The 40,857-nt window shown below is 57.3% G+C and carries 35 protein-coding genes; 24 read left to right on the forward strand and 11 right to left on the reverse strand.

The window, feature by feature from the left end:
* Positions 1-41: 41 nt before the first annotated feature.
* Positions 42-722, reverse strand: a complete 681-nt coding sequence (locus FN633_RS15485; protein WP_154058320.1) for a type 1 glutamine amidotransferase domain-containing protein — start codon at positions 720-722, stop codon at positions 42-44.
* Positions 723-871: 149 nt separating this feature from the next.
* Here FN633_RS15485 and FN633_RS15490 point away from each other — a divergent pair, with 149 nt between their 5' ends.
* The 8 genes from FN633_RS15490 to FN633_RS15525 all read left to right on the forward strand — a co-directional run bounded on the left by FN633_RS15490 (position 872) and on the right by FN633_RS15525 (position 7,834).
* Positions 872-1,762, forward strand: a complete 891-nt coding sequence (locus tag FN633_RS15490) for an oxidoreductase (protein ID WP_154058321.1) — start codon at positions 872-874, stop codon at positions 1,760-1,762.
* 149 nt (positions 1,763-1,911) lie between these two features.
* Entirely contained in the window at positions 1,912-2,937 is a 1,026-nt protein-coding gene (locus FN633_RS15495) for an LLM class flavin-dependent oxidoreductase (protein WP_154058322.1), read from the forward strand.
* 102 nt (positions 2,938-3,039) lie between these two features.
* Positions 3,040-3,285, forward strand: a complete 246-nt coding sequence (locus FN633_RS15500; RefSeq protein WP_042388746.1) for a DUF2543 family protein — start codon at positions 3,040-3,042, stop codon at positions 3,283-3,285.
* Between the two features lie 89 nt (positions 3,286-3,374).
* Positions 3,375-3,857, forward strand: coding sequence for a cold-shock protein (locus FN633_RS15505; protein WP_154058323.1), 483 nt, complete (start codon positions 3,375-3,377; stop codon positions 3,855-3,857).
* Between the two features lie 188 nt (positions 3,858-4,045).
* Positions 4,046-4,786 (forward strand): hypothetical protein, encoded by a 741-nt coding sequence (locus FN633_RS15510; protein ID WP_154058324.1) that lies wholly within the window; start codon positions 4,046-4,048, stop codon positions 4,784-4,786.
* Positions 4,783-6,480: a hypothetical protein gene (locus FN633_RS15515; RefSeq protein WP_154058325.1), complete on the forward strand. Its 1,698-nt coding sequence runs from the start codon at positions 4,783-4,785 to the stop codon at positions 6,478-6,480. Before FN633_RS15510 ends, FN633_RS15515 begins: the two co-directional genes overlap by 4 nt.
* Positions 6,481-6,499: 19 nt before the next feature.
* Positions 6,500-6,787: a hypothetical protein gene (locus FN633_RS15520; protein WP_154058326.1), complete on the forward strand. Its 288-nt coding sequence runs from the start codon at positions 6,500-6,502 to the stop codon at positions 6,785-6,787.
* Between the two features lie 90 nt (positions 6,788-6,877).
* Positions 6,878-7,834, forward strand: a complete 957-nt coding sequence (locus FN633_RS15525) for a nickel/cobalt transporter (RefSeq protein WP_154058327.1) — start codon at positions 6,878-6,880, stop codon at positions 7,832-7,834.
* Between the two features lie 53 nt (positions 7,835-7,887).
* Here the strand turns inward: FN633_RS15525 and proP are convergent, their stop codons facing one another.
* The gene (gene proP, locus FN633_RS15530) at positions 7,888-9,390 is read right to left on the reverse strand and encodes a glycine betaine/L-proline transporter ProP (protein ID WP_154058328.1); all 1,503 of its coding nucleotides are present in this window, start codon (positions 9,388-9,390) and stop codon (positions 7,888-7,890) included.
* A gap of 676 nt (positions 9,391-10,066) precedes the next feature.
* Here proP and kdgT point away from each other — a divergent pair.
* Positions 10,067-11,068 (forward strand): 2-keto-3-deoxygluconate transporter, encoded by a 1,002-nt coding sequence (gene kdgT, locus FN633_RS15535; RefSeq protein WP_154058329.1) that lies wholly within the window; start codon positions 10,067-10,069, stop codon positions 11,066-11,068.
* Positions 11,069-11,111: 43 nt separating this feature from the next.
* On the opposite strand, the gene FN633_RS15540 is transcribed toward kdgT, so the two are convergent.
* On the reverse strand, positions 11,112-11,996 hold the full coding sequence (locus FN633_RS15540) for a diguanylate cyclase regulator RdcB family protein (protein WP_144816666.1): 885 nt from the start codon (positions 11,994-11,996) through the stop codon (positions 11,112-11,114).
* Positions 11,993-14,344 (reverse strand): clamp-binding protein CrfC, encoded by a 2,352-nt coding sequence (gene crfC, locus FN633_RS15545; protein ID WP_154058330.1) that lies wholly within the window; start codon positions 14,342-14,344, stop codon positions 11,993-11,995. Before crfC ends, FN633_RS15540 begins: the two co-directional genes overlap by 4 nt.
* Before the next feature lie 609 nt (positions 14,345-14,953).
* Here crfC and FN633_RS15550 point away from each other — a divergent pair.
* Together FN633_RS15550 and FN633_RS15555 are read left to right on the forward strand one after the other, a co-directional pair.
* Complete coding sequence (locus FN633_RS15550; protein ID WP_154058331.1) at positions 14,954-15,289, forward strand: zinc ribbon domain-containing protein YjdM; 336 nt, start codon at positions 14,954-14,956, stop codon at positions 15,287-15,289.
* A gap of 118 nt (positions 15,290-15,407) precedes the next feature.
* On the forward strand, positions 15,408-15,776 hold the full coding sequence (locus FN633_RS15555) for a phosphonate C-P lyase system protein PhnH (protein WP_042388773.1): 369 nt from the start codon (positions 15,408-15,410) through the stop codon (positions 15,774-15,776).
* Here the strand turns inward: FN633_RS15555 and FN633_RS15560 are convergent, their stop codons facing one another.
* Positions 15,777-18,059, reverse strand: coding sequence for an ATP-binding protein (locus FN633_RS15560; protein WP_154058332.1), 2,283 nt, complete (start codon positions 18,057-18,059; stop codon positions 15,777-15,779). It abuts the gene before it with no gap.
* Positions 18,060-18,173: 114 nt separating this feature from the next.
* Between FN633_RS15560 and FN633_RS15570 the strand changes: the two genes are divergently transcribed.
* The 6 genes from FN633_RS15570 to FN633_RS15595 are packed head-to-tail and all read left to right on the forward strand — an operon-like array spanning position 18,174 to position 24,305.
* Positions 18,174-19,685 carry a sugar ABC transporter ATP-binding protein gene (locus FN633_RS15570; protein ID WP_154058333.1) on the forward strand — a complete coding sequence of 504 codons (1,512 nt, stop codon included), beginning with the start codon at positions 18,174-18,176 and terminating at the stop codon, positions 19,683-19,685.
* The gene (locus FN633_RS15575) at positions 19,678-20,685 is read left to right on the forward strand and encodes an ABC transporter permease subunit (RefSeq protein WP_154058334.1); all 1,008 of its coding nucleotides are present in this window, start codon (positions 19,678-19,680) and stop codon (positions 20,683-20,685) included. Before FN633_RS15570 ends, FN633_RS15575 begins: the two co-directional genes overlap by 8 nt.
* 30 nt (positions 20,686-20,715) lie before the next feature.
* Positions 20,716-21,657, forward strand: a complete 942-nt coding sequence (locus tag FN633_RS15580) for an ABC transporter substrate-binding protein (RefSeq protein WP_154058335.1) — start codon at positions 20,716-20,718, stop codon at positions 21,655-21,657.
* Positions 21,658-21,712: 55 nt separating this feature from the next.
* Positions 21,713-22,408: a D-lyxose/D-mannose isomerase gene (locus FN633_RS15585; protein ID WP_154058336.1), complete on the forward strand. Its 696-nt coding sequence runs from the start codon at positions 21,713-21,715 to the stop codon at positions 22,406-22,408.
* 14 nt (positions 22,409-22,422) lie between these two features.
* Positions 22,423-23,283, forward strand: a complete 861-nt coding sequence (locus tag FN633_RS15590) for a ketose 1,6-bisphosphate aldolase (RefSeq protein ID WP_154058337.1) — start codon at positions 22,423-22,425, stop codon at positions 23,281-23,283.
* Positions 23,280-24,305: a carbohydrate kinase family protein gene (locus FN633_RS15595; protein WP_154058338.1), complete on the forward strand. Its 1,026-nt coding sequence runs from the start codon at positions 23,280-23,282 to the stop codon at positions 24,303-24,305. Before FN633_RS15590 ends, FN633_RS15595 begins: the two co-directional genes overlap by 4 nt.
* Here FN633_RS15595 and FN633_RS15600 read toward each other — a convergent pair.
* Positions 24,284-25,015, reverse strand: coding sequence for a response regulator (locus FN633_RS15600; RefSeq protein ID WP_154058970.1), 732 nt, complete (start codon positions 25,013-25,015; stop codon positions 24,284-24,286). The genes FN633_RS15595 and FN633_RS15600 overlap by 22 nt on opposite strands.
* A gap of 271 nt (positions 25,016-25,286) precedes the next feature.
* Here FN633_RS15600 and fdhF point away from each other — a divergent pair, with 271 nt between their 5' ends.
* Together fdhF and FN633_RS15610 are read left to right on the forward strand one after the other, a co-directional pair.
* Positions 25,287-27,434, forward strand: a complete 2,148-nt coding sequence (fdhF, locus tag FN633_RS15605) for a formate dehydrogenase subunit alpha (RefSeq protein ID WP_154058339.1) — start codon at positions 25,287-25,289, stop codon at positions 27,432-27,434.
* 379 nt (positions 27,435-27,813) lie between these two features.
* The gene (locus FN633_RS15610) at positions 27,814-27,948 is read left to right on the forward strand and encodes a Hok/Gef family protein (RefSeq protein ID WP_208674135.1); all 135 of its coding nucleotides are present in this window, start codon (positions 27,814-27,816) and stop codon (positions 27,946-27,948) included.
* A gap of 137 nt (positions 27,949-28,085) precedes the next feature.
* On the opposite strand, the gene gltP is transcribed toward FN633_RS15610, so the two are convergent.
* On the reverse strand, positions 28,086-29,399 hold the full coding sequence (gene gltP / locus FN633_RS15615; RefSeq protein ID WP_042388792.1) for a glutamate/aspartate:proton symporter GltP: 1,314 nt from the start codon (positions 29,397-29,399) through the stop codon (positions 28,086-28,088).
* 414 nt (positions 29,400-29,813) lie between these two features.
* On the opposite strand from gltP, the gene acs reads away from it, so the two are divergent.
* The 4 genes from acs (at position 29,814) to FN633_RS15635 (ending at position 35,210) form a co-directional block, all read left to right on the forward strand.
* Positions 29,814-31,772, forward strand: a complete 1,959-nt coding sequence (gene acs / locus FN633_RS15620) for an acetate--CoA ligase (RefSeq protein ID WP_154058340.1) — start codon at positions 29,814-29,816, stop codon at positions 31,770-31,772.
* A gap of 81 nt (positions 31,773-31,853) precedes the next feature.
* Positions 31,854-32,168, forward strand: coding sequence for a DUF485 domain-containing protein (locus FN633_RS15625; protein ID WP_154058341.1), 315 nt, complete (start codon positions 31,854-31,856; stop codon positions 32,166-32,168).
* Positions 32,165-33,814 carry a cation/acetate symporter ActP gene (actP, locus tag FN633_RS15630; protein ID WP_154058342.1) on the forward strand — a complete coding sequence of 550 codons (1,650 nt, stop codon included), beginning with the start codon at positions 32,165-32,167 and terminating at the stop codon, positions 33,812-33,814. Before FN633_RS15625 ends, actP begins: the two co-directional genes overlap by 4 nt.
* Positions 33,815-33,920: 106 nt before the next feature.
* A complete protein-coding gene (locus tag FN633_RS15635) occupies positions 33,921-35,210 on the forward strand; it encodes a Gfo/Idh/MocA family protein (protein ID WP_154058343.1) in 1,290 nt (429 codons plus the stop codon).
* A 15-nt stretch (positions 35,211-35,225) separates the two neighbouring features.
* Here the strand turns inward: FN633_RS15635 and FN633_RS15640 are convergent, their stop codons facing one another.
* Both FN633_RS15640 and FN633_RS15645 read right to left on the reverse strand, forming a co-directional pair.
* Complete coding sequence (locus FN633_RS15640) at positions 35,226-35,915, reverse strand: LrgB family protein (RefSeq protein WP_154058344.1); 690 nt, start codon at positions 35,913-35,915, stop codon at positions 35,226-35,228.
* Positions 35,912-36,319 (reverse strand): CidA/LrgA family protein, encoded by a 408-nt coding sequence (locus FN633_RS15645; protein WP_042388807.1) that lies wholly within the window; start codon positions 36,317-36,319, stop codon positions 35,912-35,914. Before FN633_RS15645 ends, FN633_RS15640 begins: the two co-directional genes overlap by 4 nt.
* 103 nt (positions 36,320-36,422) lie before the next feature.
* Between FN633_RS15645 and FN633_RS15650 the strand changes: the two genes are divergently transcribed.
* The gene (locus FN633_RS15650; RefSeq protein ID WP_154058345.1) at positions 36,423-37,337 is read left to right on the forward strand and encodes a LysR family transcriptional regulator; all 915 of its coding nucleotides are present in this window, start codon (positions 36,423-36,425) and stop codon (positions 37,335-37,337) included.
* A gap of 60 nt (positions 37,338-37,397) precedes the next feature.
* Here FN633_RS15650 and FN633_RS15655 read toward each other — a convergent pair whose 3' ends face one another.
* Together FN633_RS15655 and FN633_RS15660 are read right to left on the reverse strand one after the other, a co-directional pair.
* On the reverse strand, positions 37,398-39,044 hold the full coding sequence (locus tag FN633_RS15655) for a Na+/H+ antiporter (protein ID WP_154058346.1): 1,647 nt from the start codon (positions 39,042-39,044) through the stop codon (positions 37,398-37,400).
* A 163-nt stretch (positions 39,045-39,207) separates the two neighbouring features.
* Complete coding sequence (locus FN633_RS15660) at positions 39,208-40,557, reverse strand: NCS2 family permease (protein WP_154058347.1); 1,350 nt, start codon at positions 40,555-40,557, stop codon at positions 39,208-39,210.
* Positions 40,558-40,857 lie beyond the last annotated feature (300 nt).

Consider the following 40,857-nt stretch of genomic DNA (forward strand, 5'->3'; position numbering starts at 1 on the left):
GCTTTTTAGAATGAGATGTGTCAAGTCTGACGCGTAATGTTCTATACGGCCAGTTGTTTCAGCAGCTGCTCAGCAGTTGCCGCCGATGATGTCGGGTTCTGACCGGTAATCAACAGGCCGTCAGTCAGGACATAGGAACTCCAATCCTCGCCTTTAGAGTAGATCCCCCCTTTCGCAATCAGCTCGTCCTCAACCAGGAACGGCACCACGTGAGTCAGGCCTACCGCCTCCTCTTCAGTATTCGTGAAGCCGGTGACCTTGCGTCCCTCGACCAGCGGTTTACCTTCAGGTGTTTTAACGTGGCGCAGGACGCCCGGAGCATGGCAGACAAATGCAACATGTTTGCCAGCAGCGATGAAGGATTCAATCAGCGCAATGGAGTGCTTATCCTCCGCCAGATCCCACAGCGGACCATGCCCACCCGGATAGAACACTGTGTCGAAATCTGCCTGCGATACGCTGTCCAGGCGGACGGTATTCGCCAGCTGAGCCATAGCATCAGCATCAGCTTCAAAGCGGTGCGTAAATTCAGTTTGCGCGTCCGGCTCATTGCTTTTCGGATCCAGCGGCGGCTTGCCGCCTTTTGGCGAGGCCAGCACGATTTCCGCGCCAGCGTCTTTAAAGGCGTAATAAGGTGCGGCCAGCTCTTCTAGCCAAAAACCCGTTTTACGACCGGTGTTGCCTAAGGTGTCGTGAGAGGTCAGGACTATTAATACTTTCATTATCATTCTCCGATTTATCACTTTGCTATTAATACTAGCCCGGTCGTATATAAAAATAGTGCCAATTCAGATTAGTCGGTAAGGCATACCAGCGTACTATCCCTTGTTGGCACTGTAATGGTTATTCAATCACATCAGGAGAACACGAGATGTCTGAGCATCCAAGAATTGCGCTTATCGGCCCAGGTGCAATCGGTACGACTATCGCTGCCGCGCTGCATGAAGTTGGCCGCACGCCACTGCTTTGCGGACGCACCGCCCATCCACAGTTAACGCTGCGCCACGAGGCGGGTGAAATCGTGGTACCCGGCCCGGTACTGAGCGATCCAGCGGCGGTTTCTCATCCGTTCGATATCGTCTTTGTGGCGGTGAAAGTGACGCAGGTCGCTGAATCTGCGAGTTGGTTGGCGAGGCTGTGCGATGAAAACAGTATCGTGTGCGCCCTGCAAAACGGCGTTGAGCAGAAAAACCAGCTGGCCCCGTTGGTTAACGGAGCAGAGGTGCTGCCATCGATAGTGTGGTTTCCCGCCCAGCGAGAGCCAGACGCCTCTGTCTGGTTACGCGCCGCGCCGCGACTCACCCTGCCGGATGTACCGCAGGCAAAAGCGATAGCGGATGTGCTCAGCGGCACACGCTGTACGGTAGAGCTATCGTCCGACTTTATCTCTCTCGCCTGGCGCAAGCTGCTGCAAAACGCGGTCGCAGGCCTGATGGTGCTCGCCAATCGCCGTGCGGGGATGTTCTCACGCTCGGATATCACAGCCCTGGCGCTGGCCTATCTACAAGAGGGACTCACCGTTGCGCGTGCGGAAGGTGCGATACTGAGCGACAGCGTGCCTCAGGAGATCGTCGACGGTTTTCATCGTGCCCCGGTGGATCTGGGTACCTCGATTCTTGCCGACCGCCAGGCTAACCGCCCGCTGGAGTGGGATATTCGCAACGGCGTGATACAACGCTTTGGCCGCTCACACAATATTCCCACGCCGATCGGCGACGTGCTGGTTCCCCTGCTAGCCGCAGGAAGCGAGGGGCCGGGTTGATGCCGCTACCCTTCCCTGTGTTCCATCAATTTATTTGACCAATTACGTTAAACAAATGGCATTTATTCTCACTATGTAACGCGTAGAGTAGGGATATCAAAAGCAGGCTCCGGCCTGCCGCCTATTTCTCTGAAGTCAGGATAAACGCCATGAAGAAGATCGGATTTTTGTCATTTGGTCACTGGACGCCGTCGCCGCAGTCTGGAACCCGTTCGGCCGCTGACGCGCTGCTGCAATCCATCGATCTGGCCGTTGCCGCCGAAGAGCTGGGCGCGGATGGGGCCTGGTTCAGGGTGCACCACTTTGCCCGCCAGCTGGCCTCACCCTTCCCGCTGCTGGCAGCCGTAGGGGCGCGGACCAAGCGGATTGAAATCGGTACCGGCGTAATCGACATGCGCTATGAGAATCCACTCTATATGGCAGAGGATGCCGGTGCAGCGGATTTGATCTCCGGTGGCCGTTTGCAGTTGGGTATCAGCCGTGGCTCCCCAGAACAGGTGATCGATGGCTGGCGCTACTTTGGTTACGCGCCCTCAGAAGGGGAAAACGAGTCGGATATGGCGCGCCGCCATACCGAGGTGCTGCTGGACGTGCTGCGCGGTGAAGGCTTTGCCAAACCCAATCCGCAGCCGATGTTCCCGAACCCGCCAGGCCTGCTGCGCCTTGAACCGCATTCCGAGGGTCTGCGGGATCGTATCTGGTGGGGCGCTGGCTCGAATGCCACCGCAGTATGGGCTGCCAAGCTGGGGATGAACCTGCAAAGCTCAACGCTGAAGGATGATGAGACGGGCGAGCCGTTCCACATCCAGCAGGCAAAACAGATCCGCGCCTATCGCGAAGCCTGGGCGGAAGCGGGCCATACCCGTACGCCACGCGTCTCGGTCAGCCGCAGCATCTTTGCCCTGATGGACGAGCGCGACCGGATGTACTTCGGTTCAAGCCGTAACGAAAGCGATAGCATTGGTTTTCTCGATGAGAAAACACGGGCGATCTTCGGACGCAGCTACGCCGCAGAGCCTGACAAGCTGATCGAGCAGTTGAAGCAGGATGAAGCGATTGCCGAAGCGGATACCCTGCTGCTGACCGTGCCGAACCAGCTGGGCGTGGATTATAACGCTCACGTTATCGAATCCATCCTGAAACACGTGGCTCCGGCGATGGGCTGGCGCGACTAAGACCGCAACCCGGCAGGACAAAACGCCTCGCGTGCTTTACGGCATGCGAGGCGTTATAGTTTATAGAGCAAATGATGCAGGCATACACTCTGGAGACGGCCTATGAGTAGTGAAACACCCCTGAAATATTATGACATTGCGGATGAGTATGCGACGGAAGCCGCCAAACCCGTAGACGAGGCCGAACGTGACGCCCTGGCGCGCTATTTCGAGCTGCTGATCACCCGTTTAATGAACAACGAAGAGATCAGCGAAGAGGCGCAGCGCGAGATGGCCCTTGAGTCGAGCATTGATGCAGAACGTATCGATGAGATCGCAGAGTTCCTCAATCGATGGGGCAATGAGTAGCGTCTGTTCAAAGACGTAGTCTGCGCAGGCATTGTGCTTTACACTGCGCGCTGCAAAAATTGAGTAGATAAACGATTAATCAGGCGGTAATGGCGATGAACGGAACAATCACAACGTGGTTTAAAGATAAAGGTTTTGGATTTATCAAAGATGAGAACGGGGATAACCGTTATTTTCATGTGATTAAGGTCGCCAACCCTGAGCTGATCAAAAAGGATGCGGCGGTGACGTTTGAGCCCACCACCAATAACAAGGGCCTGTCAGCGTACGCGGTGAAGGTTGCTCCGGAAAGCAAGTATATCTATATCGCGGGCGAGCGCATTAAACTCACCTCGATCAAGTCTTACGTGGTTTACAGCGAAGAAGTGCCTGCTGATGCCGGTATCGATAAAGAGAACCCGGTGCTGTCGGTGGGTATCCTGATGAACAGCATCCGACCGAAGTCAGACAGCAAGCCGGGCGAAATGCGCTCGCTGAAAAAGCTGGCGATCACCACCTTCCAGGGCACCACGCTTATCTTCTCGGCAGATGAGATAGATATTGATGCCACGGTAAAAATGCTTAAGGTCTGACGTTACGCAAAAGTAACGCTGCGCCCCCACCTCCCATCTCCATATATGGTAGTTTGCCTTTCATCCTGACGAAGGCAAACTACCAAAAACATAATCCTATCAAGGCCAACCCTTCTGCACGTTATCCATGATGACATGGATAACGTATTCGCATTGATAAAAACCACGCACACAAATGGAACTGAGACATGATCGTGTCACCCCCCAACGTCATCCTGAGAACGCTGCTGGTTCTCTCACTTGCCCTCGCGCTAAACGGCTGCTCTGTCCGTTACGATAAGAACGGTAAGATGCTTTTTAACCCCGATCTGGCGAGCGTGCTGGGCAATGAAGTTGGCCAGTTTACGCTGGCCGATGGCTCAAAAGGTGCGCTTCGGGAGCTGAATGGCCGTTATAGCCTGAAGTGGAGCAATCTGATGATTGAGCGTCCGCTGGAGGGCGTGAGTTGGGTGAGGATCATCAACCAGTACCAGGTTGAAGGGCATACGCTGCTGCTGCTAAAGGTGGCCACGCCCGCCTGCCCGGCGCAGTACCGTCTGGTAGACCTCCAGAATACGCGTTCCCAGGAGTGGGCATTTACGGGCATATGCGATATCGGGCCGGACGTGACGGCCAGCGCGGATAAGCTGCAGTTGAATTTCAAAGTCGATAATCGGATTGAGCAGTTCAACTGGCAGCATGGTGAGGTTTACCATCGTCGGCTCGCGGTTCAGCAACAAAAAACCGTTCAGAGTAGCACTACGAATAAAACCACGTCGTCCCGCAAGGCTAAATCACAACCTGCGGTTAAACCGACGAAACGCACCCAGGTAAAAGCCGCAGAGCCGTTGCCGCCGAAGGTTGCCCAGCCAGAGCTGGATAACTCCTTGCCTACTGAAATCTACCAGCCAACAAAAACCCGCCAGACCAGCCTGGGTATTAAGTCATGACGGAGCAGGGTGTAGGCAATAGCGAGGTGCGGGACGGGATCAAGCGCTCCCCTCTCCCCGCCTGGCAAAACTGGCTGGTGATGGGCATCACCCTCACCTATCTCATCTGTGAACTGGCGTTCAACTCCCGCCTGCTGGATCTGGTAGGCACTATTTCAACGGCAGAAGAAGTTCACAACATGGAGCGGTACGGCAGAACCTTAACCGCCATTGCCGCAGCGCTTCTGGTGTTACAGTTTGCCCTTGTGGGCATCGCCAGGCTGAAGAGGAAAAACGTCTCTCTGTCGACAAGGGCCAGCGTAAGTGGGGTGCTTTGCCTGTGTCTGCTAACCGGCGCAGTAACGTGGCATGCGGTGGAGTGGTTTATTGAACGTCAGGTGTCAAACAGCACAGGTGAGTTCCGGCAGATGTCGCTTCTGGCGCAGCTCTACCAGCAATCGCTGATTGATGGGCACCAGACGCTGGAGGGCATTCCGCTCGATAGTCACGGCGGTCAGGCGCAAACATGGAGCAGCCCGTCAGGAAAAGCATTTCTGGCGATGCTGCCGATCCTGCTCAGCTCCGTTGATCGTTATCATGAACTGCTGAAAAGCGGCGCGGAACAAAATTTGCGTGACAACATCAGCGCCAGAGAGGGCGGCGTTCTTGGCTTTTATAAAGCCTGGATCCAGGCACGGGAAGCCGTCCATAAACAGTACGTAGCCTATTACAACGACGAGATGGATATCAGCGAAACCGCTCGCCGGGAGCAGGAGAAAGCCTGGCAGCGGTATGAACGCTCGTTGCGTGCTAAGGGACTGAAAACCTGGAATGTCCCCCGACGCTATTATGCCCGCGTCCGCAGCAATGTCCGCGCCCAGGGTGTTCCGGTAGCCAATAACTGGTCGCCATCCGATCGGGCTGGTTTTGATGCGGCAGTGGCGAAAACCGTCAGACAGCAGTATCTCGCCCAGCGTACCGTGGTATTCAACGGGGTGACGATCCCTAAACGCCTCGACTGGGCCGTCTTTTTCCGTCAGGAGGTGATACAAAAATCACTCCGCGAAAAATTATTGCTCCCGGCAGGCACGCCGGTGCGTGAAGCGTATCCACTCAACGACGGATTGAAGCTTTTTGCCCTTGAGCTACACGCAGCCCATCTTAACGAGGCGGTGAAAGAGCAGTTACCGACCCTGCGCGCGTCGTTACAGAGTTACAGCATGGGTGGAAAGAATGAAAAGCAGGGAGAAGATGCCGCACGCGCGGTGATTGTACCGCCTGTTGCGCTGATCTTCTCTCTTGTTGGAGCGCTGACCCATCTGGCAAAACTGCTCTATTTAATTCTCGTTCCCCTCACCGCCGCTCTGTTAAGTAGAAAATCTTCGCGTGCCGTGCGCGTGCTTAATCATCATCCGCTGCTTTTCCCGGTGGCGCTGATCTCAGGGCTGCTGGTGATGTTCAGCTGCATGAATAACAGCATTACCGTTTCACCGGCCTATCACGATTTAAAAAACGCGTTGCAGGGCGCGAATATTACCATCACCGATGACCCCCTGTTTCTGCGCGGCGAGTCGTTATTACGTATCGTTCACGCCGTCAGTATTGGACAGAGCTACAGCTATCCGATGAATCAGTATCTGCGGGAGACTGCACTGGGCGGATTTGATTTCGGCTATAGCACGCATGAAGACGCTATTCCCTCTGGGAATAAATAATTAACGAAGCGAGGCAAAAATGAAAAAAAGCGTATTAGTTGCTGTTTTACTCGGTATGAGCGCATCGGTTTACGCCGGAGAAGCGCATGTTTGTGGTTCGCGTCAGGTGAATGCCCTGGCAAGCGATCAGGGTAATATCGATGACAGCACCGTGTTTACCTGCGGCGGGGGCATAAAAGGAACCATTCCAGAACTGGCAAAACAGGGGTGGAAAATTGTGCAGATCACCGACCAAATCGGTACGCTTTCGCAAACGGATCCCACGAAAACCACGACCTATTCACGCCTAATTATTCAGAGAGACTAAGCGGGTGAATTAACGCGTCGGGTAGCCTTCCTGCCGAAAATGCCGCACCATGCACTATAATTCGGCAACTCTTCACGTGACTGGCAGCCCATGACAACGCAACTGCTTAACCGACACTGGCGTATTCCCGGCGCGGTGATGCTTCTGCTCATCGCGCTCTTTACCCTCTTCACCCTCCACAGCCACTGGGGCGCCTTCCTGCAGTGGTGTCTGAGCACGCAAATCACGCTCCATCGCTATCTGGTGATGTACCTGCTGCAGCTCAATAACCATCAGTACAGCGGCGGCCTGTGGCTGCTGACCGGCGCGTTTCTCTACGGCGTGCTGCACGCGATTGGCCCAGGCCATGGCAAATTTATCGTGACCACCTATCTCAGCACTAATCAGGAGAGCCAGCTGGCCACCCGGGTAGTACCGTTTCTCGGCAGCCTGATGCAGGGTGTGAGTGCGATCCTGTTCGTGTTTATTTTGGCGGTTGGCTTTAATTTCGCGGCGGGCGACCTGAGCGAAAGCCGCTGGTACGTTGAGAAGATTAGCGCTCTGCTGATTGGCGGCTTTGGTGCCTACGTTATTTACCGGGCGCTGAAAAGCCTCAGACCACGCAGGCTACGTATCGCCTCGCTGACGCCGCTCGGGCATCAGCACGCCCTGGACTGCGGCTGCGGTCATCATGGCGTAGGCATGGCGACGCAGGGTGACTGGAAGACGCGGCTGGGGGTGATTCTGGCGATCGGTGCGCGCCCGTGCAGCGGGGCGATTATGATCCTGCTCTTCTCTAACGCACTGGGGATTGTCAGCTGGGGGATCGCTGCGGTTATGACGATGTCATTCGGTACGGCGCTGTCGATTATGGGTCTCTCGCTGGCGGTGCGCTATGCCCGCGGGCGTACGACGGCGCTGTTTGGCGGCGAGTCGCAGCGTCTGGCGTGGGTTGTGCCTGCGCTGAAGGTTGCGGGCGGCGTGGCGCTCATTCTGTTTGCTACCGTGCTGTTTTTAACCGTGATCCCGGTAAGTGCCAATGGAGATTACATCGCGGCGGGCTGCTGATCTCAGGTAATAAAAAAGCGGGCCGAGGCCCGCTTTTTACTGAGAGCTGAAACTTACTCGTTAATCTTCGGATGCTGATCGACCAGGCGCGAACGCTTCTTCTGCAGCTCCGCGATCTCCTCGTCGATATCCTCGATCTTCTGCTCAATGTTATCGTGATGCTCCTGCAGGATCTCACGTGCTTCCTGCATATCCGATGCCGCAGGCGTCGCGCCGCGCAGCGGACGGTTGGCCGTCTCCTTCATCGTGATACCGGTGATCAGACCAATCACTGCCACCACCATCAGGTAGTAGGCGGGCATCATCAGGTTCTCGGTGCTCTCTACCAGCCAGGCCGCCAGCGTTGGCGTCAGGCCCGCAATCAGAATCGAGATGTTGAAGGCGCTGGCCAGGGCGCTAAAGCGCAGGTGCGTCGGGAACATCGCCGGCAGCGTGGAGGCCATAACGCCGGTAAAGCAGTTCAGGATCACCGCCAGCATCAGCAGACCGGCAAAAATCAGGCCGATCACGTCGCTGTTAATCATCATGAAGGCCGGGATCGCCAGGAAGAACAGCGCGGTGCTGCCCAGAATGACGAATGGACGGCGGCCGAAACGGTCGCTTAACAGGCCCATTACCGGCTGGACAAACAGCATCCCGATCATGATGGCGATGATAATCAGCACGCCGTGATCTTCCGAGTAGTGCAGGTTATGCGACAGGTAGCTCGGCATATAGGTCAGGAGCATGTAGTAGGTCACGTTGGTGGAGATCACGAGGCCGATACAGGCCAGCAGGCTACGCCAGTGCTTGGTTGCAATCTCTTTAAACGACACCTTGGGACCATGCTGCAGCCCTTCGCGATCGCCCTGCTCCAGCTTATCTACATGCTGCTGGAACGCAGGTGTCTCTTCCAGGGCATGACGCAGATAGAGGCCAATCAGCCCCAGCGGCAGCGCCAGGAAGAACGGGATACGCCAGCCCCAGTCGAGGAAGTTCTCCTCGCCGACAACGGTAGAGAGTATTACCACCACGCCCGCGCCGAGGACGAACCCGGCAATGGAGCCGAAGTCCAGCCAGCTGCCCATAAATCCGCGCTTACGGTCCGGGGAATATTCGGCAACGAATATCGATGCGCCGGTGTACTCCCCGCCTACGGAGAAGCCCTGGGCCATCTTACAGATCAGCAGCAGGATCGGTGCCCAGATACCAATACTTTCATAGGACGGTATCAACCCGATACAGAAGGTACTGATCGACATAATCACAATCGTGATGGCAAGTATCTTCTGGCGGCCGTATTTATCACCCAGCATACCGAAGAAGAGTCCGCCGAGCGGTCGGATCAGGAAGGGAACCGAGAACGTACCCAGAGCAGCAATCATCTGTACGCTAGGGTTAGCATCCGGGAAGAAAACCTTACCGAGCGCGTAAGCCACAAAGCCATACACACCAAAATCAAACCACTCCATCGCATTACCGAGCGATGCAGCGGTAATAGCCTTACGCAGCTTACCGTCATCAATAATGGTGACGTCACCCAACGTAATAGGCTTCACTTTTTTCCTTTTAAGCATCTTTATCCTCTTTTGACTTGCGCCCAAAATCGCCTGGCCAGGAAGGCATACGCCTCTATAGTGATGCTAAACGTTCGGGATGCCGCAGCATCCTTCTTCAAGAGTAGCAGGTTTAGTTATTCAGTTTGGTTAAAGCCTGTACAACTAAACCTGTTTACGCCTGATTGGGCAGTTAACGAGCTATTAACATTAACAGGGATTAAAATTGTGATCAACTTCACATAAATTGTGCGGTTATTCTATTTTCGCCGTGTTCGTAGATCGGAGCAGGGTTAACAGGAAAGCGGCTGCAATAAATATAAAATGGTGTTAGGTAACCCTTTTCCATTAATAACGCAGCTAATTATTTTATCGCTAGCGATTATAAAACTGTAATTTTTACAAGGTATTTACACTCTTTTTTCCTTCCTGAAGCTTTAGAAATCTTTACGCGAATTCTGTGACGAAGATAACTAAAACAGTGTTTTATTTTCATTGAATCAATATTCCAAAGATCGCATCATAATTGCAGTTCTAACGAACCCGGGCTATCGCGGACGGCCACGCCAGTCACGTTACCCCCGGTTCGACTTGCATGATTAGCTCGAAGGCCTCAACGCCAGGATGCCTTAACCAATTGAAATTAAAACTATTATTTTTCTCGCTCGTGCAGCGTGATGAGAAGTGAGGGTTCATAATGAAAATCAAGGCCACAATTGAACGTATCCCCGGTGGGATGATGCTGGTTCCGCTGCTGCTTGGCGCGATTTTAAATACCTTAGCGCCCGATACCGGTGCCTATTTCGGTTCATTCACCAAGGGTATGATTTCCGGTACGGTACCGATTCTGGCCGTCTGGTTCTTCTGCATTGGCGCATCCATTGATTTACGCGCTACCGGAACGGTCTTGCGTAAATCTGGTACCCTGGTGCTGACCAAAATAGCCGTCGCATGGCTTGTAGCGATGATTGCCGCCAGCTTTATTCCGGAACAGGGCATCCAGACAGGCTTCTTTGCCGGGATTTCCGTGCTGGCGATTGTCTCCGCGATGGATATGACTAACGGCGGCCTCTACGCCAGCCTGATGAACCAGTACGGCACCAAAGAGGAGTCCGGCGCATTCGTTCTGATGTCGCTGGAGTCCGGCCCGCTGATGACCATGGTGATCCTCGGCTCTGCTGGCCTGGCCTCCTTTGAGCCACACCACTTTATCGGTGCGGTACTGCCGTTCCTGATCGGTTTTGCGCTGGGTAACCTTGATCACGACCTGCGGGCGTTCTTCAGCAAGGCCACGCCGGTGCTGATCCCGTTCTTCGGTTTCGCGCTGGGTAACACCATCAACCTGAAAGTCATTATGGACACCGGCCTGCTGGGTATCTTCCTCGGCGTAGCGGTGATTATCATCACAGGTATCCCACTGATTTTGGCTGATAAGTTTATTGGCGGCGGTAACGGTACGGCGGGGGTTGCGGCCTCATCAGCGGCAGGCGCGGCGGTGGCTAACCCTGTCATCATTGCTCAGATTAACCCGGCGTTCGAACCGGTAGCGGCATCAGCGACGGCGTTGGTCGCAGCCAGCGTGATTGTGACGGCGATTCTGGTACCGATTATTACGGCACTCTATGCAAGACGCTTTGGTGAACCGCAGGATGCGGTAAGTAGAGAAAAGCCAGTAGAAGCCGACTCGTTACACCACTAAGACACGTCTTTGTACTCCAGCCCCTCCTGCCAGCCGGGAGGGGTTACACGCCCTCCCCAAAGATCTCATCCACCATTGCCGTTGCCAACCGCGTTGCCGAACAGAGCCTCGGCATGCCCAGCGCCACATTTTGCCAGCTTTGAGTGATGGTCCAGCATATCGGATGGCGATCCGCATCGCACCAGTCCCCCAGCCAGCCCAGCATATCTTTGTAATCCATCAGGCCCGGCGTCGTGGGGGTGGTTAACCACTGATGATAGAAGTGACGCGTGGCAGGCGAGGCGTTAATGCCCTGGGCCAGAAAATCGGCGGCCATGGCCCGGAGATTATCCTTCAACAGCGAGGAGGCCTCCGGACTGGTCAGACGGCAGGCGTCACCGAATGCGCCCCAGCGGAGCTCCTCAAGCGCGATATAGCAGCGCCCGGCCATAGACCAGCCGTTGTACTTGCCGGCGCGCCAGCGGGTAAAGATCTGCTCGCTATGCGCGCCCGCCTGCACCATTAGCCCGCGCTGGGTTAAGGCTTTCTCTTTCCAGGCCGCGCGCTGACTGAAATGCTTATACAGCTCGCTAATCTGCTCAGGCAAGGCGGTGGAGGCGGCAGGACGGCGCTCGATGCTATTCAGAAGTGCAGCCAGACGCTGGGTAATACGCGCGAGCGCAAGCTGGCCGGGATCGAACATGCTTGCCAGCTTCTCGGCCAGACCGAGGCGCAGGGCATCGCTCTCATTAAAGACGCCCGCCATCGCCCACGGGCGCAGCTGCGTCTGGTTCATGATCTCCTGCGTCAGGCGATCGCGTAACAGCTGCTGCTGCGGTACGATCTGCGCCTGGCGGGGAGCATCAATGCCCAGCACCAGATCGACGATAAACTTGGGATGGATACACTCCAGCGTGCTCCCGGGTCCGTTCAGTAGTCGATTTTTCATGGTTGGTCTGCCGCGAATAGGGTTTGAATATCATCGCGTAGCAGGCGGGCATCCTCGTGGATCCATTTTGCCGTCGTCATACACTGCTTCAGGTGCTGACGAAGCGCCATTACCGATGACTCGTTCTGCTGGCGGATGGCCAGACTGTCACGCAGGCTCTCCTGAAGTCCGGAAAGGCTTAACGAAAATTCGGCAAAGAAGGTGGCCATTCCTGCCGTAACTGAAACATCGACCTGTGCCGCTAAAGCTTTACGAATTTGTGCACAAAAATGCGCAACATGGACGGTCAAATTCTTATGTAACAGTGAAACATCAATAACATAACGCGTGCGCGTAACGATGCAGTCACTCCACCCCCAGCCAGGATTATTAAGCCAGCGGGACATCGACTCCCGCACGCCGCCGACGCGGGACTGCCCCACCGGCAGATCCTCTGAGGCAATGGCGTCGACAAACAGCTGGCGCGTATTAAAGTTCAGGGTGCTGGCCTGGAAGGCAGGCAGGCTGATACGCGCCCGGAACCCGGTATGGCTTAGCTCTTCTTTAATACGCGTTTCGATAGGACGCATGGCATCATGCAGGGAGCGCGTGAGGGTATTCTCCAGCTGGTCGAAACGCAGCGCCAGCTCGCGGCCAATCTTCTCCTGCGCCGCCAGCAGTATGACTTCGCAGGCGGAGCGGATCTTGCTCAGCACGATCTGCGCCTGCCCTTCATCTTCCAACACTAGCTTGCCTGGGCCAAACTCCTCGTCCTGCTGCAGGTTGGTAAAGCTGAGGTTGGCCATCTCCGTCAGCGAGCCATCCTTAAAATAACTATCGATCGCGCTGACAATATCTGCCTGCTGGCTATTAATGAAGATATCCGCTGCGGTCAGCGCCTCGTCAACCTCATGGTTAACCTCATCGGTGACCCGCGCCTGGCAGTTCTTCAGCAGGGTCATATCCTCTTCGAGGCGGGCGATGTTTTGCTCAAGTTTCTCAAATGCCACGGTCAGGCTCTGATAGCGAAAATCCAGATATTCGTTAGCGCCGTGGGCGTAGTTCAAAAGCTTATGCGATGCCGAACGCAGGGCGTAGAGCGAGGCGTTAGCATGGGCAGCGTGAAGCAGCTTATGGATCGGCTGCTCAAACAGCGAATCCTCCCACAGCAGCTCCGCGGCATGATGAATGTGAGCGATATCATCGAGATCTGCCAGCCGCCAGCGACGGCCCAGCGCCTCTTCGGCAAAATCCTGCACCCACGGCTGCTCGTTGGGATCCGGCAGCTTGCCGCGCAGGTTCAGCTCGTGACGGGCGCGGTTCGCCAGATAACCCCACATGGAGGAGACCGGAAATATCTGCTCAGGGTTGATATTGCCCTTCATCAGCGTCCCGGCGATCAGCGCCCGGACCTGCTCCTCATCGTCGCTGTTGCGATCCTTTTGATCGAACTTGTTCACCAACGCGTAGAGCGGTACGGACTTGCCTACCGCCGCGATCGCCTGGCGCACCTCTTCATCCGAAATAGATTTGAGCTGGGTATAGTCGAGCACGGCCAGCACCGCTGAGGCGCGCGCCAGCTGCTCGTTAAGCATCTGCTGCAGGTGCGGCTGCCCGGCCTCGTTTGGCCCAGGGGTATCCAGCAGCGTCAGCTGGCCCATGGTGTTCTCCAGCCCAGCGAGGTGCACAAATTCAACCTCAATGACGGGAATATGCTCAATGGCGGTATAGGCAGAGAAGGGGAAATCGACCTCCAGCGCTTTTGATAGACGCACCAGATCGTTCAGGCTCTTCAGGCAGTGGAAAATAGGCTGCGCGCCAAGATAGTGTTTATCAAAGGCGTCGCCCTGCTGGATACGATCCAACAGGGTCGTCATATCCTTGTCGATCTCCAGCTTCTGCGCCAGCCGCTCGCGGTCAACGGTAAACAGCCGGGTCTGGAGCTGCTGCGTCAGGGCGTCGATTGGCCCAACGTGGGAAAAGTGCAGCACCGGCTCTTTTTGTCCCGGCGTATGGCGGATAAGGGTGGGCAGGGCCGTCATCGGTCGGTTACGGTTGGGCAGCACCTCGGTACCGACAATAGCGTTAATCGTCGTCGATTTTCCCGCCTTCATCGTGCCGACAATGGCCAGCACCATCTCCAGCCGGGTAATTTTCCGCAGCTCGTTATCAAGGGTGGCGTACTGCGCCTCCACGCCCCGGGTGCTAAAATGCAACGGCAGCACGTTGGCGGTATCTCTGTCTCCGGCAGATAATGCGCTATCCAGCGTCGCCATAGGAATGGCCTGCACCGACTGGAGATTATGCAGTGAAAGCTGTAACAGCCTCTCGGCTTCCTGGCTTAATTCGAAAATTGTCTGTGTGTGCATGATGAAAGTCTTTCCTTAACGCAAATTTTCTTACTTTTATTTAGCCGTGCTATTTAATTAGTAAATTTTCGGCTTTTATAATTACGTGTGGAAAATATCTAAAAAAGATAATCACCTGAAGACGCTCAGGAAAATAAATAGTTTTTGTCTCAACTCATCGACAGATCTTTCGTTCCGGACCAAGAAGCCAGAGCGATTAGAGAGCGTAGCGCATTTTTATGTGCAAAAAGGATATATCTTCGTATATTTACCCACCTAATTTGAGGGTAAGAAACTCCCTTCGGCAGAAGAGTGAGCGGGTGCCAGATGCCGTCGCGAATAGCGATTGATGCTTCATCTCACCATATATGAATTGATGAAAAGTGGCAATTTCCCGCGAAAAATATTCTAAATATCATACATAAACCTATTCCCCCTGCGTCATACCGCTAGCATCGCTTACGGCTGTGCCAGGTTGTGTCAAGACCAGACATTTTTCTCTGCTTTTACATAAAAATAATAGCACCGACAACTGTAAGGTATTAGTGTATAATTGCCCCCTTTCTCGGCCTGTTGCCGAGCGTTTTGCGGGCCGTGCGTCCGCGTTGCCAGTCTTGCGAGGAGCGTAACATGTCACTTCCCCACTGCCCAAAATGCCAATCCGAGTATACCTATGAAGATAACGGCCTGCTTATCTGCCCGGAGTGTGCTTATGAATGGACGGAAAGCGAAGCCGCAGCCGATACCGATCAATTAATCGTCAAAGATGCGAACGGCAATCTGCTGGCAGATGGCGACAGCGTGACGGTAATTAAGGATCTCAAGGTCAAAGGCAGCTCCTCAATGCTAAAGATCGGCACCAAGGTTAAAAATATTCGCCTCGTTGAGGGCGATCATAATATCGATTGCAAAATCGACGGCTTTGGTCCGATGAAGCTTAAATCAGAATTCGTTAAAAAGAATTAACGTCTGACGCCCCATTTTCAGACAGCGCTGGCGCTATCTTCATTATCCGGTCATGGTAACTTAACCTAAATGTCACACTCGGCGGCCAGGATAGGACGATTCTAACCGGAGGTCGTCCATGCAGGGTGCTCAACACCATTTTCGCCGTCTATCTAAAGCCATGAGCGAGCCGGGGGTCATTGTCACCTTCAGCCCGCTTAACGATGAGTGCCAGCCGCTCGATCTCGCCAGCGTGCTGCTAACGTTAACCGATAGCAGCCGTGCCCCGCTGATTTTACAGGTTGCCAGCCTGAGCGGCGGGCGCATGCTGCGTCTGACCGGCAACGGCATCGCCGATGAGCGCATGGTTGCCCCTCAGCTGCCGGAGCGCATCGTGCATGAGCTTACCGAACGTCTGCCCCCCTTCTCACCGGATGTCGATCTGCTCCTGACCTGCGGCGAACGCCTGATGGCCATTCCCCGCACCACGCATATCGAAGTCCGCTGATTAGCGCGCCTGCGCTTTTCGTAGCGCCTGCGCCAGCTGGGCGCGGGTAAAAGGTTTACGCAGCAGCTCAACGTCCGGCAGAGCCGGGTTGTCCGCCGGGCGCAGATCCTGACCGCTGATCAGCAGCAGCGCCAGGCCGGGATAGTGCTGGCGAGCAAACTGTACGACCTCCGCGCCGCTCAGCCTGCCCGGCAGCATCAGATCGCTCAGCAGAAAATCGATATCCGGCGCGGCGTCCAGCAGCGCCAGCGCCTGCTCGCTGTTTTCCGCCTCCAGCGTCAGGTAGCCGAGCTGATGCAGTTGCTCACACAGCGTCTGGCGCACGTCGGCCTCATCCTCGAGGACCAGAATCAGCCGGTCGGTGTTATCGCCATCGGGCATGGACTCAGGCTCGCTCGCGTCATGCGCCAGCTCCGAGGCGCGGGGCAGATGCAGCCGCACCGTCGTCCCCTGCTCCGGCGCGCTCTCAATCTCTACCCGTCCGCCCGACTGGCGAATAAACCCATACACCATCGACAGGCCAAGGCCGCTGCCGCTGCCGGTCTGCTTGGTGGTAAAAAAGGGTTCGAATACCTGGGCTTTGATCTCCTGCGACATGCCACAGCCAGTATCGGCCACCTCCAGCGCCACCATATCCTGGCGGCGTCCATCGCTACGCGTGACCCGTTGGTTCCAGGTGCGGATGCGGATAACGCCGCTCCTGCCCTCCATCGCGTCGCGGGCGTTCATCACCAGGTTGATCAGGGCGTTCTCCAGCTGCCCAACGTCGATCCACGCCGCCCACGCCGGCTGTTGCGCCTCAATCTCCAGCGTCAGGGTGGCAGGGAGAGAGTGGCGCAGCAGCTCGTTCAGGTTTTCCAGCAGAGGCTGCATCGCCACCGCCTGCGGGTGCAGGGACTGCTTGCGCGAAAACGCCAGCAGGCGCTGGGTGAGCAGCGCGCCTCGCTCGGCGGCCTTCAGCGCCCGGCTGATGCGTGGTGCATCCGGCGAACCGGGGCTGACCAGCTCCAGGCTGCCGATGATCACCGCCAGCAGGTTATTAAAATCATGCGCCAGTCCGCCCGTCAGCTGCCCCACCGCTTTCATCTTCTGACTGTGCAGCAGCGCCTCCTCCAGCCCCTGCCGTTCGGTGCGGTCAATCTCCATCTGGGTTGTCTTCTCTCGCAGCAGCCGGGAGGTGTGCTCCAGCGAGGCGGTATTGCGGGCAAAGACGTTAAACGCACGCGCCAGCTCCCCCAGCTCATCCCGCCGCTGTAGCGCCGGAACCGAGACATCCTGCTCCCCCCGCGCCAGCTGGCTCATCGCCCGGGAGATAGCCGTCAGGTTTGACCCCAGGTTCCGGTAGATGTACCAGCCCGCAAAACCGGTGATCACCAGCGCCAGTACGGTAAAGGCGATAATAAACAGGATGATAGACCTCAGCTCCCGGTGGCTTCGATCGATACGCTGCAGGGAGACGTCCACGACGCATTCTACGTACTGGTTGATATCCGTATTCAAAAAGGCCACCAGCGCCTTGATATGGTACATGTACCAGCTGATCGCCAGATCGCTCTCCTCAAGCTGCAAGGAGAGCGGTCCCAGCTTGCGCAGCTCGGCGGTGAAGTCGCCCAGCACGGTGTTGATGAGGGGTGAGCCCGCCCCCGCGGGCAGCTGCGTCATAATGGTATCCAGCGCCGCTACCGTTGGACGCGGGGAAGGGGTTTGGATCGCCGCGCCGATCAGGCGGTCTATCTCATCCAGCAGTCGCGCATCCGGCATGCTGCCGCCGTCGCGCAGCATGATCCCCTGGATCTGATGCAGGTAGCTCTGATTTTGGTAGAGCGAGCTGAGCAGCGCGTTACGCTGCAGGTGACGGCGATGGCCCCGCTCCAGCATCTGCGTTGCGCTGTGCTGGAGCTCGGTGCTGCGCTGAATGATGCGCGCCACCAGCTGCTGCTCGCTTTGCGCCAGCGGCGCGTGGGCCAGCTGCGCCAGCGAGCGTTGCAGAGCCGCCTGGGTCGCCTTCAGCCGCTCGGCTTCCCCTTGGTACTCCAGCGCGCCCACCACCTGCGACAGCCTGACCGCCGCCGTCGCCACGTTCGCCGTATCCCGCGCAAGGTTCATACTGCCGGTCATATCGTCCAGCGTCTGCTGCTGCACCAGCTCCTGGATCTGGCTGGCGTGGCGAAACCCCAGCACCGCCGCGCCGCTGACCATCAGCGTCACCACCATCACCAGCAGGTTAAAGATGAGCAATCGCCCGCGCGCGCTGGCGAAAAAGTGACTTCCTTGCTGCGGCATATCACGCTCCCGGAAGAAAAATCACAATATGACAAATATGAACGGCTTCTGACATTTTGCGTTTACGTTCCTGTGATGGAGTGCTGATATCGCCCACCTCGCAGGAGATCCGCCATGAGCAGGACACCGGTACTGGAAATGCGCAATATTGCCAAAGCCTTTGGCAAATTCTATGCGCTCAAGGGTGTGGATCTCACGGTCTGGCCTGGTGAGATCCATGCCTTAATGGGGGAAAACGGCGCGGGGAAAAGCACGCTGATGAAGATCCTCGCTGGGGCCTATACCGCCACCAGCGGTGAGATCCTGATCGACGGCCAACCCTACAGCATCAAAGGCCCGAAGGATGCCCTCTCTGCTGGCATCACCCTGATCTACCAGGAGATGCAGCTCGCCCCGAACCTCACCGTCGCCGAAAACATTTTCCTCGGCAGCGAGCTCTCCAGCGGTGGGCTGGTTAAGCGTAAAGAGATGCTTAGCCAAGCCCAGAGCGTCATTAACCGCCTCGGGGCGCAGTTTAAGGCCAGCGATCTGGTGATGAAGCTGACCATTGCCGAGCAGCAGCAGGTCGAGATCGCCCGGGCGCTGCACCGCAACAGCCGCGTGCTGGTGATGGATGAACCCACCGCCGCCCTCTCCTCCCGGGAAACCCATCGTCTGTTTGAGCTGATCCTGCGCCTGCGCGATGAGGGTATGGCGATTATCTATATCAGCCACCGCATGGCCGAGGTATACGAACTCTCCGACCGCGTCAGCGTCCTGCGTGACGGGCAGTACGTCGGCAGCTTGATGCGCGACAAGCTGAACGCGGCCGAGCTGGTACGCATGATGGTGGGCCGCCCGCTCAGCGACCTGTTTAATAAAGAGCGCGATATTACCCCTGGCGAAACCCGCCTCAACGTGCAGAACCTCACCGACGGCGGCAAAATTCACCCTATCAGCCTGCACGTTCGCGCCGGGGAGATCGTCGGCCTTGCGGGGCTGGTCGGCGCGGGGCGCTCCGAGCTGGCGCAGCTGATTTTTGGCGTGCGCCGCGCCACCGGTGGCGTCATTGAGATTGACGGTGAGCCGGTAGTGATCCACTCCCCGCGTACCGCTATCGATCTAGGCATTGGCTTTCTCACCGAGAACCGTAAAGAGCAGGGGCTGTTTCTTGAACTGGCCGCTGCCGAAAATATCACCATGGCGACGCTGGAGCGCGATGCGAACTACGGCATGCTGGATCGCAAAAAGGCCCAGGCTATCTCCGACGACGCTATTCAACTCTTGCAGATCCGCGTTCCCCACGCGCAGGTTCGGGCGGGGGGACTCTCTGGCGGTAACCAACAGAAGCTGCTGATCTCCCGCTGGGTCGCCATCAATCCGCGCATTCTGATCCTCGACGAGCCAACGCGCGGCGTCGACGTCGGGGCGAAAAGCGAGATCTACCGGATCATGAACCAAATGGCACACAAAGGCGTGGCGATCCTGATGATCTCCAGCGAGCTGCCGGAAGTGGTTGGCATGAGCGACCGCGTCTACGTGATGCATGAAGGCACCCTTGCCGGCGAGCTGCACGGAGAAGACATCACCCAGGAAAATATAATGACGCTGGCAACCGGCGTAGATGAGGCGGTACACCATGGCTAAAAAAGAGACCTTAGCACCTACCCCACAGCAGGTAGCGAAATCCGCGTCGGCAAAGAAAATGCTGATGGGGGATCTGATGCAAACGATCGGGATCCTGCCGATCCTGATCCTGATCGTCGCCGTCTTTGGGTTTATTGCGCCTAATTTCTTTACCGAGAGCAACCTGCTCAATATCACCCGTCAGGCGTCGATTAACATCGTGCTGGCGGCGGGGATGACCTTCATTATCTTAACCGGCGGCATTGACCTGTCGGTGGGCTCGATACTGGGCACCACCGCCGTGGCGGCAATGGTCGTCTCGCTGATCCCAGAGCTGTCGATGCTGTCGATTCCGGCGGCGCTGATGCTCGGCCTGGTGCTGGGGCTGTTTAATGGCGCGCTGGTGGCCTTTGCCGGGCTGCCGCCATTTATTGTCACCCTCGGCACCTATACCGCCCTGCGCGGCGCGGCCTACCTGCTGGCGGACGGCACCACGGTGATCAACTCCAGTATTAGCTTCGAGTGGATTGGTAATAACTACCTTGGCCCGATCCCATGGCTGGTGGTCATCGCCCTGGTGGTGATCGCGATCTGCTGGTTTATCCTGCGCCGCACCACCCTCGGGGTCCACATCTACGCCGTTGGCGGCAACATGCAGGCGGCGCGCCTGACCGGGATCAAGGTGTGGCTGGTGCTGCTCTTCGTCTACGGCATGAGCGGCCTGCTCTCCGGCCTCGGCGGGGTGATGAGCGCCTCGCGCCTCTACAGCGCCAACGGCAACCTTGGCACCGGCTACGAGCTGGACGCTATCGCGGCGGTGATCCTCGGCGGCACCAGCTTTGTCGGCGGCATTGGCACCATCACCGGTACGCTGGTGGGGGCGCTGATTATCGCCACCCTCAACAACGGCATGACGCTGATGGGCGTCTCCTACTTCTGGCAGCTGGTGATCAAAGGAGCGGTGATCATCATTGCGGTGCTAATCGATAAATACCGTACCCGTCACCATCAAAGTGCATAACAACAATACCCTACAGATAAGGAACAAAATATGCGTTTGAAACCCTTAGTTACCGCGCTCTGTGCTGGCGCGCTGCTTGCCGCAACGCCGTTTGCGCAGGCCAAAGATCTGAAGTCCATCGGCGTGACGGTGGGCGATCTGGCGAACCCGTTCTTTGTCCAGATCACCAAGGGCGCAGAGCTGGAGGCGCGCAAGCTGGCCGGGGATAACGTCAAGGTGACTCTCGTCTCCAGCGGCTACGATCTCGGCCAGCAGGTGTCGCAGATCGATAACTTTATTGCTGCGAAGGTCGACATGATCATTCTCAACGCGGCGGACTCTAAAGGCATCGGCCCGGCGGTGAAGCGCGCTAAAGAGGCTGGGATCGTGGTGGTGGCGGTTGACGTGGCGGCTGAGGGCGCTGACGCAACCATCACCTCCGATAACACCCAGGCAGGCGAAATCGCCTGTAAGTACATCACCGATCGCCTGAAAGGCAAAGGTGACGTGGTGATCATCAACGGGCCGCCGGTCTCAGCGGTGCAGAACCGCGTTGAGGGCTGCCAGACCGAGTTCAAACGTCACCCTGGCATCAAGGTGCTCTCCTGGAACCAGAACGCCAAAGGCAGTCGCGAAGGTGGCCTGGAGATCATGACCTCCCTGCTGGCAGCCAATCCGAAGATCGACGGCGTATTCGCCATTAACGATCCTACGGCGATTGGGGCCGATCTTGCTGCGAAGCAGGCCCAGCGGAGCGAGTTCTTTATCGTTGGCGTAGATGGCTCGCCGGACGGGGAAGAGGCGCTGAAGCGTGAGAACTCCCTGTTCGTGGCGACCCCGGCCCAGGACCCGCAGGTAATGGCGGCGAAGGCGGTGGAGATTGGCTATGACATCCTGCAGGGCAAACCCGCGCCGAAAGAGCCGGTGCTGATCCCGGTCACGATGATCGATAAGCAGAGCGTGGCGAACTACAAAGGCTGGACGGTTAAATAACGTAAACGCCGGGTAGCGCTGCGCTTACCCGGCCTATGCCTCTGGAGGCCCGTATATGAAACGCTCCGCGATTAACGAAATCCTTGGCCACACGCGGCAGTTTTTCTCTATGCATGACGTGCACCTGCCAGCGTTTGCCAGCTTCGCCCCGGCCCGCTGGCGGCAGCTGCCTGCCGATGCCTGGCAGGAAGTGTTTGATCTCCGGCTGGGCTGGGACGTGACCGCTTTTGGCGGAGCGAACTTTGCGGCGCAGGGACTGACGCTATTTACCCTGCGCAATGGCTCTCCCGGCGGTACGCCATGGCCCAAAAGCTATGCGGAAAAGATCATGCACGTCCGTGACGGCCAGCTGACCCCCATGCATTTTCACTGGCGCAAGCGCGAAGACATTATTAACCGCGGCGGCGGTAACTTGATTATCGAGCTGTGGAACGCCGGAGCCGACCAGCAGACCGAACAGACCGACGTGACGGTGGCCATCGACGGCTGTTTACAGACGCATACGGCGGGCAGCCAGCTGCGCCTGGCCCCCGGAGAGAGTATCTGCCTGCCGCCGGGGCTGTATCACAGCTTCTGGGGCGAACACGGCTTTGGCGACGTGCTGGTGGGCGAGGTCTCCTCCGTCAATGACGATGACCATGACAACCACTTCCTGCAGCCGCGCGATCGCTACAACAGCATTGAAGAAGATGAGCCCGCCCAGCTGGTGCTCTGTAACGAATATTCCCTATTTCTTTACCCGGTTCCCTAAACAAGGAGGCTGCAATGCCGCTGATCTCTCTCGCCGAAGGTCTGAAACATGCCCGTGTGCATCAGTATGCGCTGGGTGCCTTTAACGTCCTGGATACCCACTTTTTGCGGGCGCTGTTTGCCGCCGCAAAACAGCAGCGCTCGCCGTTTATCATCAACATTGCCGAAGTGCACTTTAAGTACCTGTCGCTGGATACGCTGGTAGAGGCGGTGAAGTATGAGGCTGCCCGGCACGATATTCCGGTGGTGCTTAACCTCGATCACGGCCTGCACTTTGAGGCGGTCGTGCAGGCGCTGCGCCTCGGTTTTACCTCCGTGATGTTTGACGGCTCAACGCTGGACTATGAAGAGAACGTGCGTCAGACGCGGGAGGTGGTGAAGATGTGCCACGCGGTTGGCGTCTCGGTTGAGGGCGAGCTGGGGGCGGTAGGCGGTGACGAAGGCGGAGCGCTGTACGGCCATGCCGACGAGGCGTTCTTTACCGATCCGGAAAAGGCCCGGGACTTTGTCGACCGAACCGGCATCGATGCGCTGGCCGTGGCGATCGGTAACGCCCATGGCAAATACAAAGGTGAGCCGAAGCTCGATTTTACCCGTCTGGAGGCGATTCGCCAGCAGACCGCCCTGCCGCTGGTGCTGCACGGCGGCTCCGGCATTAGCGACGCGGACTTCCGTCGCGCCATCAGCCTGGGCATTCATAAAATCAACTTCTATACCGGTATGTCGCAGGCTGCCCTGGCCGCAGTGGACAAAAGCATGACCGCGCGCGATCAGATCTACGACGAGTTCGCCGAGCTGATGCTCAGCATTGAGCAGGCAATCACCGATATTGTTGCTGAGCAGATGCGCATCTTCGGCAGCGAGGGGAAAATCTGATGGCTCGCAGAGGCATCATCGCGGCGGGCAATATGCTGGTGGATCACGTCCACCAGATCGTGCAGTGGCCGGAGCGCGGCTGGCTGGCAGAAATCGTCCACAGCGAACGCTCCACCGGCGGCGCGCCGCTGAATGTTCTGCTGACGCTGGCGAAGATGCGTACCGGTCTGCCGCTACAGGCGGTGGGGCTGGTGGGTGAAGATAACGACGGCGACTACATTATGGCGATGCTGGAGCAGTACCACGTCAACCGCCAGCATGTGCAGCGCACCACCTTTGCCCCTACCTCCATGTCGCAGGTGATGACCGATCCCAGTGGCCAGCGTACCTTTTTCCACTCTCCCGGTGCCAACCGCCTGCTGGATCTGCCCGCCTTCGATCGCCTTGATAACAGCATGAAAATTTTCCATCTCGGCTACCTGCTGCTGCTGGACAGCCTGGATATGCCGGACGACGAGTTTGGCACCCGCAGCGCCCGGCTGCTGGCCCAGATGCACAGCCTGGGCTTTGAAACCTCGCTGGATCTGGTGTCGCGCAAAGGCGATCCCCGCTACCGTCCACTGGTTAACCCGGCCCTGAAGCATCTGGACTATCTGGTGATCAACGAGCTGGAGGCAGGCGAGTTTAGCGAGCTGGCGATCCGCCACGAAAACGGCGAGCCGCATATCGAGCATATCGCCCAGGCGGCGTCACAGCTGTTAGCCGTAGGCGTGAAGCAGCGGGTGGTGATCCACTGTCCCGAAGGGGCGTGGGGACAAACGCCGCAGACGCCGGGCATCTGGATCCCCTCCTGGCACCTTGCGCAGGAGGAGATCGTCGGTAGCGTGGGTGCGGGAGATGCGTTCTGCGCCGGGTTCCTTTATGGCTGCCATGAAGCGTGGCCGCTACTGGAGAGTATTCAGCTTGCCCACGTCTGCGCCAGGGCCAGCCTGCTGGCCGCCAACGCCATCGACGGCGCAAAATCCCTGGACGAGCATCGGGCGTTTATCCGCGATAATGCTCAGGCCGCGATCTCGTTATGAACCACGTCGGCAGCGAACACGTAGCCCAGGCCACGGATAGTTTTAATCAGCGCAGGCTGATGCGGGTTGAGCTCGATTTTACGCCGTAGCCGCATAATCAGTACGTCAATGGTGCGGTCAAAAACGTCCATGCTTTCGCTATGGGTGAGGGCCAGCAGCTGTTCGCGGTTCAGCACCCGCCGCGCATTCTGCATCAGCGCCAGCAGCAGACCATACTCGCCCTGGGTGAGCGGCGTCAGCTGGCCGTGCGGATCGTGCAGCTCACAGCGGGTCGTATTCAGGCTCCAGCCGTTAAACGCCATATCCGCCCCTTTGACTACCGACACCTCCGCCGCCAGCGCACCGGTGCGCCGCAGCACCGCCTTCAGACGGGCCACCACTACGCGGGGGTTAAAGGGTTTGGCAATATAGTCGTCCGCGCCCATTTCAAGGCCCACCACCACGTCCGACTCGCTGCCCAGCCCGGTGAGCATCACCACCGGCAGCGCTGGCCGCACGCGCTGCAGCTGTTGCAGCACCATCAGCCCATTAGTGTCCGGCAGCACCATATCCAGCAGCACCAGTGCGATTTCGGGTTGCTCTGCGGCAAGCGTCAGCGCCTCCCGGCCGCTATGACAGACGTGCACGGCAAAGACATGCTCGTTAAGCACGTCCTGCAAGAGTTCGCAGACTGCCGCATCATCATCCACTATCAGAATTGCCGGTTTCATCATCTACGCCCGTCAGAGAGACATGCCTAAGTGTTAGCCATTCTGGTGAGGATCGGCAGCAAATCACACCGCGACGTGCTGGATCTTTAACCGCTGTCACACCCCTTCGCTTTTCGACACGTCAAATGTGTCGATGCCCTGTTTTTCGTCAGGGTTTTGCTGCGCACTTGCCCGTCATACCTGCCAATGCCCACAATAACAATATGGCATGCAAGATGCATAGTGGGGCCAGGAGCGCAAAAGCGCGCTGTGTTTAACTGGAGCAGAAGCGATGAAAAAAGTCGTCACGGTTTGCCCGTACTGCGCCTCAGGTTGCAAGATCAACCTCGTGGTGGATAACGGAAAAATCGTTCGCGCGGAGGCGGCGCAGGGGAAAACCAATCAGGGAACCCTGTGCCTGAAAGGCTACTACGGCTGGGATTTTATCAACGATACCCAGATCCTCACCCCGCGTCTGAAAACACCTATGATCCGTCGCCAGCGCGGCGGCAAGCTGGAAGCGGTCTCCTGGGACGAAGCGCTGAACTACGTCGCCGACCGCCTAAGCGCAATCAAAGAGAAATATGGTCCGGACGCGATCCAGACCACCGGCTCGTCGCGCGGCACCGGCAACGAAACCAACTATGTGATGCAGAAATTTGCGCGCGCCGTTATTGGCACCAATAACGTCGACTGCTGCGCACGCGTCTGACACGGCCCCTCGGTTGCAGGTCTGCACCAGTCGGTCGGTAATGGCGCAATGAGTAATGCCATCACGGAAATTGATAACACGGATTTAGTCTTTATCTTTGGCTATAACCCGGCAGATTCCCACCCTATCGTCGCCAATCATGTGATCCGTGCGAAGCGTAACGGGGCGAAAATTATTGTCTGCGATCCGCGCAAAATCGAAACCGCGCGCATTGCCGATATGCACCTTGCGTTGAAGAACGGCTCGAACATCGCGCTGCTCAACGCCCTTGGGCATGTCATTGTTGAAGAGAAGCTCTACGACGCGGCGTTCGTGGCGAACCGCACCCAGGGCTTTGAAGAGTACTGCAAAATTGTTGAAGGCTACACGCCAGAGTCCGTCGAGGATATTACCGGCGTTAGCGCTCAGGCGATCCGCCAGGCCGCGCGGCTCTATGCCGGGGCGAAAACGGCATCAATCCTGTGGGGTATGGGCGTGACCCAGTTCTACCAAGGGGTAGAGTCCGTACGTTCTCTCACCAGCCTGGCGATGCTCACCGGCAACCTGGGCAAGGCGCACGTCGGCGTCAACCCGGTACGCGGGCAGAACAACGTGCAGGGGGCGTGTGATATGGGCGCGCTACCGGACACCTATCCGGGCTACCAGTACATCAGCGATCCGGCAAACCGGGAAAAATTCGCCCGCGCCTGGGGCGTAGAGAGCCTGCCGGCCCATACCGGCTACCGCATCAGCGAGCTGCCGCATCGGGCGGCGCATGGTGAAGTGCGGGCGGCCTATATCATGGGCGAGGACCCGCTGCAGACCGATGCCGAGCTTTCGGCGGTGCGCAAAGGGTTTGAGGACCTTGAGCTGGTCATCGTGCAGGATATCTTTATGACCAAAACCGCGGCGGCGGCGGATGTGATTTTACCGTCAACATCGTGGGGTGAGCATGAGGGCGTCTATACGGCGGCGGATCGCGGCTTCCAGCGCTTCTTCAAGGCGGTGGAACCCCAGTGGGATCTGAAAACCGACTGGCAGATTATCAGCGAGATCGCCACGCGGATGGGCTACCCCATGCACTACAACAATACCCAGGAGATTTGGGACGAGCTGCGCCACCTCTGCCCGGACTTCTACGGTGCCACCTACGAGAAAATGGGCGAGCTGGGCTACATTCAATGGCCATGCCGCGATGAGTCGGACGCTGACCAGGGGACGTCATACCTCTTTAAAGAGAAGTTTGATACCGACACCGGGCTGGCGAAGTTCTTTACCTGCGACTGGGTTGCCCCTATTGATAAGCTCACCGATGACTACCCGATGGTGCTCTCTACGGTGCGTGAGGTGGGCCACTACTCCTGCCGCTCAATGACCGGCAACTGTGCGGCGCTGGCCGCGCTGGCTGATGAGCCGGGCTATGCTCAGATCAATACCGCTGACGCCGCCCGGCTGGGCATCGAAGATGAGGCGCTGGTATGGGTCAACTCGCGCAAGGGAAGAATCATCACCCGGGCGCAGGTCAGCGACCGTCCGAACCAGGGCGCGGTCTACATGACCTACCAGTGGTGGATTGGAGCCTGTAACGAGCTGGTCACGGAGAACCTGAGTCCGATAACCAAAACGCCGGAGTATAAGTACTGCGCCATACGCGTGGAGGCAATTGACGATCAGCAGGCAGCCGAGCGGTACGTCATCGACGAGTATAACAAGCTTAAATCCCGACTGCGGGAGAGTGCATTAGGTTAAAATAGTTGTGCTAATTAATAACGGCCTCGAGTAAGAGGCCGTTATTACAGCCTAATTATATTCATTCAATTAATTATTAATAGCGCAGCGTGAACCACATCGCAGAAGAATGTAATTACCTCAATGGAATTACATTGCTATTTCCCTTTTCTTTTAACCTGAAGGCGATATCATTGCCGGTGGGTGCTTAAGGCTTTCTGTCTTAAGCACGCTCAGTGTTATTCCGAACAACCTTGAGAGTGTGGTGGACAGAGAGTTGAAGGCCCCGAGCAATGTTTCCATTAACTCGGGGGCTACTCTCACACAACCCTAGCAGGTTGAGAGTAGCCTCTTACCCTTTTTTTTGCAAGGAGTAAAAGGCATGACGCCATTGAAATAGTTGTTAGCCATTCTGTTAGTGGTTTGTCTAACAATTCTGACTTTTTCCTTAATTAACCGCGGAAGGCTTTGCGAGTTTAATATAAAAAACGATCGTCAGGAGGTGGCGGCTAAATTAGCCTGTACAGCAGGCTAACTCAACGGGCGGGGTAACCCGACCATATTGTTAGCGTTGTGTCCTTAATGCACCCTTTTATAATTCTTATAAATACATTCACGCCATGTGAATAATAAAAAACCCGCCTCGGCGGGTTTTTTATTACTGATAAACTATTACTGATTGGCAGTCTTTTTAAACTTGCCTAAGGTCTCACGCTCGTAGGCCAGCGCTTTTTGGCTGTCGAACTTGCGTTCCCACTTGGCAATCACCAGCACCGCCAGCGCGTTACCCACCACGTTCAGCGCGGTACGGGCCATATCGAGGATACGGTCAACGCCTGCGATAAACGCCAGCCCTTCCAGCGGGATCCCCACGCTGCCCAGGGTCGCCAGCAGCACCACAAACGACACGCCCGGTACGCCAGCGATGCCTTTCGAGGTCACCATCAGCGTTAGCACCAGGATGATCTCCTGGCCGAGAGAGAGGTCAATGCCGTAAAGCTGGGCGATAAAGATAGCGGCGATACTCTGATAGAGCGTGGAGCCATCGAGGTTAAAGGAGTAGCCGGTCGGCACCACGAAGCTGGTGATGGACGCTGGCGCACCGTAGGCCTCCATCTTCTCAATAATACGCGGCAGAACGCTCTCGGAGCTGGCAGTTGAGTAGGCCAGGATCAGCTCGTCCTTCAGGATGCGGATCAGCGTCCAGATGCTCAGCTTGCACATCCGCGCCACCGCGCCCAGCACCACCAGCGCAAAGAACAGGATCGCCACGTAGACAAGGATCACCAGCTTGGCGAGCGGCCACAGCGAGGCAAAGCCGAAGTTGGCTACCGTCACCGAGATGAGAGCGAACACACCAATCGGCGCATAGCGCATCACCATATGGGTGACTTTAAACATGGTCTCTGAAATAGAGCGGAACACGGTCACCAGCGGATCGCGGTGTGCGGCAGGCAGAGACGACAATCCGAGGCCAAACAGCACCGAGAAGAAGATGATCGGCAGCATGTCGCCCTTCGCCATAGAGGCGACGATATTCGTCGGAACCAGCGAGAGGATGGTGCCCATCAGCCCGTGGGCATGGCTCTGCACTTCCGCCGTGGTGCTCTGATATTTTGAAATATCCACCGTTGCCAGCTGCGTCATATCAATGCCCGCCCCCGGCTGGAACACGTTAGCCAGCGTGATACCCAGCACGATGGCAACGGTAGTGATGATTTCAAAATAGAGAATCGTTTTGACACCGATACGGCCAAGCTGCTTCGCGTCGCCCACGCCTGCAATGCCCACAACCAGCGTGGAGATCACAATCGGAACCACAATCATCTTGATCAGGTGGATAAAGATATCGCCCGCCGGTGAGAGCAGGTTTGCAATCAGCCACTCGCGGCTATCGCTTTGGTAATGCAGGAAACTACCCAGAAGAATACCCAGCACAAGGGCCAGCAAAATCTGCCAGGCCAGGCTGACTTTCACATTTTTCATAACTACAGACGTCCTCAATGAAGCACCATTCCGTGTACCGGAGCGATACATACTGAAAGGGGTGTGATTAGCGTTGCTTAGTAAAGCGGGGTTTTTTAACGCGCATTATCAGTACCATTTGCATGGTATCAAGTGCAACCCTTTAAGATGAGGGTCTTTCACTGCGAAAGTGCATAAGAAGCGACTTTTATCCCACACTTAATGCATAACTATATGTTATGGATAAGCTTTTCATTACGCTGCCTGCAAACATCAACAGTAGTGATTATTTCCCTTCAAAGATTCATTTGCTGAATTTTCAACCATTCAAACAATGCGTGATCTTCCGCCCAAAAAGTAAACAAAGCCGTGCTTCACTCTTCCCTTAACGTTTCCGTGACATATCCTTAACATCTTACAAGGAGAACAAAAGCCATGAGCCAAATACATAAACACTCTGTTCCCGCCAATATCGCGGAAAATTGCCTGATTAACCCGGAGCAGTATGAGGCGAAATATCAGCAGTCCGTCAGCGATCCTGACACCTTCTGGGGTGAAGAGGGCAAAATTCTTGACTGGATCCGGCCTTATCAGAAGGTAAAAAATACCTCCTTCGCGCCGGGCAACGTCTCTATTAAATGGTATGAGGATGGCACGCTCAACCTGGCCGCCAACTGCCTCGACAGGCACCTGGCCGAGCGCGGTGACCAGACGGCCATTATCTGGGAGGGCGATGACGCCCAGCAGAGCAAACATATCTCCTGGCGCGAACTGCACGCCGACGTCTGCCGCTTCGCCAACGTCCTGCTGGCGCAGGGCATCAAAAAAGGCGACGTGGTAGCGATCTATATGCCGATGGTGCCGGAAGCGGCGGTGGCGATGCTCGCCTGCGCACGCATCGGTGCTATTCACTCCGTAATCTTTGGCGGCTTCTCACCGGAAGCGGTAGCCGGACGTATTATCGACTCCAGCTCGCGGCTGGTGATCACCGCCGACGAGGGCGTACGTGCCGGGCGCAGCATCCCGCTGAAAAAGAACGTCGACGATGCGCTGAAAAACCCCAACGTAACCACTATTGAACACGTGGTGGTATTCAAGCGTACCGGGGGCAATATTGAGTGGCAGGAGGGGCGCGATCTCTGGTGGAGCGACGTGATGGCGCAGGCCAGCAGCGAGCACCAGCCGGTAGAGATGAATGCGGAGGATCCGCTCTTTATCCTCTATACCTCCGGCTCCACCGGTAAGCCAAAAGGGGTGCTGCACACCACCGGCGGCTATCTGGTCTACGCGGCCACCACCTTTAAGTATGTCTTTGATTATCATCCGGGCGACATCTACTGGTGCACCGCCGACGTTGGCTGGGTCACTGGTCATAGCTATCTGCTCTACGGCCCGCTGGCCTGCGGAGCAACGACCCTGATGTTTGAGGGCGTACCAAACTGGCCTACTCCGGCGCGCATGGCGCAGGTGGTCGATAAGCACCAGGTTAATATTCTTTATACCGCGCCGACGGCGATCCGCGCTCTGATGGCGGAAGGCGACAAGGCAATTGACGGTACCGACCGCTCGTCGCTGCGCATCCTCGGCTCGGTGGGTGAACCGATCAACCCCGAAGCCTGGGAGTGGTACTGGAAGAAGATCGGTAATGAGAAGTGCCCGGTCATCGACACCTGGTGGCAAACCGAAACCGGAGGCTTCATGATCGCCCCGCTACCGGGCGCAACCGAGCTGAAAGCGGGCTCTGCGACCCGCCCCTTCTTTGGGGTTCAGCCTGCGCTGGTGGATAACGAAGGTACGCCACTGGAAGGTGCCACCGAAGGCAACCTGGCGATACTCGACTCGTGGCCAGGACAGGCGCGTACGCTGTTTGGCGATCATGAGCGCTTCGAGCAGACCTACTTCTCGACCTTTAAAAATATGTACTTCAGCGGCGACGGTGCGCGACGCGACGAGGACGGCTACTACTGGATCACTGGCCGGGTGGACGACGTGCTCAACGTCTCCGGCCATCGCCTCGGCACGGCGGAGATTGAATCCGCCCTGGTCTCGCATCCGAAAATCGCGGAAGCGGCGGTAGTGGGCATCCCCCACAACATTAAAGGCCAGGCGATCTATGCCTACGTCACGCTGAACCACGGCGAAGAGCCGTCCCCGGCGCTCTACACCGAAGTGCGCAACTGGGTACGCAAAGAGATCGGCCCGCTGGCTACGCCGGACGTGCTGCACTGGACCGACTCACTGCCGAAAACGCGATCCGGCAAAATCATGCGTCGTATTCTGCGCAAGATTGCCGCAGGGGACACCAGCAACCTCGGGGATACCTCAACGCTGGCCGATCCGGGCGTGGTAGAAAAACTGCTCGAAGAGAAGCAGGGTATCACCATGCCGTCGTAACGATTCCATCCTCACCCTCTCCCGCATGGGAGAGGGAATAATAAAAACCCTCCCCTACAAAATACGTCTGGAGACTCTGTGATGAATAACGATATTTGTCAGCAGATAGAGAATAGTGCGCACTACAGGGAGCTCGTCGAGAAACGGCAACGGTTTGCCTTTATCCTTTCCATCATCATGCTGATTATCTATGTCGGCTTTATTCTACTGATCGCCTTTGCGCCGCAGTGGCTCGGTACCCCACTCCACGCGGGAACCAGCGTGACGCGCGGTATTCCCATCGGCATCGGTGTCATTGTCATTTCGTTCCTGCTGACCGGCGTCTATGTATGGCGCGCTAACGGGGAGTTCGACCGACTCAACAAGGCCGTTCTGCGCGAGGTAAAAGCATCATGAAACGTCTTCTGACGGCGCTTGCCGCCACGCTTCCTTTTGCTGCGAATGCAGCCGATGCTATCTCCGGTGCGGTACAACGCCAGCCAACCAACTGGCAGGCGATCATCATGTTCTTGATCTTCGTATTATTGACGCTCTACATCACCTACTGGGCCTCAAAACGCGTACGCTCGCGTAATGATTACTACACCGCAGGTGGCAATATTACTGGCTTCCAGAACGGGCTGGCGATCGCGGGTGACTTCATGTCCGCCGCCTCGTTCCTCGGCATTTCGGCGCTGGTCTATACCTCTGGCTACGACGGACTCATCTACTCGCTTGGCTTCCTCGTTGGCTGGCCGATCATTCTGTTTTTGATTGCCGAACGTCTGCGTAACCTTGGACGCTTTACCTTTGCCGACGTCGCCTCCTACCGCCTGAAGCAGGGGCCGATCCGCATTCTCTCCGCCTGCGGCTCGCTGGTGGTGGTCGCGCTCTATCTGATTGCCCAGATGGTCGGCGCAGGCAAGCTGATCCAGCTGCTGTTCGGCCTCAACTATCACATTGCGGTGGTGCTGGTGGGCGTGCTGATGGTGATGTACGTGCTGTTCGGCGGCATGCTGGCCACCACTTGGGTACAGATCATCAAGGCAGTGCTGTTGCTGTTCGGGGCCAGCTTTATGGCCTTTATGGTGATGAAGCACGTCGGCTTCAGTTTCAATAACCTGTTCAGCGAGGCGATGGCGGTGCATCCAAAAGGGGCAGCCATCATGAGTCCTGGCGGGCTAGTGAAGGATCCGATCTCGGCCCTCTCCCTCGGCTTAGGTTTGATGTTCGGTACTGCCGGGCTGCCGCATATCCTGATGCGCTTCTTTACCGTTAGCGACGCCCGCGAAGCACGAAAGAGCGTCTTCTACGCCACCGGATTTATGGGCTACTTCTACATCCTGACCTTTATTATCGGCTTTGGCGCGATCATGCTGGTCGGGGCTAACCCGGCGTTTAAAGATGCGGCGGGCGCGCTGATCGGCGGCAACAACATGGCGGCGGTGCATCTGGCCAACGCGGTAGGCGGGAATCTCTTCCTGGGCTTCATCTCTGCCGTGGCCTTTGCCACCATTCTGGCCGTGGTAGCCGGGCTGACGCTGGCCGGGGCATCGGCGGTCTCGCACGATCTCTATGCTAACGTCTTCCGCAAAGGTGCCTCCGAGCGCGACGAGTTGAGAGTATCGAAAATCACCGTGCTGGTGCTGGGCGTCGTCGCTATCCTGCTCGGCATTCTGTTTGAGAACCAGAACATCGCCTTTATGGTGGGACTGGCCTTCTCTATTGCCGCCAGCTGCAACTTCCCTATCATTCTGCTCTCTATGTACTGGTCGAAGCTCACCACCCGTGGCGCTATGATCGGCGGCTGGCTGGGTCTGTTGACAGCGATAGTGCTGATGGTGCTTGGCCCGACTATCTGGGTACAGATCCTTGGCCATGAGAAGGCGATCTTCCCGTACGAGTACCCGGCGCTCTTCTCTATCGCCGTGGCGTTTATCGGTATCTGGGTCTTCTCCGCCACCGATAACTCACCGGAGGGTAACCTGGAGCGTGAGAAATTCCGTGCCCAGTTTATCCGCTCGCAAACCGGGCTGGGTATCGATCAGGGCCGCGCACATTAACCCCCCTCTCCCCGGCCATTCTGGCCGGGGATCACAGTTCTCTTCTTACAGTCGCGATACAGTATACCAATCTATTTGAAACGTTGTTTTAATACGAGAGGATACGATGAAGCGATATGCCCTTGTCGGAACCGGTGGTCGGGCCGGACTGTACATCTCCGCGATTGGCGGTCAGTGGCACGAAACGGCGCAGCTGGTGGCTTTCTGCGATACCAACCAGACGCGGATGGACTATGCCAATCAGCTGTTACAAAGCAGCGATAGCGAGCCGGTATCCACCTGGAAAGCAGAGCAGTTTGCAGAGATGATCCGCGAAACGCGTCCGGATACAATTATTGTCACTACCATGGATCGCACCCACGATGACTATATCGTGCGGGCGCTGCGGGCCGGGTGCGACGTCATCACCGAAAAGCCGATGACCATTGATGAGCAACGCGCCCTGCGTATCCTCAATGCTATCGAAGAGACGGGCCGCAGCGTACGCGTGGCCTTTAACTATCGTTACGCTCCGCACCACAGCAAGGTACGCGAACTGCTGATGAACGGTACGATTGGCGAGGTCTACTCCGTCCATTTTGAGTGGCTGCTCAATACCGAACACGGCGCGGACTACTTCCGCCGCTGGCACCGGGAGAAGCGCAACAGCGGCGGCCTGCTGGTGCATAAATCGACTCACCACTTTGACCTGATGAACTTCTGGCTGGGGAGCTATCCCGAGCGCGTCTACGCCGAGGGCGGGCTGCGCTTCTACGGGAAAGAGAATGCCGAGCGGCGCGGCGTCACGCAGTTCTATCCTCGCGCTCACGGCTATGAGCAGGCAAAAGCGGATCCCTTTGCATTACAGATGGCCGACAACGCCCAGCTGAAAGCGCTCTACCTCGATGCCGAACATGAGGATAACTACTTCCGCGACCAGAGCGTGTTTAGCGACGGGATTACGATTGAAGACACCATGTCGGTGCTGGTGAAGTACCAGAACCAGGTGCAGCTCACCTACTCCCTAAATGCCTACCTGCCCTGGGAGGGGCTGAACGTAGTGTTTAACGGCAGCGCGGGACGGCTGGAGATGAAGCTGGTGGAGAAGTCCTACGTTAACGCTGGCGGCGCACGCGAGAATGAGGGTAGCCTGGAAGGGTGCGACATCACGGTTTTCCCGATGTTTGCCGCGCCGTGGAAGGCGGAGTTCACCGTTGGCGAAGGCGGCCACGGCGGCGGAGATAACGCTATGCTGGCGGATCTGTTCGGCGAACCGGGGGACGATCCGCTCAAGCGCGCCGCCGATCACCGGGCGGGCGCGATGTCGATCCTCACCGGCATTGCCGGGAATATCTCCATGCAGCAGCAGCGCCCGGTTAACTTCCGCGAATTTGAGCTGGTCGCCCGATTGAAGTAGAGCCCACGCCGCTGGTCAGAACATGATCCGTGCGACCAGCGGCGCAATAAGCACCATCACCACGCCGGAGAGCATCATTACCAGGCTGGCAACAACGCCCTCCTGCTGGCCCAGCTCGTAGGATCGCGCCGTCCCCGCCCCGTGCGAGGCCGCGCCAAAGCCAGCCCCTTTCGCCATGCCTTCCCGAATGGCGAGTCGCAGAAACAGCATATCCCCCACCGCCATCCCGAAGACACCCGTGACCACCACAAACAGCGCCACCAGATCCGGCTGGCCTCCCAGCGGTCCGGCGGCGGCCAGCGCAAAGGGTGTAGTAACCGAACGCACCGCCAGGCTGCGCTGGATCTCATCCGGTAGAGTGAACAGACGCGCCAGCCATACCGAGCTGGTCACCGCCACCACCGTCGCGGTGATTGTTCCGGCGGTGAGCGACATCCAGTGACGCTTGATCATCGGCAGGTTGTCATAGACCGGCACCGCAAAGGCGATGGTTGCCGGACCGAGCAGCCACAGCAGCCAGTGCGCCTCGCCCATGTAGTTCTGATAGGAGATATGACCGAACACCAGCATCAGCACCAGCACAATCGGCGTGCAGACCAGCGGCATCAGCGGCAGCGTGCGAAAGCGGCGATAGAGCCTTTTATTGGCAAAGTAGATGAGTAGCGTGACGGCCAGACAGAGCAGACCCATTTGAAAATCACTCATGGCCGCTGCCTGCGAAGTTCATAGCGGTAGACTTTATCCACCACCCAGGCCGTTGCCCCGAGAACCATCAGCGTGCTGAGGGCGATGACGGCGAAAATACGCCAGCCGTCGATCAGCAGCAGCTGGGCGTAATTCACTACCGCCACCACCGCAGGTACAAAAAAGAGCAGCATCTCTGCCAGCAGCCAGCTTGCTCCGGCCCGCACCCATTTGAGGGGAACAATGCGGCACGTCACCAGCGCGAGCAGAATAATCATGCCCACCAGGTTAGCGGGCAGCGGTAGGCTGAGCCATTGCACAAGGTGCTGGGCCATGACAAAGAGTCCGGCATAGAGCAGCACCTGCAGCGGGATTTGTAATCGGCGCAGGAGAGCAGGCGTAACACGGCTTAACGCCACGTCCATTAGGGTGTATCCATGAAATGTGATCGGAGACACAGTATAGAGAGCCACTACAGCGGGTTGAAATGAATTAAACTCATCGCATGCATAGTTGAAAGGAATAGTCATGGACATCAGAACGCTGCGCTATTTTGTGGAGGTCGTGCGCCAGCAGAGTTTCACCCGCGCAGCGGAGCGGCTGTTCGTCACCCAGCCCACGATCAGCAAGATGCTAAAAAACCTGGAGGATGAGCTGAACACGACCCTGCTGATCCGCGACGGACGCAGGCTGCTGCTCACCGATACCGGTCGGGTGGTGTTTGAACGTGGCCAGGCTATCCTTGGCGAATTTCGCCAGCTGGAGGCCGAGCTGGACGATATTCAGCATCTCAACAAAGGGGTGCTGCGGCTGGGCATACCGCCCATGGTGGGGATGCTGATGGCTGGCCCCATCAGCCTGTTTCGCCAGCGCCATCCCGGCGTGGAGCTGAAAATCGCCGAGTTTGGCGGCTTAACGGTCCAGCAGGCGGTAATGAACGGCGAGCTGGATCTGGCGATGACGGCGCTGCCGGTAGAGGAGGAGAGCGCCCTGACCACCCTCCCCTTATTTAGTCATCCGCTGTGCGTGCTGGTTCCCCGATCCGGCGACTGGCTGAAGTGCGAGGCGGTCTCCCCTGAGATGCTGGCCGACCATCCGCTGCTGATCTACAACGAGGATTTTGCCCTCAGCCAGCAGCTGATGCAGCTCTTCAACCGGCATGATGTGAAGCCGCGCATTGCCGTGCGCAGCGGCCAGTGGGATTTTCTGGCGGCGATGGTGCAGGCGGGGGTGGGGATTGCGATTTTGCCGGAGCCTATCTGTCAGCGGCTGGACAAGCAGACGCTGCGTTGGATCCCTTTGCAGAGCGATTTGCAGTGGCAGCTGGGAATGATCTGGCGGGAAGGGGTCTATCTGTCGCACAGTGCCCAGGCATGGCTGGCGTGCTGCGAGGGGTTCTGGTTACCGCCGAACCTGGAAACGCCGGGTGGCGGCCTCGCCTGACCCGGCCTACGAATTACGAACCTGTAGGCCCGGTCAGCACAGCGCCACCGGGCGATCCAATCACTTATTTTCTATCAGCAGCGCTTCCAGCAGGTCGAGATCGTGCAGCAGCTTCTGCATCGTCTCGTTGCTGATCTGCCGCGTTGCCCGCAGGTGATACAGCTCGGCGCGCTCGGAGCGCAGCGCGGCCAGACGGAAACGACGCTCAAGGTTCTCTTCCTGCATCGATCCCTCGGCGTTATTACGCCCATCGGCCCGGCGGCGCAGGTTACCGATCACTCGTGAACTTACCTCGGTCAACAGCTGGTCATCGATATTCTCTTCGCTGCTGGCCGCCAGACGCTCCTGCATCTTCTGGATCGCCACAATCGCGACATCGGCAGTGACCGAACGCGCTAAACGTTCCTCTTTGGCCTGCTGGGCATGATCGCCCACTTCCATATGCTGGAGCAGCATCGGCAGCATCACCACGCCAACAAACAGCGAGAAGAGGATCACACCGGCAGCGAGGAACACCAGCTCGTAGCGGGCTGGGAAGACGTTACCGTCCGGCAGAAGCAGCGGGATAGAGAGCACGCCCGCGAGGGTAATGGCCCCGCGCACCCCGGCGAAAGAGGCGATCAGCAGCTCGCGGGTGGTCCACGAGCCGAACTCCATCGGCTTCTTGGTTAAGAAGCGCTGACTGAATTTTTTCATGGTCCACAGCCAGCCGAAACGCACCAGCATCAGCGCAGCATAGATCAGCACGATGTCGGTAAACAGCATCCAGGTTTCGACGTTGGGGTCGGCCTCGGCGGCTACCAGAGAGGACTCGAGGATCCCCGGCAGTTGCAGACCCAGCAGCAGGAACACCATGCCGTTAAACACAAACTCCAGCATCGCCCAGGTGCTGTTGGCCCGCAGGCGCATCGCCAGCGGCGCACGGCGCATCACCCCGGAGCGGGTGATGGTCATCCCTGCAGCCACGGCGGCCAGAATACCCGAGAAGCCAATGTGTTCTGCAATCAGGTAGGAGGCAAACGGCAGCAGGAACAGCAGCACGATCTGCGTTGCTGGCTCATCGCCGCCCCAGCGGCTGAGGAAGCGCAGCGAGCGACCGTACAGCCAGCTCACGATGAAGCCTGCCAGGATACCGCCTACCGCCACCTTAAGGAACTCTACCGAGGCCCCGCCGACGGTAAACACCATCGTGCCCATCGCCACCGCGACGGCAAACTTCAGCGAAACCAGGCCGGAGGCGTCGTTCATTAACGCTTCACCCTGCAGAATGCCCATGATTTTTTTCGGGATGCGTCCTTCTCCAACGATGCCGGAGAGCGCCACGGCGTCGGTCGGGGAGAGCACGGCCGCCAGCGCTAAGGCCGGCACCAGCGGAATACCCGGTACGATCCAGTAGATAAGAAAGCCGATGCCTACGACGGTGACCAGCACCAGCGCCAGCGCCAGACCGAGGATCTCCCGCCCGTGTTCGAGGAACTCCCGCGTCGGCGTTTTCCAACCGTCGGCGAACAGCAGTGGTGGAATGAACAGCACCAGAAAGAGTTCGGGATCGAACTCAACGTGCAGGCCAAACGTCGGCAGCGCCAGCATTGCGCCGATGGCAATCTGCATCAGCGGCAGCGGGATCTGGAACGGTAAAACGCGCGTGATGACGCCGGAGAGAGAGACCACAAGGGTCATGATGAGAATGGTAAAGAAGATTTCCATGCGTTCCCTGTTTGCGATGTTTTTTATATCGAGAGGTGACGAACGATGACGAGGCATCATGCCTCTCATAATAGAACATGCAGGCTAACGCAAAGGAAACAAGATGTGCCTTAAAAAATAAAAATGGGCGGCCTAAGCCACCCATTTATAGGCGCAGAGAGGCTTAAATTGCCCAGCCGCCCGCGTAGAAGGCCACCAGCGCAATGGCGATCACCACCGTGCCGATATTCAGACGACGCCATTCGCCAGAGACGATGCGGCCAATCACCAGTGAGGCGAAGCCGATCATGATGCCGGTAACAATGTTACAGGTCAGCACGATAAAGACGGCGGTGATCAGACCAGCCATCGCATCAACAAAATCGGCAAAGTCGATTTTAGCCACGTTGCTGAGCATCAGCAGGCCAACGTACATCAGTGCCGGGGCCGTGGCGTAGGCCGGGACCAGGTAGGAGAGTGGGGAAAGGAACAGGATCAACAGGAACAGCACGCCAACGGTAATCGCCGTCAGGCCAGTTTTACCGCCCGCCGCCGTACCGGCCGCCGATTCGATATAAACCGCTGCCGGGGCTGCGCCCACCAGACCGGAGAAGACGCTGCTCAAGGAGTCGGTGGTCAGCGCTTTGCCGCCGTCGATAATCTGGCCGTCTTTATCCAGCAGGTTTGCCTGACCGGCTACCGCGCGGATAGTCCCGGTGGCATCAAACACCGCTGTCATCACCAGCGCCAGCACGCTTGGCAGCACCAGCGGATTCAGCGCGCCAACGATGTCCAGGCTACCGATCAGCGAGTTGCCTTGATCGTCGCTCAGCGACGGCATGGCGAAAATGCCGGAGAAGTGTACGGTCGGATCGAAAATCAGGCCCACAATCGACACGCCAATGATGGTCAGCAGAATGCCGCCCGGCACCTTCAGCTTCTCCAGGCCAATAATCACTGCCAGGCCAATCAGAGACATGATCACCGGGAAGCTGTCGAAGTTGCCCAGTGCCACCGGCAGCCCTTCAATTGGGTTTTTCACTACCAGGCCAACGCCGTTGGCGGCAATCAGCAGCAGGAACAGGCCGATACCGATCCCGGTACCGTGCGCCACGCCCTGCGGCAGGTTGCGCAGGATCCAGCTACGAATGCCGGTAGCGGAGATCACGGTAAACAGGACGCCCATCAGGAACACTGCGCCAAGAGCGACCGGAACGCTGATCTGCTGGCCCAGCACCAGGCTGAAGGCGGTAAAGGCGGTCAGTGAGATGGCACAGCCAATCGCCAGCGGCAGGTTTGCCCACAGTCCCATGACGATAGAGCCTACCCCGGCCACCAGACAGGTAGCAACGAACACCGCTGCAGGTGGGAAACCCGCTTTTCCTAACATGCCAGGAACGACGATCACGGAGTAGACCATCGCAAGGAAGGTGGTTAACCCGGCGACCATTTCCTGACGGACGGTGCTGCCACGAGCAGAAATTTTAAACCAGGCGTCAAGCGAACCGCCGGTACGCGCTGAAGGCGTAGACATAGAAAACATCCCCTGAAGAGTTTTATTTTTCGTTGTTTAGCGTGGTGGACAATCCACTGCCCGTTAAACGTCATCTTTCCGAAACAGGTTGTGGCTAAGCAGAGCCACAAAAAGCAAACGTTTAACTCCGCGCAAACAAAACGGCTGTAAAAAAAGGCAAACGATTATCTAGCCTTCACAGGGGGTATTTCAACTTAACTTTACCGGTTTTTACTAAATTTCCCTTATGACGGCGAAAAACCAAACAGAGGATGCGCAAACGTTATCGTCTATGCGCAACCCGGCAACATTTTTGACCAG

The sequence above is a fragment of the Pseudescherichia vulneris genome (assembly GCF_902164725.1).
GTDB lineage: Bacteria > Pseudomonadota > Gammaproteobacteria > Enterobacterales > Enterobacteriaceae > Pseudescherichia > Pseudescherichia vulneris.

Coding starts and splice junctions, on each gene's coding strand:
- FN633_RS15645 (WP_042388807.1), bottom strand. CDS start 36,319: ATGGACGTGGCGTTAAGCCGTGTTACGCCTGCTCTCCTGCGCCGATTA.
- FN633_RS15635 (WP_154058343.1), top strand. CDS start 33,921: ATGAAGCGATATGCCCTTGTCGGAACCGGTGGTCGGGCCGGACTGTAC.
- FN633_RS15515 (WP_154058325.1), top strand. CDS start 4,783: ATGACGGAGCAGGGTGTAGGCAATAGCGAGGTGCGGGACGGGATCAAG.
- FN633_RS15540 (WP_144816666.1), bottom strand. CDS start 11,996: ATGAAAAATCGACTACTGAACGGACCCGGGAGCACGCTGGAGTGTATC.
- FN633_RS15490 (WP_154058321.1), top strand. CDS start 872: ATGTCTGAGCATCCAAGAATTGCGCTTATCGGCCCAGGTGCAATCGGT.
- FN633_RS15640 (WP_154058344.1), bottom strand. CDS start 35,915: ATGAGTGATTTTCAAATGGGTCTGCTCTGTCTGGCCGTCACGCTACTC.
- FN633_RS15580 (WP_154058335.1), top strand. CDS start 20,716: ATGCGTTTGAAACCCTTAGTTACCGCGCTCTGTGCTGGCGCGCTGCTT.
- crfC (WP_154058330.1), bottom strand. CDS start 14,344: ATGCACACACAGACAATTTTCGAATTAAGCCAGGAAGCCGAGAGGCTG.
- FN633_RS15650 (WP_154058345.1), top strand. CDS start 36,423: ATGGACATCAGAACGCTGCGCTATTTTGTGGAGGTCGTGCGCCAGCAG.
- FN633_RS15570 (WP_154058333.1), top strand. CDS start 18,174: ATGAGCAGGACACCGGTACTGGAAATGCGCAATATTGCCAAAGCCTTT.
- FN633_RS15500 (WP_042388746.1), top strand. CDS start 3,040: ATGAGTAGTGAAACACCCCTGAAATATTATGACATTGCGGATGAGTAT.
- FN633_RS15525 (WP_154058327.1), top strand. CDS start 6,878: ATGACAACGCAACTGCTTAACCGACACTGGCGTATTCCCGGCGCGGTG.
- FN633_RS15495 (WP_154058322.1), top strand. CDS start 1,912: ATGAAGAAGATCGGATTTTTGTCATTTGGTCACTGGACGCCGTCGCCG.
- FN633_RS15505 (WP_154058323.1), top strand. CDS start 3,375: ATGGCGATGAACGGAACAATCACAACGTGGTTTAAAGATAAAGGTTTT.
- kdgT (WP_154058329.1), top strand. CDS start 10,067: ATGAAAATCAAGGCCACAATTGAACGTATCCCCGGTGGGATGATGCTG.
- FN633_RS15660 (WP_154058347.1), bottom strand. CDS start 40,557: ATGTCTACGCCTTCAGCGCGTACCGGCGGTTCGCTTGACGCCTGGTTT.
- FN633_RS15510 (WP_154058324.1), top strand. CDS start 4,046: ATGATCGTGTCACCCCCCAACGTCATCCTGAGAACGCTGCTGGTTCTC.
- FN633_RS15550 (WP_154058331.1), top strand. CDS start 14,954: ATGTCACTTCCCCACTGCCCAAAATGCCAATCCGAGTATACCTATGAA.
- acs (WP_154058340.1), top strand. CDS start 29,814: ATGAGCCAAATACATAAACACTCTGTTCCCGCCAATATCGCGGAAAAT.
- FN633_RS15585 (WP_154058336.1), top strand. CDS start 21,713: ATGAAACGCTCCGCGATTAACGAAATCCTTGGCCACACGCGGCAGTTT.
- FN633_RS15485 (WP_154058320.1), bottom strand. CDS start 722: ATGAAAGTATTAATAGTCCTGACCTCTCACGACACCTTAGGCAACACC.
- FN633_RS15625 (WP_154058341.1), top strand. CDS start 31,854: ATGAATAACGATATTTGTCAGCAGATAGAGAATAGTGCGCACTACAGG.
- FN633_RS15655 (WP_154058346.1), bottom strand. CDS start 39,044: ATGGAAATCTTCTTTACCATTCTCATCATGACCCTTGTGGTCTCTCTC.
- FN633_RS15590 (WP_154058337.1), top strand. CDS start 22,423: ATGCCGCTGATCTCTCTCGCCGAAGGTCTGAAACATGCCCGTGTGCAT.
- FN633_RS15600 (WP_154058970.1), bottom strand. CDS start 25,015: ATGAAACCGGCAATTCTGATAGTGGATGATGATGCGGCAGTCTGCGAA.
- actP (WP_154058342.1), top strand. CDS start 32,165: ATGAAACGTCTTCTGACGGCGCTTGCCGCCACGCTTCCTTTTGCTGCG.
- FN633_RS15575 (WP_154058334.1), top strand. CDS start 19,678: ATGGCTAAAAAAGAGACCTTAGCACCTACCCCACAGCAGGTAGCGAAA.
- proP (WP_154058328.1), bottom strand. CDS start 9,390: ATGCTTAAAAGGAAAAAAGTGAAGCCTATTACGTTGGGTGACGTCACC.
- FN633_RS15520 (WP_154058326.1), top strand. CDS start 6,500: ATGAAAAAAAGCGTATTAGTTGCTGTTTTACTCGGTATGAGCGCATCG.
- gltP (WP_042388792.1), bottom strand. CDS start 29,399: ATGAAAAATGTGAAAGTCAGCCTGGCCTGGCAGATTTTGCTGGCCCTT.
- FN633_RS15560 (WP_154058332.1), bottom strand. CDS start 18,059: ATGCCGCAGCAAGGAAGTCACTTTTTCGCCAGCGCGCGCGGGCGATTG.
- FN633_RS15555 (WP_042388773.1), top strand. CDS start 15,408: ATGCAGGGTGCTCAACACCATTTTCGCCGTCTATCTAAAGCCATGAGC.